60 protein-coding genes and 1 riboswitch (1 of these 61 running past the window's edge) are annotated in these 56,810 nt (G+C 40.1%); of the genes, 44 read left to right on the top strand and 16 right to left on the bottom strand.

Translation table 11 applies throughout. From position 1 onward, the window contains the following. From ADH51_RS01030 to greA, 6 genes are all read left to right on the top strand, one after another. Positions 1-747: the 3' portion of a DEAD/DEAH box helicase gene (locus ADH51_RS01030; RefSeq protein WP_048673909.1), read on the top strand. It extends 2,349 nt beyond the left edge of the window; only the last 747 of its 3,096 coding nucleotides appear in the window; the start codon falls outside the window, past its left edge; its stop codon occupies positions 745-747. Between the two features lie 155 nt (positions 748-902). Further along, a complete protein-coding gene (locus ADH51_RS01025) occupies positions 903-1,619 on the top strand; it encodes a hypothetical protein (RefSeq protein WP_037598958.1) in 717 nt (238 codons plus the stop codon). Positions 1,620-1,645: 26 nt separating this feature from the next. Continuing rightward, complete coding sequence (gene murC / locus ADH51_RS01020; RefSeq protein WP_048673907.1) at positions 1,646-2,974, top strand: UDP-N-acetylmuramate--L-alanine ligase; 1,329 nt, start codon at positions 1,646-1,648, stop codon at positions 2,972-2,974. Positions 2,975-3,033: 59 nt separating this feature from the next. After that, positions 3,034-3,528 carry a GNAT family N-acetyltransferase gene (locus tag ADH51_RS01015; protein WP_048673905.1) on the top strand — a complete coding sequence of 165 codons (495 nt, stop codon included), beginning with the start codon at positions 3,034-3,036 and terminating at the stop codon, positions 3,526-3,528. Positions 3,529-3,624: 96 nt separating this feature from the next. Continuing rightward, positions 3,625-5,601 (top strand): endolytic transglycosylase MltG, encoded by a 1,977-nt coding sequence (gene mltG / locus ADH51_RS01010; protein ID WP_048673903.1) that lies wholly within the window; start codon positions 3,625-3,627, stop codon positions 5,599-5,601. 84 nt (positions 5,602-5,685) lie between these two features. Further along, positions 5,686-6,168: a transcription elongation factor GreA gene (gene greA, locus ADH51_RS01005; protein ID WP_002883697.1), complete on the top strand. Its 483-nt coding sequence runs from the start codon at positions 5,686-5,688 to the stop codon at positions 6,166-6,168. Between the two features lie 167 nt (positions 6,169-6,335). Here greA and yidC read toward each other — a convergent pair whose 3' ends face one another. Both yidC and ADH51_RS00995 read right to left on the bottom strand, forming a co-directional pair. Continuing rightward, a complete protein-coding gene (yidC, locus tag ADH51_RS01000; RefSeq protein ID WP_002886520.1) occupies positions 6,336-7,253 on the bottom strand; it encodes a membrane protein insertase YidC in 918 nt (305 codons plus the stop codon). 86 nt (positions 7,254-7,339) lie between these two features. Beyond that, positions 7,340-7,618, bottom strand: coding sequence for an acylphosphatase (locus tag ADH51_RS00995; protein WP_002886522.1), 279 nt, complete (start codon positions 7,616-7,618; stop codon positions 7,340-7,342). Positions 7,619-7,720: 102 nt separating this feature from the next. Here ADH51_RS00995 and ADH51_RS00990 point away from each other — a divergent pair, with 102 nt between their 5' ends. The 3 genes from ADH51_RS00990 to ADH51_RS00980 all read left to right on the top strand — a co-directional run bounded on the left by ADH51_RS00990 (position 7,721) and on the right by ADH51_RS00980 (position 9,776). Further along, positions 7,721-8,458, top strand: a complete 738-nt coding sequence (locus ADH51_RS00990; RefSeq protein WP_038675270.1) for a TrmH family RNA methyltransferase — start codon at positions 7,721-7,723, stop codon at positions 8,456-8,458. A 101-nt stretch (positions 8,459-8,559) separates the two neighbouring features. Beyond that, positions 8,560-9,063, top strand: a complete 504-nt coding sequence (locus tag ADH51_RS00985) for an HD domain-containing protein (RefSeq protein ID WP_002883682.1) — start codon at positions 8,560-8,562, stop codon at positions 9,061-9,063. Positions 9,064-9,086: 23 nt separating this feature from the next. After that, entirely contained in the window at positions 9,087-9,776 is a 690-nt protein-coding gene (locus ADH51_RS00980) for a Bax inhibitor-1/YccA family protein (protein ID WP_038675272.1), read from the top strand. Between the two features lie 36 nt (positions 9,777-9,812). Here the strand turns inward: ADH51_RS00980 and ADH51_RS00975 are convergent, their stop codons facing one another. Then, positions 9,813-10,949, bottom strand: coding sequence for a DUF5105 domain-containing protein (locus tag ADH51_RS00975; RefSeq protein ID WP_048673901.1), 1,137 nt, complete (start codon positions 10,947-10,949; stop codon positions 9,813-9,815). Between the two features lie 136 nt (positions 10,950-11,085). Between ADH51_RS00975 and ADH51_RS00970 the strand changes: the two genes are divergently transcribed. Beyond that, a complete protein-coding gene (locus ADH51_RS00970) occupies positions 11,086-12,339 on the top strand; it encodes a diaminopimelate decarboxylase (protein ID WP_037610660.1) in 1,254 nt (417 codons plus the stop codon). A 32-nt stretch (positions 12,340-12,371) separates the two neighbouring features. Here the strand turns inward: ADH51_RS00970 and ADH51_RS00965 are convergent, their stop codons facing one another. After that, positions 12,372-12,914 carry a TetR/AcrR family transcriptional regulator gene (locus ADH51_RS00965; RefSeq protein ID WP_048673898.1) on the bottom strand — a complete coding sequence of 181 codons (543 nt, stop codon included), beginning with the start codon at positions 12,912-12,914 and terminating at the stop codon, positions 12,372-12,374. A 245-nt stretch (positions 12,915-13,159) separates the two neighbouring features. On the opposite strand from ADH51_RS00965, the gene ADH51_RS00960 reads away from it, so the two are divergent. From ADH51_RS00960 to yidD, 10 genes are all read left to right on the top strand, one after another. Beyond that, complete coding sequence (locus tag ADH51_RS00960; RefSeq protein WP_002883695.1) at positions 13,160-13,411, top strand: YneF family protein; 252 nt, start codon at positions 13,160-13,162, stop codon at positions 13,409-13,411. A gap of 63 nt (positions 13,412-13,474) precedes the next feature. Beyond that, positions 13,475-14,290, top strand: coding sequence for a glutamate racemase (gene racE, locus ADH51_RS00955; protein ID WP_002883619.1), 816 nt, complete (start codon positions 13,475-13,477; stop codon positions 14,288-14,290). Next, positions 14,283-15,257 carry a nucleoside-triphosphate diphosphatase gene (locus ADH51_RS00950; RefSeq protein ID WP_014633870.1) on the top strand — a complete coding sequence of 325 codons (975 nt, stop codon included), beginning with the start codon at positions 14,283-14,285 and terminating at the stop codon, positions 15,255-15,257. The genes racE and ADH51_RS00950 overlap by 8 nt, the downstream gene beginning before the upstream one ends. Beyond that, positions 15,239-15,760 carry a metallophosphoesterase gene (locus ADH51_RS00945; RefSeq protein ID WP_002883595.1) on the top strand — a complete coding sequence of 174 codons (522 nt, stop codon included), beginning with the start codon at positions 15,239-15,241 and terminating at the stop codon, positions 15,758-15,760. Before ADH51_RS00950 ends, ADH51_RS00945 begins: the two co-directional genes overlap by 19 nt. Then, the gene (cbpB, locus tag ADH51_RS00940) at positions 15,757-16,239 is read left to right on the top strand and encodes a cyclic-di-AMP-binding protein CbpB (protein ID WP_002883680.1); all 483 of its coding nucleotides are present in this window, start codon (positions 15,757-15,759) and stop codon (positions 16,237-16,239) included. Before ADH51_RS00945 ends, cbpB begins: the two co-directional genes overlap by 4 nt. Continuing rightward, positions 16,193-16,954: a site-specific tyrosine recombinase XerD gene (gene xerD / locus ADH51_RS00935; RefSeq protein ID WP_048673896.1), complete on the top strand. Its 762-nt coding sequence runs from the start codon at positions 16,193-16,195 to the stop codon at positions 16,952-16,954. The genes cbpB and xerD overlap by 47 nt, the downstream gene beginning before the upstream one ends. Further along, on the top strand, positions 16,954-17,667 hold the full coding sequence (locus tag ADH51_RS00930) for a segregation/condensation protein A (RefSeq protein WP_003092139.1): 714 nt from the start codon (positions 16,954-16,956) through the stop codon (positions 17,665-17,667). The genes xerD and ADH51_RS00930 overlap by 1 nt, the downstream gene beginning before the upstream one ends. Next, positions 17,660-18,241 (top strand): SMC-Scp complex subunit ScpB, encoded by a 582-nt coding sequence (gene scpB / locus ADH51_RS00925; RefSeq protein ID WP_002886533.1) that lies wholly within the window; start codon positions 17,660-17,662, stop codon positions 18,239-18,241. The genes ADH51_RS00930 and scpB overlap by 8 nt, the downstream gene beginning before the upstream one ends. Positions 18,242-18,332: 91 nt before the next feature. Beyond that, positions 18,333-19,058: a pseudouridine synthase gene (locus ADH51_RS00920; protein WP_002883686.1), complete on the top strand. Its 726-nt coding sequence runs from the start codon at positions 18,333-18,335 to the stop codon at positions 19,056-19,058. Beyond that, the gene (gene yidD / locus ADH51_RS09715; RefSeq protein WP_013990033.1) at positions 19,058-19,306 is read left to right on the top strand and encodes a membrane protein insertion efficiency factor YidD; all 249 of its coding nucleotides are present in this window, start codon (positions 19,058-19,060) and stop codon (positions 19,304-19,306) included. Before ADH51_RS00920 ends, yidD begins: the two co-directional genes overlap by 1 nt. Before the next feature lie 22 nt (positions 19,307-19,328). Here yidD and ADH51_RS00915 read toward each other — a convergent pair whose 3' ends face one another. Both ADH51_RS00915 and trkA read right to left on the bottom strand, forming a co-directional pair. After that, on the bottom strand, positions 19,329-20,768 hold the full coding sequence (locus ADH51_RS00915) for a TrkH family potassium uptake protein (RefSeq protein ID WP_022496358.1): 1,440 nt from the start codon (positions 20,766-20,768) through the stop codon (positions 19,329-19,331). A gap of 6 nt (positions 20,769-20,774) precedes the next feature. Continuing rightward, on the bottom strand, positions 20,775-22,124 hold the full coding sequence (gene trkA, locus ADH51_RS00910; RefSeq protein ID WP_002883814.1) for a Trk system potassium transporter TrkA: 1,350 nt from the start codon (positions 22,122-22,124) through the stop codon (positions 20,775-20,777). 290 nt (positions 22,125-22,414) lie between these two features. On the opposite strand from trkA, the gene ADH51_RS00905 reads away from it, so the two are divergent. The 6 genes from ADH51_RS00905 to ADH51_RS00880 all read left to right on the top strand — a co-directional run bounded on the left by ADH51_RS00905 (position 22,415) and on the right by ADH51_RS00880 (position 28,229). Then, a complete protein-coding gene (locus ADH51_RS00905; protein ID WP_002883735.1) occupies positions 22,415-22,924 on the top strand; it encodes a tRNA (cytidine(34)-2'-O)-methyltransferase in 510 nt (169 codons plus the stop codon). An 86-nt stretch (positions 22,925-23,010) separates the two neighbouring features. Further along, positions 23,011-23,133: riboswitch (FMN riboswitch) on the top strand. An 80-nt stretch (positions 23,134-23,213) separates the two neighbouring features. Next, positions 23,214-23,771, top strand: a complete 558-nt coding sequence (locus ADH51_RS00900; RefSeq protein WP_048673885.1) for an ECF transporter S component — start codon at positions 23,214-23,216, stop codon at positions 23,769-23,771. 2 nt (positions 23,772-23,773) lie between these two features. Next, positions 23,774-24,424 carry a phosphatase PAP2 family protein gene (locus ADH51_RS00895; protein WP_048673883.1) on the top strand — a complete coding sequence of 217 codons (651 nt, stop codon included), beginning with the start codon at positions 23,774-23,776 and terminating at the stop codon, positions 24,422-24,424. A 177-nt stretch (positions 24,425-24,601) separates the two neighbouring features. Beyond that, positions 24,602-25,501: a helix-turn-helix transcriptional regulator gene (locus ADH51_RS00890; protein ID WP_037610642.1), complete on the top strand. Its 900-nt coding sequence runs from the start codon at positions 24,602-24,604 to the stop codon at positions 25,499-25,501. 174 nt (positions 25,502-25,675) lie between these two features. Continuing rightward, positions 25,676-27,772: a peptide cleavage/export ABC transporter gene (locus ADH51_RS00885; RefSeq protein ID WP_048673880.1), complete on the top strand. Its 2,097-nt coding sequence runs from the start codon at positions 25,676-25,678 to the stop codon at positions 27,770-27,772. 124 nt (positions 27,773-27,896) lie between these two features. After that, positions 27,897-28,229: a DUF805 domain-containing protein gene (locus tag ADH51_RS00880; RefSeq protein WP_014633880.1), complete on the top strand. Its 333-nt coding sequence runs from the start codon at positions 27,897-27,899 to the stop codon at positions 28,227-28,229. Between the two features lie 51 nt (positions 28,230-28,280). On the opposite strand, the gene ADH51_RS00875 is transcribed toward ADH51_RS00880, so the two are convergent. Then, positions 28,281-29,675, bottom strand: a complete 1,395-nt coding sequence (locus ADH51_RS00875) for a DUF4153 domain-containing protein (protein WP_239682162.1) — start codon at positions 29,673-29,675, stop codon at positions 28,281-28,283. A 386-nt stretch (positions 29,676-30,061) separates the two neighbouring features. Here ADH51_RS00875 and ADH51_RS00870 point away from each other — a divergent pair, with 386 nt between their 5' ends. The 10 genes from ADH51_RS00870 (at position 30,062) to ADH51_RS00825 (ending at position 40,606) form a co-directional block, all read left to right on the top strand. Then, complete coding sequence (locus ADH51_RS00870) at positions 30,062-30,910, top strand: amino acid ABC transporter substrate-binding protein (RefSeq protein ID WP_014633606.1); 849 nt, start codon at positions 30,062-30,064, stop codon at positions 30,908-30,910. Between the two features lie 159 nt (positions 30,911-31,069). Further along, on the top strand, positions 31,070-31,972 hold the full coding sequence (locus ADH51_RS00865; RefSeq protein ID WP_014633605.1) for a MetQ/NlpA family ABC transporter substrate-binding protein: 903 nt from the start codon (positions 31,070-31,072) through the stop codon (positions 31,970-31,972). Positions 31,973-32,032: 60 nt separating this feature from the next. Further along, positions 32,033-33,406: a M20/M25/M40 family metallo-hydrolase gene (locus ADH51_RS00860; protein WP_002883790.1), complete on the top strand. Its 1,374-nt coding sequence runs from the start codon at positions 32,033-32,035 to the stop codon at positions 33,404-33,406. Continuing rightward, positions 33,399-34,466 carry a methionine ABC transporter ATP-binding protein gene (locus ADH51_RS00855; protein WP_048673876.1) on the top strand — a complete coding sequence of 356 codons (1,068 nt, stop codon included), beginning with the start codon at positions 33,399-33,401 and terminating at the stop codon, positions 34,464-34,466. Before ADH51_RS00860 ends, ADH51_RS00855 begins: the two co-directional genes overlap by 8 nt. Beyond that, positions 34,466-35,158, top strand: coding sequence for a methionine ABC transporter permease (locus tag ADH51_RS00850; protein WP_002883771.1), 693 nt, complete (start codon positions 34,466-34,468; stop codon positions 35,156-35,158). Before ADH51_RS00855 ends, ADH51_RS00850 begins: the two co-directional genes overlap by 1 nt. A gap of 121 nt (positions 35,159-35,279) precedes the next feature. After that, positions 35,280-36,500 (top strand): serine/threonine transporter SstT, encoded by a 1,221-nt coding sequence (gene sstT / locus ADH51_RS00845; protein ID WP_048673874.1) that lies wholly within the window; start codon positions 35,280-35,282, stop codon positions 36,498-36,500. Between the two features lie 137 nt (positions 36,501-36,637). After that, on the top strand, positions 36,638-37,486 hold the full coding sequence (locus tag ADH51_RS00840; protein ID WP_048673872.1) for an SAM hydrolase/SAM-dependent halogenase family protein: 849 nt from the start codon (positions 36,638-36,640) through the stop codon (positions 37,484-37,486). Positions 37,487-37,495: 9 nt separating this feature from the next. After that, positions 37,496-38,041: an ECF-type riboflavin transporter substrate-binding protein gene (locus tag ADH51_RS00835; RefSeq protein ID WP_002889953.1), complete on the top strand. Its 546-nt coding sequence runs from the start codon at positions 37,496-37,498 to the stop codon at positions 38,039-38,041. A gap of 65 nt (positions 38,042-38,106) precedes the next feature. Next, complete coding sequence (locus tag ADH51_RS00830; protein ID WP_048673870.1) at positions 38,107-39,783, top strand: ABC transporter ATP-binding protein; 1,677 nt, start codon at positions 38,107-38,109, stop codon at positions 39,781-39,783. Next, positions 39,776-40,606, top strand: coding sequence for an energy-coupling factor transporter transmembrane component T family protein (locus ADH51_RS00825; RefSeq protein WP_002886584.1), 831 nt, complete (start codon positions 39,776-39,778; stop codon positions 40,604-40,606). Before ADH51_RS00830 ends, ADH51_RS00825 begins: the two co-directional genes overlap by 8 nt. An 89-nt stretch (positions 40,607-40,695) precedes the next feature. Here ADH51_RS00825 and ADH51_RS00820 read toward each other — a convergent pair whose 3' ends face one another. The 3 genes from ADH51_RS00820 to rsmG form a co-directional block, all read right to left on the bottom strand. Further along, positions 40,696-41,367 carry a potassium channel family protein gene (locus tag ADH51_RS00820; protein ID WP_014633599.1) on the bottom strand — a complete coding sequence of 224 codons (672 nt, stop codon included), beginning with the start codon at positions 41,365-41,367 and terminating at the stop codon, positions 40,696-40,698. A gap of 39 nt (positions 41,368-41,406) precedes the next feature. Further along, positions 41,407-42,771: a TrkH family potassium uptake protein gene (locus ADH51_RS00815; protein WP_082160342.1), complete on the bottom strand. Its 1,365-nt coding sequence runs from the start codon at positions 42,769-42,771 to the stop codon at positions 41,407-41,409. A gap of 68 nt (positions 42,772-42,839) precedes the next feature. Further along, on the bottom strand, positions 42,840-43,553 hold the full coding sequence (rsmG, locus tag ADH51_RS00810; protein ID WP_048673867.1) for a 16S rRNA (guanine(527)-N(7))-methyltransferase RsmG: 714 nt from the start codon (positions 43,551-43,553) through the stop codon (positions 42,840-42,842). Positions 43,554-43,852: 299 nt separating this feature from the next. Here rsmG and ADH51_RS00805 point away from each other — a divergent pair, with 299 nt between their 5' ends. The 8 genes from ADH51_RS00805 (at position 43,853) to ADH51_RS00770 (ending at position 51,548) form a co-directional block, all read left to right on the top strand. After that, positions 43,853-44,389 carry a DUF177 domain-containing protein gene (locus tag ADH51_RS00805; RefSeq protein WP_002883813.1) on the top strand — a complete coding sequence of 179 codons (537 nt, stop codon included), beginning with the start codon at positions 43,853-43,855 and terminating at the stop codon, positions 44,387-44,389. Positions 44,390-44,544: 155 nt separating this feature from the next. Next, entirely contained in the window at positions 44,545-45,234 is a 690-nt protein-coding gene (locus tag ADH51_RS00800) for a response regulator transcription factor (RefSeq protein ID WP_002883757.1), read from the top strand. Next, on the top strand, positions 45,231-46,760 hold the full coding sequence (locus ADH51_RS00795; RefSeq protein WP_048673865.1) for a HAMP domain-containing sensor histidine kinase: 1,530 nt from the start codon (positions 45,231-45,233) through the stop codon (positions 46,758-46,760). The genes ADH51_RS00800 and ADH51_RS00795 overlap by 4 nt, the downstream gene beginning before the upstream one ends. Before the next feature lie 121 nt (positions 46,761-46,881). Beyond that, positions 46,882-47,361, top strand: a complete 480-nt coding sequence (nrdR, locus tag ADH51_RS00790; RefSeq protein WP_002883820.1) for a transcriptional regulator NrdR — start codon at positions 46,882-46,884, stop codon at positions 47,359-47,361. Next, a complete protein-coding gene (locus ADH51_RS00785; protein WP_048673863.1) occupies positions 47,358-48,533 on the top strand; it encodes a DnaD domain protein in 1,176 nt (391 codons plus the stop codon). Before nrdR ends, ADH51_RS00785 begins: the two co-directional genes overlap by 4 nt. A gap of 3 nt (positions 48,534-48,536) precedes the next feature. Beyond that, positions 48,537-49,439, top strand: a complete 903-nt coding sequence (gene dnaI, locus ADH51_RS00780; RefSeq protein WP_002883792.1) for a primosomal protein DnaI — start codon at positions 48,537-48,539, stop codon at positions 49,437-49,439. 104 nt (positions 49,440-49,543) lie between these two features. Beyond that, positions 49,544-50,854, top strand: coding sequence for a ribosome biogenesis GTPase Der (gene der, locus ADH51_RS00775; RefSeq protein WP_002886596.1), 1,311 nt, complete (start codon positions 49,544-49,546; stop codon positions 50,852-50,854). 64 nt (positions 50,855-50,918) lie between these two features. Continuing rightward, a complete protein-coding gene (locus tag ADH51_RS00770) occupies positions 50,919-51,548 on the top strand; it encodes a hypothetical protein (protein ID WP_048673861.1) in 630 nt (209 codons plus the stop codon). A gap of 35 nt (positions 51,549-51,583) precedes the next feature. Here the strand turns inward: ADH51_RS00770 and serS are convergent, their stop codons facing one another. The 6 genes from serS to ADH51_RS00740 all read right to left on the bottom strand — a co-directional run. Then, positions 51,584-52,861, bottom strand: coding sequence for a serine--tRNA ligase (gene serS / locus ADH51_RS00765; RefSeq protein WP_048673859.1), 1,278 nt, complete (start codon positions 52,859-52,861; stop codon positions 51,584-51,586). 209 nt (positions 52,862-53,070) lie between these two features. Beyond that, positions 53,071-53,445 carry a DUF956 family protein gene (locus tag ADH51_RS00760; RefSeq protein WP_002883765.1) on the bottom strand — a complete coding sequence of 125 codons (375 nt, stop codon included), beginning with the start codon at positions 53,443-53,445 and terminating at the stop codon, positions 53,071-53,073. A 78-nt stretch (positions 53,446-53,523) separates the two neighbouring features. Continuing rightward, the gene (locus tag ADH51_RS00755; protein ID WP_002883717.1) at positions 53,524-54,435 is read right to left on the bottom strand and encodes a PTS system mannose/fructose/sorbose family transporter subunit IID; all 912 of its coding nucleotides are present in this window, start codon (positions 54,433-54,435) and stop codon (positions 53,524-53,526) included. 14 nt (positions 54,436-54,449) lie between these two features. Continuing rightward, the gene (locus ADH51_RS00750; protein WP_038675304.1) at positions 54,450-55,265 is read right to left on the bottom strand and encodes a PTS mannose/fructose/sorbose transporter subunit IIC; all 816 of its coding nucleotides are present in this window, start codon (positions 55,263-55,265) and stop codon (positions 54,450-54,452) included. A 67-nt stretch (positions 55,266-55,332) separates the two neighbouring features. Further along, on the bottom strand, positions 55,333-56,325 hold the full coding sequence (locus ADH51_RS00745; protein ID WP_002883770.1) for a PTS sugar transporter subunit IIB: 993 nt from the start codon (positions 56,323-56,325) through the stop codon (positions 55,333-55,335). 265 nt (positions 56,326-56,590) lie between these two features. Next, a partial coding sequence (locus ADH51_RS00740) for a DUF956 family protein (protein WP_048673855.1) occupies positions 56,591-56,810 on the bottom strand: 220 nt, incomplete at its 5' end.

Raw genomic sequence — 56,810 nt, 5'->3', positions numbered from 1 at the left:
GAAGAGGTCCTTCCTGATTTACCAGATTTGATTGAAATCACTCACCAAAGTGAATTGTCAGATGCTCAAAAGGCTATCTATTTAGCGCAATTGCAACAGATGCAGCAAGGTTTAATTTCTGCAAGTGATCAGGAAATCAACCGTCGTAAGGTGGAAATTTTGTCAGGAATTACCCGCTTACGACAAATCTGTGATACCCCAGCTCTTTTTATGGACTATGCTGGAGATAGCGGAAAATTAGATAGCCTAAGAGAGTTGCTTAGTCAAATTAAGGAATCAGATCACCGTGTTCTTATATTTTCACAATTTCGTGGGATGTTAGATATTACAGAGGGGCTCTTACAAGAATTAGGTATTTCCTCTTATAAGCTAACAGGGTCAACGCCATCTGATAGTCGTCAAGAGATGACCAGAGCCTTCAATCAAGGAAGTCGAGATGCCTTTTTGATTTCTCTAAAAGCAGGAGGAGTGGGACTGAATCTAACTGGTGCTGATACGGTTATTCTGATTGACCTTTGGTGGAATCCAGCGGTAGAAATGCAGGCTATTAGTCGTGCGCATCGTATAGGTCAGGAACAAAATGTCGAAGTTTACCGTTTGATTACAAGAGGAACTATTGAAGAGAAAATTCTTGAGCTTCAAGAAGGCAAGAAGAACCTGGTGACAACTGTCCTGGATGGCAATGAAAGCCGTGCCAGCATGACTGTTGAGGACATTAAAGAAATTCTTGGTATTGCAATATCTTAATTTGTTATATTTGATATTGGAATACTAATACGTGAAAATGCTACTAGGCAAATCTTTTGAATTAGGCTATAATAGAATACTGCAAGACGTATCTTCCCATTCCCGATTGTTTATATTAAGATACGCATCATCTCGAAAACGAAAGGAAGTCTTTTATGCATCGCCAAAGACGACAATTTCCGCTGATTCCAGACGGGGAATCTTGCTTGCAAGAACCGGTCTCTATGCGCCTATATGAAAATGAAGATTTAATCACAAATATCCGTGGCCCTTACCAAGATAAGGACTACAATGATTTGTTGCCGAACTATGATTTCTTGTCAGCTAAGCCTAGCAATCGTAAGCAGGCTTCAAAACGAGTGGAGACTCAAGAAGCTGGCATGACTTATGCAGAGGAAGCCCGTGAAAAGGCTAAGCGTGATGTCCGTGAGAAACGCCAAAAATTCCTCCGCCAAGAAGTTCAACAAACCAAACATACTAATAGCCGTCAACTAACTGCTAAGCCTAAGGTAGAAGCTAAGCCAAGCTTTGAGGCTACTGTTGAGCCAGCTGCTGTAACAACGGATAAAGGGCCAGTGACAGCATCTATCTTGGGAGCTCCTGTAAGTGCTATCAAGCGAACTTTAGCACCTAACGGGAAACACTCAAAAATCCATCACTTGGCAAATCGTCTGCAACAGGATTCTTACATCTTGGCAGAAGTGGCTCCAACCTATCAACAGCCTAGTAACCCATCTCGTAAGAAGGTCAAGAAAAATAGCTATGACTTCTTGAAACGTAGCCAGGTTTATAATTACCCAGAACGTCAAACTTACCGTGAACACAGAGTTGCTCAAGAATTAAATTTGACGCATTTAGAAGACGCAAACTAATCGCAGTGCGATTGTAAGGAGAAACTATGTCAAAAACTTATCATTTTATTGGAATTAAAGGATCTGGTATGTCAGCTTTGGCTTTGATGCTCCACCAAATGGGACACAAGGTTCAAGGTTCAGATGTGGAAAAATATTACTTCACACAACGTGGTCTTGAGCAAGCAGGTATTCCTATCCTTCCTTTCGATGAAAAAAACATCACAGAAGATGTTGAATTGATTGCTGGAAATGCCTTTCGTGAAGACAACAACGTTGAAGTTGCTTATGCGATTAAAAATGGCTACAGCTTTAAGCGTTATCACGAGTTCTTGGGTCACTTCATGGATCAATTCACTAGCTTTGGTGTGGCAGGTGCACATGGTAAGACTTCTACAACAGGTCTCTTGTCACATGTTATGAAAAATATCACAGACACGTCATACCTTATCGGTGACGGAACTGGTCGAGGTTCTGCTAATGCACAATACTTTGTCTTTGAGTCTGATGAATATGAACGTCATTTCATGCCATATCACCCAGCATACTCAATCATCACTAACATTGACTTTGACCATCCTGATTACTTTACAAGTATCGATGATGTGTTCTCTGCCTTTGATGATTATGCTAAGCAAGTGCAAAAAGGACTCTTTGTTTACGGTGAGGATCCACACCTTCGTAAGATTACAGCCAATGCGCCAATCTATTACTACGGTTTCGAAGAAAATGATGACTTTATGGCAACAGACATTGTTCGTACAACGACAGGGTCTAATTTCAAGGTAAAACACGATGGACAAATTCTTGGAGAATTCCATGTGCCAGCCTATGGTCGTCACAATATCTTGAATGCAACTGCGGTTATTGGGACCCTCTATGTAGCTGGTTTCGACATGGATTTGGTTGCAGAACACCTTAAAACTTTCTCAGGTGTTAAACGTCGTTTCACAGAAAAAATTATCAGTGGTACTGTTGTCATCGATGACTTTGCTCACCATCCAACTGAAATTATTGCAACGCTTGATGCAGCACGCCAAAAGTACCCATCTAAAGAGATTGTTGCTATTTTCCAACCACATACCTTCACACGTACTATTGCTCTTCTTGATGAATTTGCTGAAGCTTTGAACGAAGCAGATGCTGTTTATTTGGCGCAAATTTATGGTTCAGCGCGTGAAGTTGACCATGGTGATGTTAAGGTTGAAGATCTTTCTGCTAAGATCAATAAACCGGCCAAAGTGGTTACAGTTGAAAATGTCTCACCTCTCCTTGACCATGACAATGCTGTTTATGTCTTTATGGGAGCTGGGGACATCCAACTTTACGAACGCTCGTTTGAAGAGCTCCTAGCAAGCTTGCAAACACACATGTAATATATTAAGGGCTGTAGCGATTTCGCTCAGCTCTTTCTCTTAATAGAAAGGAATTTAATATGCTTATTCGACATGCCCGAGAGGATGATTGGGCTGATGTTGTCCGTATCGAACAAGATAATTTTTCACCTGAAGAGGCTGCAACTCCAGAGGCTATTGCGGAGCGTTTAAAGACGATTTGTGATACCTTTCTCATTGCTGAAATTGATGGCGTTGTAGCTGGCTACATTGAAGGGCCTGTGATTGCGGAACGTTATCTTACAGATGACTTGTTCCATAAGGTGGTTCCTAATGCTAGTCAAGGAGGCTTTATTGCAGTTACTAGTTTGTCTATCTCCAAAGATTTTAAAGGGCAAGGGATTGGGACAGCCTTGATTGCAGCGCTTAAGGATCTGGCTATCGCCCAAAAACGCCAAGGTATTAGTTTGACTTGTCATGATTACTTGATTGCTTACTATGAGATGAATGGTTTCACTGATGAGGGAGAATCTGAATCAAATCATGGTGGAAGCTCTTGGTATAATATGGTCTGGGAGAACCCAGAAACCCATTGATTTCAGTGTTACGTTACTGTAACAAAGGACCAATTGATTTGCATTAACTGACTTTTTAAGATATAATGGCGTTTGTTACTATAGAGGAGGTATGCCTTGACGGACAAGTTTAATGAACACTCGGAAGCTTCTGAAGATAGCCTAAGCTTCAAAGATCAGATTCTCCGAGACTTACAAGAAGCGACACGGCTCCGTTCTCTTCGTGAGGAGGAGCATAATAAAAGTGCAACTATGCCCGAGACACCACTTTCAACGTCAGCTGAGAGCGCTACAACTCGTAGTTATTCAGCGTCTAATAAAGTAAGTAACCAAGATTTTAGTTCACATTCTGTTTCTCACAGTGCCTTTGCTAAATCTATGACTTCTGAGACAGCCCGAGATTCTCAACAAGATAGTCTTGGCTTGTTTTCAGATTCTCAAGCGGAGTCTTTAGTATCTGATGCTCATTCAAACCTAGCGTCTATTCCTAAAGAGCCAATTGAGGAGGAGACAAAGGTAAATATTCCTCAGGAGACTGAAACGTCGAAACGCCGTTTTAAACGTCCAGTTTGGGAAACTAGCCTTAATGAAGCATCTGAAGAGGAGTATATTCCTGCAGATGTGGCTAAGGAGCTCATTGAAGCTAAGTCTAACGAAGCTATTTATACAGACCCTAAAGAATTGGAGGCCAAATTGACCTCAGAACGTCAAAACGAAGCATTCTTGCAGGAACATCATGCAACAAGTGACCAAGCGTCGCAAGAAAAGGTTCAATCAGAGCTAGTAGCTGATGGTAATGAGGATGATGAGAGTATTTCTCTAGAACCCTCTGGAAAGCCTAAGAAAAAGAAAGGTAAGAAAGTGAAGAAGAAAAAGTCTTCGCCAAAAGATGGTAAACAGGCTGACATTGTCGACGAAGAGCCGATTTCACGTTCTAACCGAAATCACAAACGCAATAAAAATAACCGTCGTGCTGGTAAAATTGCAAGAAACATTATCATCTTCTTGCTACTTATCTTGTCAGTAGCTACATTCTTTGGTTATCGCTATGTTAGTGATGCTGTTGGCGCAAAAGATGTTAATTCAACTAAGTTTGTTAGTGTTGAAATCCCTGAAAATTCAGGTAGCAGTTATATCGGCCAACTCTTGGAATCAGCTGGTGTTATTAAGTCTGGTAAGGTCTTTAATTACTATACCAAGTTTAAAAACATCTCAAATCTGAAAAGTGGTTACTACAACCTTCAGGCTAGCATGACCATGGATGAAATTATTGAGGCACTTCAGAAAAAAGGTAGTGATAAACCTCAGGAGCCATCTCTTGGTACGGTCTTAGTCAAAGAAGGATATACCATCGATCAAATTGCCAAGGCAGTTGAGGTTAATTCGTCAGCTAAAAAAGGCAAAAAAACATCAACTGGACTTAAGGCGAAAGATTTCTTGAAATTGATGAAGGATGATGCTTTCATTACTAAGATGAAAGCGAAGTACCCAACCTTGTTGGCAAACCTTCCGAATTCTACGGATGCTAAGTATGTCCTAGAGGGTTATCTGTTCCCAGCGACTTATAACATTCATGATGATACGACGGTGGAGTCTTTGGCAGAGGAAATGTTGTCAACGATGGATACCTACCTATCACCTTACTATGCGACGATTTCATCTAGTGGACACAATGTTAATGAGATTTTGACCCTAGCTTCTCTTGTTGAAAAAGAAGGGGCTACAGATGACGACCGTAAAAATATTGCGAGCGTCTTCTATAATCGTCTAAACTCAGACATGGCTCTACAAAGTAATATCGCAGTTCTTTATGCTCTTGGAAAACTTGGTCAGGAAACGACCTTGAAAGAAGATGCAACTATTGACACAAACATTGACTCCCCTTATAATGATTATGTTCATAAGGGGTTGATGCCAGGTCCTGTGGACAGTCCTAGTCTGTCTGCGATTGAAGCGGTTATCAATCCATCATCTACCAAGTACATGTACTTTGTGGCAGATGTAACCACTGGTAATGTCTATTTTGCTGAAAGCTATGAAGAGCATCAGCATAACGTTGAAACTTACATTAACAGCAAACTAAAAGATAAATAGTCTGATTGGCTAGTTAAAATCAAGCAAACGAATAGTGATTCTAACGATACAGCCAACGGCTCAAAAAATAGAAAAGAGAAAAAAATGGCAGAAAAAACATATGTAATGACACAAGCAGAGAAAGAACAACTTGAAGCGGAATTGGAGGAGTACAAACTCGTCCGTCGTCCAGAAGTTGTAGAACGTATTAAGATTGCACGTTCTTATGGTGACCTTTCAGAAAACTCTGAGTATGAAGCAGCCAAAGACGAGCAAGCCTTTGTTGAAGGACAAATTCAGATTCTTGAAACAAAAATTCGTTATGCAGAAATCGTTGATAGTGATGCTGTTGCTAATGACGAGGTTGCAATTGGTAAAACTGTTGTTGTTCAAGAAGTTGGTACAAACGACAAAGATACTTATCATATCGTTGGTGCAGCCGGTGCTGACATCTTTTCAGGTAAGATTTCAAATGAAAGCCCAATTGCTCAAGCCTTGATTGGTAAGAAAGTTGGCGACAAAGTCGCTATCGAATCACCAGCAGGTAGCTACTCTGTAGAAATCCTTAGTGTAGAAAAAACAGCCTAAGTGACTGTTGGCATTAAGGTGTCCAATATTTGAAACTAGTGGGAGTGAGACAAAACAGTTGTTCTGTCTCACTCCCTTTTTGGTTACCGGCGCTATTAGGAGTTAGGCTGGTCTGAATTAATCTATAAGAAAAGCACTCTTGGCAAATACCAAGAGTGCTTTGTAGCTTATTTACGATTTTGCTTACCGGCGTTACGGTTTTTCTTTGGTTTACTTGCAATTGCTTGAGTATTTTTTGGTGTTACATCTTTACGCTTGATTGGTGTTGTACGAGGTGCTTTTGGAGGGTTCTTTTTGAACTCTTCAGCCACTTTTTCTTTCAAGCGAGGTTTGATGATGTAGTTGGTAATCAACTGTTGGATAATAGAGAAGATACCACCAACGAACCAGTAGAGGATTACGGCTGCAGGTGAGCTAATACCAAAGAAAATCATCATGATCGGCATACTGTACATCGTCGCTGCCATTTGTTTACGTTGCTCTTCAGGAACTTGTTGAATAGACAACCAAGATTGGAAGTAGTAAAGAGCTGCGATGATGATAATCAATGGGAAGTCACGGTGACCAAGGTTAAACCAGAGGAAGTTATCTTGAAGTACACCAGGAGTGTAACGTGCTGCGTAGTAGAGTGCTGAGAAGAATGGGAACTGAATTAATAGAGGAAGACAGCCGACACCACCCATCAAGCTTAGACCGTTTTCACGCTGAGCTTGCATGAGTTCAGACTGGGCAGCCATTTTTTCTTCTTGAGTTTCAGCGTTACGCAAACGTTCGTTGATTGGTTCCAAGATAGGCGCAAGGTATTCACGTTTTGCTGATTGGTAGGCTGCGCTACGAGATTGGTGAAGACCAAGTGGCAAGATAATCAAACGAACAATGATGGTAACAAAGATAATACCAAGACCAAAGCCGAGACCAAGATTATCTGCGAAGTAGGTGATGACGTGGCTCATAGGGCGACCAAGGAGGTTCCAGACCCAACCAGTAGGATTACCAGACTTATCAAGGCTCACACATCCTGATAGGAAGAGTAGCATGCTGGCAGCAAGCCCCATCAGGGCTAGACGTTTTTGATTTTTATTCACAATATCATTCCTTTTGTTTTTTAGTTATACTTGTCTATTTTACCTTTTTTTAAGAAAGAGAACAAGCTAAAAACGGTGGCTTCCTCTTAATTAGCCATCCGAAAATCGCTGTAATTTGAGAAGTTTGCCATGGTCACATCGACATAGGTTACTTTAGACCATTTTGAAGGTCCTTTTCGAACTTCTTGAATAAATTTAGCTAACTTAGCAGGATTTTCTGACTGAGCTAGGATTTCAACAGTTCCGTCGTCATTATTCCAAACCCGACCGTATATATCTCCAATATCTAGTGCTAGAGCATAGGTTGAATAACGAAAACCAACACCTTGGACTCTTCCTGAGACTAATAATCTTACTTTTTGCATGGTCCACGACCTCCTTTTGAAAGCTCTTTCCTTTAGTATAATCCTTGCTATAAAGTCGGTCAAGTCCAAGATTTATCAAGGAATTTCTGCTATAATGAGTGTATGGAAATCATTCAATCAAAGCAAAATGCTAGCATTAAATCTGCTAGAAAATTATTGCAGCGCAAGCACCGTAAAACTAGCTATCTTTTAGAAGGATGGCATCTTTTTGAGGAAGCAAAGGCAAGTGGTGCCGATATTCTTCAAGTTTTCGTGCTTGAGGAAATGGCTAATCGTGTGGCTAATATGGTTAAGGTGAAGTTGGTTAGTCCAGAGGTGCTCAAGGAGCTCTGTGAAACCCAGACCCCCCAAGGGATTGTGGCAGAAGTTGCTAAACAATCTCAAGCCTTGCCAGAATCTCTCTCAGGGAAGTATCTTCTCTTGGAGGATGTTCAGGATCCTGGCAATGTAGGAACAATGATTCGCACAGCGGATGCCGCAGGTTATGACGGAGTCTTTTTGTCAGATAAATCAGCTGATATTTATAATCAGAAGACCTTGCGTTCTATGCAGGGAAGTCATTTCCATCTTCCAATCTATCGTGGACCTATTCTTGACATGGTTGAGGCTTGCAAAAAGCAAGGGGTACCTGTTTTGGCAACGACTCTCTCAGATATTTCTGTTGACTATAAAGCAGTTAAGACAGATGGCAATTTTGCCTTAGTGATGGGAAATGAAGGTCAGGGAATTAGTCAGGATATGGCTGAGTCTGCTGATCAACTCGTACATATTAGCATGCCAGGTCAGGCGGAGAGTCTGAATGTTGCTGTTGCAGCAGGAATTCTCATGTTTAGTCTCTAGGTCTCAAGGATGATTTTAGGAGAAAACAACTGACTTTTAAAGTAATTTTAAGCACTAGTGGTATAATGAAGAAGCATTAGAAACATTAATGAGGTATTATTATGAAACGACCAGAAGATGATAAAGAATTCATGGAAGTTGTGGGACATTTGATTTCACACCCACGTTTTCAAAAATTGGATGGGATTGTACAGCACCATCATTCGACACGTTTAGAACACTCGGTTAATGTTAGTTACACCAGCTATAAGATTGCTAAAAAATTTGGCTGGGATGCCAAGAGTACTGCTCGAGGCGGTCTCTTACATGATTTTTTCTATTATGATTGGCGAGTAACTAAATTTAATAAGAGTCATGCTTGGGTACACCCACGTATTGCTGTTCGTAATGCCAGAAAGCTTGTTAATCTAAACAAAAAAGAAGAGGATATTATCCTCAAGCATATGTGGGGAGCAACGATTGCACCGCCGAAGTATAAGGAATCTTATATTGTTACGATGGTGGATAAGTATTGGGCGGTTAAAGAAGCGGCGACACCCTTACGAAACCGAATTAAAAATCGTAAGTTTTTCCGTCGTAAGACCCTACAAAGCCACCACCAATAATTCATTATTTTTAGGAGATAACTATGGAATCAAATGCAATTTATACGACTAGTGATGCGGGCTTAAGCCGCTTTTTCGGAAAGATTTATGGCCTTGTCGGTATAGGAGTGGGACTTTCAGCAGTCATTTCTTATCTGATGCTCTTTCCTCTCTCACATGTTTTTGTCAATATTCTCATGAATCATTCTTGGGTTTACATGGCAGCCCTCTTTTTAGAGTTTGGTTTGGTCTTTTTGGCTAGCGGTGCTGCACGAAGAAATACACCTGCAGCCCTACCTTTATTTTTGGTTTATTCCGCTTTGAATGGATTTACACTTAGTTTTATCATCGTTCAATACACGCAAGCCATAGTTTTTCAAGCCTTCCTTAGCACTGCCATTGTTTTCTTTATCATGGCCCTTATCGGAGTTAGCATTAAGCGAGATCTATCAGGCATGGCTAAGTTCCTTATGGCAGCCTTGATTGGGATTATTGTGGCTAGCTTGATTAATATTTTCTTTGCAAGTAGCATGATGAGTTTTGTGATTAGTATTGTATCAATTCTTATTTTCTCTGGTTTAATTGCCTACGATAACCAGTTGATTAAAAAGGTTTACTACGGTGCCAATGGTCAAGTCACAGATGGATGGGCAGTTTCTATGGCACTTAGTCTTTACTTGGATTTCATTAACTTATTCTTGAATATCTTGCGACTCTTTGCTAGACGTAATTAGTAAAAAAATCAGCCAGATGGCTGATTTTTTTAATGTCTAATAGTTTTTTGTAATTGTCCCTTGCTGACCTGTGTAAGCGTAGAAGAGTGGATAGTACTCCCATTTTCCGACATAGCTATCTTTATCTGGGAAGGCCCACTTGTCGTCTTTTTTAGTAAGCTCGACTGAGTAATTATCAAAAATATTTGTTCCTTCTGTCTTTGGTGCTGATGGGCTTACTTCTTTGATTGAATTCGGTAGGTAAGTTTCCATGTAGTATTGTCTTGTTAGTTGGTCGACATTTCCAGCGTTAGCACCATTGCTTTGTAGGTAGTTTTTAAGGTCATCTGTGAGATTTGGGTGATTAGCACCATAGGCATCGTCTGCAGCTTTCATACTGATAGTTGACATGCTGACGTTAAACTCTGCTTTATCTTTAGCGACGATAATGTTATCAACAGTGTAGCTACCGCGTTCACGGTTAGCAGTTTGGACCCAACCAAAAACTTTTGGAATTTCATCACCGGTTGGTTTGATATGATCAGTATCATCATAGCTGTATTGAAGGCTATCTGAGAAATATTGGTTAAGTTCACCCTTGGCTTTATCCAAGTCGTTAGAAACAAATTTACTGTAGTCTTTGCTTTCACCACCTAGAAGAACTGCGTTGAAATAAGCGTCAATAGCCTTTTTAACATTGGTAGTTGTTTTACCATCGAAATCTTTTAGGTTAGTAGAAACTGTTTGTCCCTCTGTTTTCTCATCTTTTGATTCAAAATAGAGTTTATAGCTTTCGTCGTTGTTAACTTCGAAAAAGAGGGAGACAGTCTTGTAGTCGTCAGCTTCAAGCTTCCCAAAGTCATCTGTAGCGTCCTCTACGTTCTTATTTTTATTGAAGAGAGTAGGTAGGTCGCCCTTATCGAGCTTGCTTGCTGTGACTTTTTTACCATCTTTATCTTTGAGGTAGAATTGTTTAGCAGATGTTTTGAGCTCATTTTCCATATCTTCCGAAGTATTCTCGAGTTTGAATGAAACTTCGACTAGGGTTTGGTCATCCTTGAGCTTGAGGTCGCTTCCTGACATATAGACAATATCGTTAACAGAAAGCTTGGCATCAAGTTTTGGTTTGGCACATGCTGAGAGCGTTAAGATGGCTGCTAGAGCAAGAGCCCCAGAGTAAAGATATTTTTTCATAAATAATCCCCCATTATTTTATTTAGGTTATAGGTCTATTGTATCATGAAATATGCCTTGAGATTATTAGAAAATTGGGTTTCAAGCCTTTTCTTATGCTATAATAGGATTACTATTGTAAAAAATGGAGAATCAAATGACAAAAACACCTTTTATTACGGCTGATAAACTTGAACAAATCACTGGAGAATTTCCAACACCTTTCCATATTTACGATGAAAAAGGTATTCGTGAAACAGCGCGTGCAGTTAACGCAGCCTTTTCGTGGAATCCAGGTTTTAAAGAATTCTTTGCTGTAAAAGCTACACCTAATCCAGCAATCCTCAAAATCTTGAAGGAAGAAGGGTGTGGTGTCGATTGTGCGACCGATACAGAGCTTGTCATGAGTAAGAAAATTGGTTTTGATAGTAGTGCCATTAGCTTTACGTCTAATGATACACGTGCAGAAGAGTTTGTTTACGCTCGTGATATTAATGCGACAATTAACCTTGATGCTTACGAAGATATCTTTTTCTTGGAAGAGGCTGCAGGACTTCCTGAAACCCTTTCTTTGCGCTTTAACCCAGGGGGCGTCTTCTCTCTCGGTACTGATATCATGGATCATCCTGAAGAATCAAAATTTGGGATGACTAAGGAACAGCTCTTCAAAGGCTATGCCTACCTTAAAGAAAAAGGAGTGAAATCATTCGGTTTGCATGCTTTCTTAGCGTCAAATACAGTAACGAATGAGTATTACCCAACCTTGGCTGCTCAACTGTTTGAATTGGCGGTAGAAATCAAGAATGAACTTGGTGTTAGTCTTGACTTTATCAACTTATCAGGTGGTGTTGGAGTGGACTACACACCAGCCAATAAACAAAATGATATTGCCGTTATCGGTGAAGGCGTTCATGCTAAATTTGATGAAATCCTTGTTCCGAATGGTCTTGGACACATTAGTATTTACACTGAACTTGGGCGTTTCATGACAGCACCTCATGGCCTTGTCGTGACTAAGGTTCTTCATATTAAGGACACTTATCGTCGCTATGTTGGTGTAGATGCTTCTGCGGTTAACTTGCTTCGTCCAGCTATGTACGATGCCTACCACCACATAACGAATATGACTAATCCAGATGGTGACATTCAAGTAGTTGATGTGACAGGTTCACTTTGTGAAAATAATGATAAGTTTGCTAAGAACCGTGAATTGCCAGAAGCTCGTATTGGAGATACATTGGTTATCCACGACACAGGTGCTCATGGTTTCTCAATGGGTTACAACTATAATGGACGTCTTCGTTCTGCAGAAATTCTCTACCAAGAAGATGGCACAGCTCGTATGATTCGTCGTGCAGAGACGATGAATGATTACTTTGCCACTCTTGATGGTTTTGATTTTGATATTTAACAAAAAATAAGCTAGGCCTTAAAGGCTCTAGCTTATTTTACTTTAATGATGACAGCTTCAAGAATGATATCGGCTAACTCCTCAGGGGATTCGATACAGTCTTCTTTGAGCCATAGTGTTAAAATGGTAACAATGGTGCTAACATAAACTTCCAATGAATATTTGGCAGGGATATGATAGCTTTGTTCCATGAGTTCTGTAACATTTTCAATATCAGAGTTAAGGATAGTCTCGATAATGAATTCACGAATCATCTCATTGATGTTTGGAATGTGTGTCATCAAGGTGAGACAGAGTTTTTGATTTTCCTTAAGATATCGTAGCATTTCAGTGACAACACCTTCTTGGTAGGTCATGTCTTCCTGAAGAATACTTGAGATTTTATCTAAAATCTTTGAGAAGGTTGTTTCAACCAAATCTTCCTTATTTGAATAGTAGTAGTAGAAGGTCGGTCTGCTGAGATTTGCCTTCTTGATGATATCTGTGATGCTGATTTGTTCGAGTGAACTCTCCTCTAAGAGTTCAATAAATGCGTTGACAATTTTTCGTTCGGAAATAGTTGCTTCCTTGAGCATAAATAAACCCCTTTATATAAACATAATAATAATTCCACAACTTATATAATAACCTATTTTTTTTCTAGAAATCTTACAAGTCCTTTACAGTTGTAAGTGAAAAATACTGAAAGTCTCATTTTATCGGTATTTTAAACGAAAAAACTATTTTTCTAGACGTTTTTAAGAATCAACGTCTTATTTGTCAGTAGGGGCCATTTTTGCTATAATATAAGGTAAATCAACGTTATAGGAGAAATGAATTTATGAACACCGTCCTTTGGATTATTCTTGTTTTTGTAGCCCTTTTGGGTGGTTTTTATGGAGGCGCTTACTTTGCCCGCAAACAAATGGAGAAAGAATTGGCTGAAAATCCTCGTTTGAATGTGGACGCTGTTCGTACCATGATGTCAGCTGCGGGTCAAAAACCAAATGAAGCAAAAGTGCGTCAAACATATAACCAAATTATCAAACAACAAAAACAAGCACTTGCAGATAGCAAGAAAAAGAAAAAATAATGGTGGGGAGCTGGGACGTGAATCTCAGCTTTTTACATGTAACCTAGGGGATAAGGAGGCAAGATGGATAATCGACCTATAGGATTTTTAGATTCTGGTGTCGGAGGACTGACAGTGGTACGTGAACTTAAACGTCAGTTGCCTCACGAGTCTATTGTTTATATTGGAGACTCTGCTAGGGCACCGTATGGTCCTAGACCGGCAGAACAAATCAGACAGTATACCTGGCAGTTGGTTAAATTCCTTCTGACCAAAGATGTAAAGATGATTGTTATTGCCTGTAATACGGCAACAGCAGTAGTTTGGGAGGAAATCAAAGGAGCCTTGGATATCCCAGTGCTAGGTGTGGTTTTGCCTGGTTCTAGTGCGGCTATTAAGTCTAGCCAATCGGGTCATATTGGTGTCATTGGGACTCCAATGACGATTGCCTCTAACATCTATGAACAAAAAATTAAGCATTTGGCACCACAAATGAATGTCTTGAGTTTATCTTGTCCTCGCTTTGCCCCTATTGTTGAATCCAATGAAATTAACTCAAGTGTGGCTAAAAAGATTGTTTATGAAAGTATGGCACCTTTAGTCGGTAAGGTAGATACCTTGGTTTTGGGTTGCACCCATTACCCACTTTTACGTCCTATCATCCAAAATGTTATGGGGCCAAGTGTCAAGCTAATTGATAGCGGGGCGGAAACAGTTCGTGATGTTTCTGTTTTGCTCAATTATTTTGAGATTAATCGTAGCCGTGAAGTCGAAGACAAGACGGAAGAATATTACACCACGGCTAGTGTGCTTGGTTTTAAAGAAATCGCAGAACAATGGCTGGGTGAAGAAGTTGCTGTCCAACATGTCGATTTGGACAAGGAGTTAGAAAATGACTAAATCAATTTTTGAATATAAAGACGAACAAGACTGGTATTTGGCTAGTTTTGGAAGCTACAATCACTTGACTTGTTTTGGTGGTGATGAGGCCTATGAACAATTTGTTGACTTTTTCCAAGCCTTGACTAACGTTTTGGCTGTTAGTGGCCTTCAGTTACATATTGCTAAACATTCTTCAGACCTTCGCTTAGTATCCTTTATTTTGGATTGCTTGAAAGAGGAAACTGGTCGTGACCTAGCTGTTACGCAACATCAAGGGGCTTTGGTAGTTAGTGAAGGAGATAAGCTTGTCTATGTGCATGTGCCTAGAGAGGGTGTCGCCTTGAGTGATTTCTTTGGTTCTGATAACAAATCAGACTTTGGTGATGTCCTATTGATTGCGACACGCAATGAAGGAAAAACCAAGGAATTTCGTAAACTATTTGGAAAACTAGGCATTAAGGTAGAGAATCTTAATGATTATCCAGACCTTCCTGAAGTTGCTGAAACGGGTATGACCTTTGAAGAAAATGCACGCTTGAAGGCGGAAACCATTTCTGAATTAACTGGTAAAATGGTCCTTTCAGATGACTCTGGTTTGCAGGTAGATGTTCTTGGAGGTTTACCAGGAGTTTGGTCTGCACGCTTTGCAGGTCCTGATGCTACGGATGCTGAAAATAATGCTAAATTATTGCACGAGCTGGCTATGGTGCTTGATGATAGCAAACGTACTGCGAACTTCCATACAACCCTAGTTGTTGCGGCCCCTGGACGTGATAGTTTGGTTGTTGATGCCGACTGGAAGGGTTATATTGGCCGAGAACCTAAAGGTGACAATGGTTTTGGTTATGATCCACTCTTTTTAGTTGGTAATACGGGGAAAACGGCAGCAGAGCTTTCTGCAGAAGAGAAAAATGAACAATCTCACCGTGGACAAGCTGTTAAGAAACTTATGGAGGTCTTCCCAGCATGGCAGAACAAACAATAATCGTAATGAGCGACTCCCATGGAGAACGTGATATTGTAGTAGATATAAAAAATCGTTATCAAGGGAAGGTAGATGCTATTTTCCACAATGGAGATTCTGAGTTAGAATCAAGTGATCCTGTTTGGGAAGGTATCCATGTGGTTCGTGGTAACTGTGATTATGATTCAGGTTATCCAGAACGTTTGGTCGTTAAACTTGGTGATGTGATTATTGCACAAACACATGGTCATCTTTATGGCATTAATTTTACCTGGGACAAGTTGGATCTTTGGGCGCAACAAGAGGATGCAGATATTTGTCTCTATGGCCACTTGCATGCGGCAGCAGCTTGGCGAAATGGTAAGACAGTGTTTATCAACCCAGGATCTGTTTCACAGCCACGAGGTCCTATCCATGAGAAACTTTACGCTAAGGTGATTATAAACAGTGCAAAAATTCGTGTAGAATATTACACACGTGACCATGAACTTTATTCAGAACTTACACAGGAATTTGAACGATGATTGCTAAAGAATTTGAAGATTTTTTGTTGGCTCATTTAGATAATTATTTAATTCCATCAGATCAGGTTGCTATTTTTATTGATAGTCACAACGCTGATCATGTGGTCTTGCTTTTGACAAGCAATGGTTATTCGCGCGTTCCCGTTTTGACTAAGGATAAGCATTATCTTGGGACCATATCTTTGACGGATATTAAGCGATATCAAGATGAACATAACTTGCAAGAGTGGGAGATGGTTAACCGTGATATCGGACCGATGACATCAGATGTCGTGGAAACAGTGGAAGATAATGCCAATCTAAATGAGGTAATGCATAAGCTAGTTAATAATCCTTTCCTTCCTGTGGTTGACAGCCAAGGCATTTTCAAAGGAATTATCACACGAAAATCGATTCTAAAGGCGGTTAATAGCCTCTTACATGACTTTACACATGACTATATCATCATTCCAAAAACAACTGACAACTCAGATCACTGATTTTCTGGCTACTAAGGTCATTTCGGAGAGTTCAAAGCAAGCTTATGCTTATGATCTTAAGCAGTTTGCAACGTCGATTTCAGGACAAATTGATCAAACCAGTCTTAAGCTCTATGAAAACCAACTGAAGGAATGGAAGCCATCTGTACAAAAGCGTAAGCGCTCTGCGGTCAATCAATTTTTGCTATACCTCTATCAAAAGGGTGAATTAGAGAAATTTTTCAAATTATCAGAGACGGTTACAATACCTTCTCAGGAGGATAAGTTGCGAATACTGGATTTTTCATCGCTTTATGAGGGGCGTGAAGGGGTTGGTAAGCTGTCTTGTCTGCTGATTCTAGAGTTGGGGCTCTTACCTTCAGAGATTTTGGAGTTGGACTGGTCCGATATTGACTTGGATTTTGGTGTTGTAACTGTGGCCAAGGGAAGCACTAAGCGTGTTCTCAGACTTGAAGCAGATGTGAAGCAGTATTTGTTGGCTATTAAAGATGCGAACAGCCAGGGCTTGCTTTTGGGTAAGGTCTATACTCGACAATGGCTGTATAAGCAAATCCAGACTTATGTTAGTGACTGTGGCTTATCGAATGTAACCGCTCAAGTCTTGCGTCAGCAATTTATTCTTAGACAGATTGAAAAGGGAACGGGCGCCTTTGAACTTGCTCGTTTACTGGGACTAAAAAGTCCAGTGACCTTGGAGAAATACTATAAAACCTAATGGATATTAAGTTAAAAGATTTTGAGGGGCCACTGGATTTGTTGCTCCATCTGGTTTCTAAGTATGAGGTAGACATTTACGATGTTCCCATTGTTGAGGTTATCGAGCAATACTTGGCTTATTTGGCAACCTTGCAAGCCATGAAGCTTGAAGTTGCTGGGGAATATATGCTTATGGCCAGTCAGCTCATGCTGATTAAGAGTCGTAAGCTTCTGCCCACAGTGGTGGAAGCTGAGCCTGAAGCAGATGATCCAGAACTAGAGCTCTTGAGTCAATTGGAAGAATATGCACGCTTCAAAGCAGCTAGTCAAGAGTTGGCTAAGCAGCATGAGGTACGAGCTCAGTATTTTTCAAAACCAAAAGTTGAATTGGTTTATGAAGATGTGACGCTGAATCAGGATAAGACCATTCAAGACATTTTCTTGGCTTTTTCAAAAATCATGGCTGAAAAGCAGGAAGAAATTCGTCGCAATCACACGACCATTGCGCGTGACGATTATAAGATTGAAGACATGATGCTGATTATTGAGGAAGCATTCGGCTCAAAAAATGAGCTACATTTAGATGAACTTTTCACCGATGCTAAAGATATGAATCAAGTAATCACCCTCTTTTTGGCAACTCTTGAATTGATTAAGGTACATCGCATATCAGTACAACAGGAAACAATTTTTGGAACAATCACACTAAGAAAGGAATGGACGAATGAGTAGTCACTTAGCACGATTAGAAGCTTTACTTTTTGTGGCAGGTGAAGATGGTCTTAGTCTACGTACTATGGCGCAGCTCTTAGAAATGCCAGTGACGGGTCTGACTCAGTCTTTGGAGAAATTGCAAGCCAAGTACGAGGCAGATGAGGATTCAGCTCTTTGTTTATTGGAATCGTCAAATACCTATAAGCTGGTGACTAAGCCAGATTTTGCAAGTCTCCTTCGTGATTATTCTAAAACGCCAATCAACCAAAGTCTATCCCGAGCGAGTCTCGAGGTTCTCTCTATAGTTGCTTATAAACAGCCTATTACACGTGCTGAAGTCGATGACATTAGAGGTGTTAATTCTAGTGGTGCTATTGCTAAACTTCAAGCCTTTGATCTCATTCAAGAAGCTGGTAAAAAAGATGCTGTCGGTCGTCCTAACCTATATGCGACTACTGATTATTTCCTAGACTATATGGGGATTAACAGTTTAGACGAACTTGTGGCCATTGATCAACTAGAGCTTGAAGAGCAGGAAACGAGTCTCTTTAGGGAAGATGCTTCAGAAGAGCTTGAGGACTTGGACAATTAAGAGTCAACCTTGTTGAAACTAATCATTAAAAATAAAGAAACATAGCAGAGATGCTAGGTAGAAAGGATACAGCTTAAGCTGTAGAAAAAGAATGCGAATTAATAAATATATTGCCCACGCTGGTGTGGCCAGCCGTCGTAAGGCTGAGGAACTGATTAAAGAAGGTCGTGTGACCCTAAATGGTAAGACCGTTACGGAATTGGCAACCATTGTCAAAAATGGTGACATTGTTGAGGTAAATGGTAGCCCAATTTATAATGAAGAGAAGGTCTATTATCTTCTTAATAAACCACGAGGGGTTATTTCTTCGGTATCTGATGAGAAAAATCGTAAGACGGTGATTGACCTCATGCCCCACGTTAAGGAACGTATCTATCCTGTTGGTCGTCTTGACTGGGATACGACTGGTCTTCTTATTTTGACTAATGATGGTGACTTTACCGATAAAATGATTCACCCACGTAATGAGATTGACAAGGTTTATTTGGCGCGTGTCAAGGGTATTGCGACCAAGGAGAACCTCCGTCCATTAACTCGTGGTGTGGTCATTGATGGCAAGAAAACCAAGCCAGCACGTTACAATATTATCAAAGTAGACCATGAAAAGAACCGTTCAGTTGTTGAATTGACAATTCATGAAGGGCGTAACCACCAGGTTAAGAAAATGTTTGAATCAGTGGGCTTGCTCGTTGATAAGTTGTCTCGTACCCGTTTTGGAACCCTTGATTTGACAGGGCTTCGTCCAGGTGAATCACGCCGTCTAAATAAGAAAGAAATCAGCCAGCTTCATAACGCTGCTGTCAATAAGGTCAAATAATGAAAAGATTTCTGATTGCCTTGGTCAGGGCTTATCAGAGATGGATTTCTCCCCTATTTCCACCGTCTTGTCGTTTTCGTCCAACTTGTTCGGTTTATATGATCCAAGCAATAGAAAAGCACGGTTTAAAGGGAGTTCTTATGGGAATTGCCCGTATCTTAAGATGTCACCCTTTATCAGAGACTGGCGATGATCCGGTGCCAGATTATTTTAGTCTAAAACGTAATAAAACTCCTTTGGATAAATGAATCCAAAGGAGTTTTTCTATGCTTAAGTTTTTGACCAAGTTTTTGGTAGGAAGAGGAGTAATAAAGGATAGATTTCCAAACGTCCTGCAATCATAGCAAATCCCATGATAAGCTTAGATAAAGGACTGAAAATAGCAAAGCTATCACTCGTTCCAAGTAATGGTCCAATGTTGTTAAAGGTTGAAGCAGCAGCACTTGTCACAATCAAGAGGTCTTGATTATCCAGTGACAAAACAGTGACTAAACTTAGTATAATGAGTACATATACAGCTAGGTATTTGAGAACACTGTGCTGCGTTTCTTTATCGAGAACACTTCCATTAATATGAAGTGACAGGATACGATTAGGATAGAGGCTAGCCAGGGTCTGATTTCGTGCAATCTTAGCAATAATCATAGCACGGATAACCTTGAAACCACCAGCTGTAGAACCTGCTGACCCTCCGATAAACATCAGGAGGAGTAGGATATACTGAGAAAAGAGTGGCCATTTGGTAATATCTGTCAGACCAAAACCGGTTGTTGTGATGATAGTTGACACTTCGAAAAATGAGTATTTGAAAGAGTCAGCCAAATTGTGGTAGATTCCAAAAATATTGAGGATAATTAAACCAGTTGAAATAGCCACAATCGCAAAGTAGGTACGTAGTTCTTCATCTTGGAAGAAAAACTTGATTTTGCGAAGGAGGATATAGAAATAAAGGTTGAAGTTAACCCCAAAGAGTAGGGTACCAACAGTAACCACATAGGTAATCAGATCGCTGTGGTAGTGGGCGATAGAGTCATTATAGACAGCAAATCCCCCAGTACCTGCGCCCCCCATAGCAGTGATGATACTATCAAAGATTGGCATACCGCAAAGCCAGAGAATAACAGCAAAAATAACGAACATGGTTAAATAGATGATGTAAAGAATTTGAGCTGTATTTTTGAGCTTGGCCACGACCTTACCAAAAACTGGACCAGGCACCTCTGCACGCATAACCTCATGGTGACCATTTTTACTGTTGTTCATGATGGCTAGGGCAAAGACCAATACCCCCATCCCTCCAATCAAGTGGGCGAAACTTCGCCAGAAGAGGAGGGAGTGGGTAAGTACTCCAGTATCTGTGAGAATAGTAGCCCCCGTGGTTGTGAAACCAGAGCTCATCTCGAAGAAGGCATCAATGACACTTGGAATCTGACCAGCAAAGACGAAGGGCAATCCTCCAAAGAAGGACCAGAGCACCCAACAGAGGGCTACAATAAGCATCCCTTCTTTGGTGTAAATATGGTAGTTCTTCGGTTTAAAGAGAGTACCAAGTACTCCGAGAAAGAGGAGAATCCCCATCGTACCCAAGATGCTGGCAAATACTTTGGCATCTTCTTGATAAATGAGGGCAACGATAAGTGGTACAACCAAGAGAGCAGCCTCAATAAGCAGAAGCTTGGCAATAAGAAAACGGACAATAGATCGATTCATGGCAGCTTACCTCTTCAACAAGTCGTAAATATGAGTTACATTTTGTAAGAGTGTAACGATCACGATTTTATCCCCAATAGCGAGTCTGTCTTCTCCCGTTGGGAAAATAGATTTTCCATTGCGAATAATAGCAGCGATAAGGACACCATTAGCAAATTCAAGCTCAGAAAGTTTCTTCCCAGCGATTTTGTTGTTTTCCTTAATTTGGAATTGCAAGGTTTCGATACGACCATTAGCCACATGGTGAAGGGCATCGAGGCTAGAATCTTTAGCATTATAACGCCCGCGTACAAAGTGCATTACAGTGTCAACAGCAATACTCTTAGGTGTGACAATTGTTGTTGTCTCACGTGTATCGATAATCTCTAAAAGACTGGTACGGTTGACTTTAGTAATATTCTTGTGAATACCAAGGCTTTCGAGGAACATAGAGGTGATGATATTTTCTTCATCTACTCCAGTTAGGGTAGCTACGGCATCATAACTGGCTGCACTTTCCTCGAGAAGAAGGTCTTTAGCAGTACCGTCACCTAAGATAACAGAAACTTCAGGGAAGACCTGACTAAAGGTTTGTGCACGGTCCATTTTTTGCTCAATCAATTTGACCTTAATACGATTGTTTTTCAAGATATTGAGCAAGTAGTAGGAGATACGTCCAGCACCAATCAACAAAAGTTTTTTGATGCTTTTTGGTTTGATGTAACTGTGGAAAAGCGCCATATCAACACGTTTACCAGTGACATAAATCTTATCCCCAATTTGCATGGTAGCATTCCCATCTGGAATGATGAGTTCACCCTGACGGTCAATCGTACAAACTAGAATATTGCCGAATTTCTTACGGAATTGTTCCATTGTCATACCAGACAATTGGCTATTTTCAGTGACTTTAAATGCCATAAGAATAACGCGTCCGTTAGCAAAGGTTTCTACTGATAGAGCATTTGGAAATTCAACCGTATTGGCAATATAGCGAGCGGTTAAAAGTTCAGGGTTAACTACTAATGAGAATCCAAGGAAGTTTTTATCCTTGAAATAAGCATTAGAGTATTCTGGGTTACGCACACGAACAATAGTTTCTTTGGCCCCCATTTGTTTAGCCAGAACGGCTGAAATCATGTTTACTTCATCTTTATCAGTCATAGCGATAAAAACATCGCAGTTGTTAACCTCGGCTTGTTCTAAGATTTTGAAATTGGCCCCATTACCAGCAAAGCCCATCACATCGTAACGTTTGCTGAGTCGTTTGAGGACCTCTTCTTTTTCTTCAATTAAAATAACATCGTGCTTCTCTTCAACAAGAGAACGACAGAGTGCGGTACCGACTTTACCGGCACCTACGACAATAATACGCATGAGTTACCTCCAAATAATCATTACTATGATACTCTATTTTAGCGGAAAAATCACCCTTTTCGGCTAGCTTTATCAACTGTTCTTATTTAAAGTGAATAATGAAGTTATAAAAGTTACTTTTTTTCTTAAAATAGTGTTGACTTTTACACTAGAAGTGCTAAAATATATTCAAAGATTCGTTATTTTAAATCTAACCTGTCATGATTTAAGCTAATGAACGTCTACAACCATGTCGTCTGCTGAGCTTGACTCCGGGCGACATGGTATTTTTTATGTCTAGGAGAATTGAGATGTCACGTAATCATATTGTCTTGTTTGAACCTCGCATTCCGCAAAATACTGGGAATATCGCTCGTACCTGTGCAGCGACTAACAGCCCTCTTCATATCATTCGTCCTATGGGATTTCCAATTGATGACAAGAAGATGAAGCGTGCAGGCCTTGACTACTGGGATAAACTTGACATCACCTACTATGACAATTTGGCTGATTTTATGTCTAAAAATCAAGATGGCCGTTTGCATTTAGTCACGAAGTTTGCAGATAAGACTTATTCAGACGAGAATTATGCTGATGGCGGAGACCACTATTTTATGTTTGGTCGTGAAGATACGGGTCTGCCTGAAGATTTTATGCGTGAGCATCCTGAAAAAGCTATTCGTATTCCGATGAATGATGAACATGTGCGTAGTCTAAATGTGTCCAATACTGTTTGTATGATTGTTTATGAAGCACTTCGTCAGCAACAGTTTGCGGGGTTAGAGTTGAGCCATCGTTACCAGAATGATAAATTAAAATAGAGACTATTAATAGTCGTTGACTATCATTTGATTAGAAATCTATAAATCGAAAGCCTTGTCATCAAGGCTTTTTTGTGTTAATCTTAAAGGGTCTTCAGGGCAGGGTGAAATTCCCGACCGGCGGTGATTCTATGGATAAGTCCGCGAGCGCAAGCTGATGAGGTGCGATTCCTCAACCGACAGTACAGTCTGGATGGAAGAAGACCAGTCTTTTTGCGTAGTCTTTTTTGACATAGGCAAATACATTGGGAACTTCTTTCAAATTGTTAAAATTTGGAGGAATTTTTTTATGACAAACACACGTAAATTGGCTTATATTGCCATTTTATCCGCAGTTTCATTCTTATTGCTTTATTTTTCATTTCCATTGATTCCAGCAGCAGATTTTTTGAAGGTTGATTTTTCAATCCTTCCAGTTCTTATCGCCTTGGTTATCTTTGATTTTAAGAGTGCTATTGGCGTTCTCTTACTTCGTTCATTGTTGAAGCTCTTGCTAAACAATGGTGGTCCAGGATCAATGATTGGACTTCCTATGAATTTCGTTGCTCTAGGAGTCTTTGTTTGGGGCCTAAGCTATTTTTGGAAAAAGAATCAAACGAGTAAGAATTATATTCTTGGATCTGTTTTGGGTACTGTCTTGCTTACAGTTGTTATGGTTATTCTTAACTATATTTATGCAGTACCACTCTATGCTAAATTTGCCAACTTTGATATTGCGCAATTTATAGGTCTCTATAAATACCTTTTCGCTATGGTAGTACCTTTCAATTTACTTGAAGGTTTGATTTTTGCGCTAGCCTTTGCTTTGATTTATGCTCCACTTAAGTCTATTCTAGTAAAATTATAAATATGAAACACAAACACACACATTATACTTATGCTTCTTTTGCCTTATTGTTATTTGTTGCTCTCGGTTATATGGTTAAGTTCTATCCTGAAGCCTTGACAGGATTTGATAGCAACATTCAAACTTGGGTTCGAGGAGGATTACCAGCAGGATTGACACGCTTTTTTAAAACGATTACCATGCTTGGGAATACGCCTGTACAGGCTATTATTGCAATCGTAGCAGTCATCTGGCTTTATCTACGTCAGTATAAATCAGAAGCTATCTTTGTGGGAGCCAGTGGGCTTCTCGCTAGTATCTTGATTGTAAGTTTGAAGTATATTTATCAGCGTCAGCGCCCATCAATTACGCATTTAGTGCATGCTAGTGGTTATTCTTTCCCTAGTGGTCATTCTTTGGGAACTTTTATGATTCTTGGAGCAATTGCCATTGTCCTTGCTCAGCGTTTGGAGAAAAAAGAATCTAAAATAGTAGTTTATGCTATTAATGGACTTCTGATTTTCCTTGTTGGACTTTCGCGTATTTATGTGGGTGTTCATTATCCAACAGATGTTTTAGCTGGCTTTACCTTAGCCTTTGGGTTGCTTAATGCGATTTATCCAACTTATGACCGCATTCGCTTTGAATGGCGATTCCAAAGTAAACAGAAATAAAAAAACATGTAGTTTTGAACTGCATGTTTTTTGATACAAAGGAAGGTCTTTCCTATATAAAATGTATAAAAATAGCTTATTTTCACTATTGTTCTGTTAAAAATGCATTAATTGTATATTAATTATATTATAATTATGATATAATGTTTTTAAAATTTCGAAATAAAGGAGTGTCTCTTGAACATAAAAGACAGCATTGGACTAAGAATCAAAACTGAGCGTGAACGCCAGCAGATGTCACGTGAAGTGCTATGTTTAGATGGTGTGGAATTGACTGTTCGTCAGTTAATTCGCATTGAAAAAGGGGAGTCGCTCCCGTCTTTGGATAAATTATCTTATATTGCAAAACGTCTAGGAAAAAATATGTCTGATCTATTGGATCATGACAATATTACCATTCCTGACGAATATTATGAGATGAAGAATCGTTTGATTAAGTTTCCAACGTACAGAAATCCAGAAAGAATAAAGTCTAAACTTGCCTTAATTGAGGAAGTCTATGAGAAATTCTTTGAACTTCTTCCAGAAGAAGAGTTGTTAACTCTAGATATTTTGGAAAATATTTTGAGTTTTACTAATTGGGAGGAGAGCCCAAAGGTTGAAGAAATATATGAAGACTTGTTTGAACAAGTCAAAAGGAAGAAGAAATTCTCAACTAACGATTTATTAGTTATTGACTATTATTTCTTCCATCTCTATGGAAGAAAACAGTTTGACAAAAAACTTTTTGAAAGGATTGTAAAGAGAGTATTAAATCAGGAAATTTGGACAGACGATGTCTATAATATTGTTTTATTTAATGATTTGATGGCTATCGCTGCTTTGAAGATTTTTCACAATTCCTTTTCAGACTTCTTAACAGTTGTGGATAAAGCATTAGCCGTTATAGAAAAATCACAATTCTATAGCTATAAACCTAGTGTTTTTGTTCTCAAAGCTAAATATGAACTTCTGCATAAGGGAAATAAGAAAAAGGCTGCAGAGAATTACGATAAGGCCATAATGTTTGCTTCCGTTTTAGAAGACTCGGTTTTAGAAGAAAGTATAAAAGCAGGGAAAGCGGCAGATGGTTTATAGAAATGGTGGTGACATAAATGTCACTACTTTTTTAATGGTTAAATGTTTACTATAGAAACATAAATAACAGTTAAAAGGAGTTTTATTTTGAAAAAGCTAAATTTATTTACACTATTCTCACTACTTATCACTATCTTGCCTTATTTCACAGGTTGTCTTTAATAAGGAGTCACCATGTCAAAATATCCATATATTTCACAGGTTGATCAGCGTGATTGTGGTGTCGCTGCCTTGGCCATGATTCTTAAACACTATGGTTCATCTTATAGTTTAGCTTATTTGCGGGAATTGGCTCAGACTTCTCGTGAAGGCACTTCTGCGCTTGGTTTGGTGGAAGCGGCCAAGCAGTTGGGTCTTGAAACTCAGGCTATTCGTGCGGATTTAGACTTGTTTAAACAAGAAAGCCTATCTTATCCTTTTATTGCACATGTGGTTAAAGAAGGTGGACTGCAACATTATTATACAGTGTTTGGTCAAATCAAAGGGAAGCTTGTTATTGGTGATCCAGATCCTAGCAAGAAGGTCATTAAAATACCCTTAGAGGAGTTTGCCAAAGAGTGGACGGGAGTTGCTCTCTTTTTTGTTCCGGGAGAAACCTACACTAAATACAAAGAAGATGTGCCTGGGCTTCTTTCATTTTTACCAATTTTGTTTCGTCGTAAGGGTTTGATTGCAGTTATTGTCTTGTTAAGTTTTCTAGTGACCCTTGTTAATATTATTGGTTCTTATTATTTGCAATCTATTATTGACCGCTTGATTCCCCAGGAGGCTTACACTCTTCTGACCATGATTTCGCTAGGCCTATGTATCTCTTATCTAGCTCAACAATTATTTACTTTTTTCAAAGATTATCTTCTACATCGATTGGGGAATTACTTGTCCATTGCTGTCATTCTTCCTTATATTAAGCATGTCCTTTCCTTACCTATTAGTTTCTTTAGTTCACGTCGTACTGGTGAAATCACGTCACGTTTTGGAGATGCCAACACTATTATCGATGCTCTAGCTTCAACGATTTTATCAATTTTCCTAGATGTGACCATTGTGATGACTCTAGCTGTGGCCCTTATTTTACAAAATCAGTCACTTTTTGTGATGACACTCACGGTAGTTCCTCTTTATGTGTTAATCATTTTGGCCTTCTATAAGCTTTTTGAAAAGGAAAATTATCAATTGATGGAGGCAAATAGTCAGGTCAATACCGCTGTTATTGATGATTTGCGAGGCATTGAAACCTTAAAATCCTTGAGAGTTGAAGAGAGACGGTATCAGGAAATTGAGGTGAAATTCCATGACTATTTGAAGAAGTCTTTGTCTAAGGCTAAGTGGCAATTAACGCAGGATGGTTTAAAGACAGGGGTTCAGTTAGTTTCCAATGTCTTTATCCTCTGGTATGGGGCACAATTGGCCATGGAAGGACAGCTATCTGCAGGTCAGTTGATTACCTATAATATGTTGCTGAATTATTTTACAACTCCTTTAATTAATATTATCAATCTCCAATCCAAAATTCAGCAAGCCAAAGTAGCCAATAATCGTCTTCAAGAAGTTTATGTTGTGGATAAGGAAGAAAAAGGAAAACTTAAAGAGTTATCCTTTAAACAACTTGCTCTTAAGGGTATCAGTCACCGTTTTAGTTATCAGCAAGAGACGCTTAGTAAGATTGATTTAACGATTCATAAGGGTGAGAAAATCGCCCTCATGGGTAAAAGTGGATCTGGGAAAACGACCTTAGCGAAAATGTTGTCGGGTTATTACACAAAATCTAGTGGTCATGTAACCCTAGATAAAGATGCTATTGGCCATGCGGAGCTGCGTCAAATGGTGACTTACGTTCCCCAGCAGACCTATGTGTTTACTGGAACCATTTTAGAAAATCTGCTGTTAGGATTTGAAGGAGAAGTTGACGAGAAAGAGCTTCTTAAGGTTTGCCAACAAGCTGATATCTTAGAGGATATTCAAAAAATGCCACTAGGTTTTCAGACCCAAGTATCTGAGGATGGTGGTCTATCTGGTGGTCAAAAACAACGCTTGGCGATAGCGAGGGCCCTCTTGTCGAAGCAGCCTATCTTGATTTTTGACGAAGCTACCAGTGGTCTCGATAGTGATACTGAAAGCAGGGTCATGGCTAATCTTACTAAGATTAAACGAACAATGATTTTTATTGCTCACCGCAATAGTGTCCGTCAACATGTCAGTCGTGTGGTGACCATGGTGAGTGGCCAGATTGAGTCGGACAGTCCTAATTTCAATCCATTCCAGTTTATTTAAAATAATCTTCATATTATATATGTAGAATTATATATGTAGAAAACTTAAGTAGTCTAAATATTCACATCTTGCACCTATCTCCTTAATATAGTATACTGGTAGCATACTATTAAGAGGTGTAAACATGTTAGAGGCATATAAAAATTTTTGGTTAGGCTATATTGATTTTTATGGTCGTACAAAACGATCAGACTATTGGTGGGTTGTCTTGATTAATGGAGTTATTGGTACTTTAATTTTCCTACTGATGGACTTCCTTGGAGAAACAAAGGCTGCTGGCTTTACATTAACAGCTTTCATTTTATTTATAGCAGCAACGGCGCTTCCTACCATTTCTATGCAGATTCGTCGTCTACGTGATGCCAATTTCAATGTTGCATGGATTGTATTAAAAGCGACACCACTACTGGTAGTGCTTTGGGTGATGTATGCCTTTCCTACAAGAGATTCAAAATAACTCCAATATAAAAAGAGTGAAGCTAGTTAATCTAGTTCCACTCTTTTTTTCTTATAAAATAAAGTTACCTAAGAGGTTAACGAGGGTAAAGCTGATAGTTGCATAAAATATAGCGAGACGAGTTGCCTGAATAGGTTTATAGAGTCGAATAAGTGTTAGGACACACCAAATAAAGAGTACTGTGACAAACCAACCTGACAATAAGCGACGTGGCGTCACACCATAGAGTGCCATATAAACGCCAAAGAGTTTCCAGCCAGCGATAAGGGCAAAGAGGCTAGCAAAAGTAAAGAGTAGGGTGCTTAAGAAACGAAGCCCTTTGTGGGTGAAGAAATTTTCTTTAGAAAAAATGTAAAGTCCAGCTAGGATTCCTAAGTTGAGGGTAGAAACTCGAACCAATTGCCAGAAGCCTTGAACCGCAATATGTGAGGCTTGATGAGCTGGAATGCTGGCTTGGTTGAGAGAAAGGAGTTCTCCCATTTGACTAGTGGCAGTTAATATGAATAGGGCATAAGTGAAGCAGAGGCTTCCGAGTACGATATAAGCTGCTACTTTTGGGAACTGACGGGTCGCTTTAAGATGGCCTTCAAATCGTTTTTGACTGAGTGGCTTTTCCTTAACTAAATAGACTGCTGCAAGTTGAGCAAAAAGCCCTAGAGTCAGAGGGATACTGGCTATTAAACGAGAGAAAAATAATCCGCCGTCCTTGAAGTTGAGGGTGAAATCAAGTAGAGAAGTTAGTGTCTGGAAGAACTGTCGCCAAAGTTGGCCGAAAGCAGGTAAGACCTGACTAAGCTGACTAGCAACGAATATAGTCAGTACCAAGGCAATAATGATACTAATAAGAATCATCCATTTGTGGTTCTGAACTGCGTGTTTTTCTTCTTGGGAGAGCTCTTGTTTAGGTGCAGTTTTATAGAGTAGTGTCCAGGCTCCAATGAAGAAATATTTCAGTGGGAAGATGCAACTGGTATAAATGAGATCTGTCCAAACCATAATTCCCAAACGGTCCTGACTACTTTGTCCGGTACGTGCCATTAAGTAAAGGAGGATACTTGCATGAAGGCAAAGAATCTGAGCGCTGCCCCAGTTGTCGTGCAGACCCCAGAGACTAATTTGCAAGCCTTGGAGGAGACTAGTGACCATAAATATTCCCGATTCAAGTCGCATTCCCTTTGCTTTTCCACCTAATAGGCGACAGCCTAGCTCAATCGTACTGATCAAGACAAGGGTTGCTGGAAGGGCAAAGGAAAAATGGGTCAAGTAAGTGACATACAGGAAGCAGGACACAAGACAGGCGACAATCAGTCCCTTAATTTTCCAAATGTCTTTTGTTGAAAAATGTTCCAAGAATTTCTTGGTTTTGGTTTGAAGACTAGTCTTTTCATCGGAATATTCCTGGGAGACTAGCTGTAAATCAGTAGTGTAGTTATTTGTTTCCATCATAATTCTCCTTTTGGATGTTAGTCCAAAAAAGACTTTATCATAAAAAACGTTTGACTTTGTTACCCAACTGTAAAATTACTAAAAATAAGTTCATAGACTTAGGTCTGGAGAATGAGTTGGAAAAATAGGCGAGAAAAAATATTATGCTCACATTGAATGATAGATTGTACAGGCTATATTGTCAGAAACAGTCAAATACTAAAGAAAGCTTTTTATAGATTAACGGTTTGTGTCCATTCTTAGATATTGGAAATGACTTTTTCTTTGTCAAACAATTGATATTTTTAGGTGATAGTATTTTCTTATCACCTTGATTATGTTTAAGTATTAGTTAAGCTTAGTGAATTCTGTTACAATAAAAACAATCAATCTCAAAGGAGAGTATTATGAAACTTAAAAAAATTCTTGGAATTACAGGTGTAGCCATTGCTTCAGTAGCTTTGCTTGCTGCATGTTCATCTAAATCATCAAAAGAAGCCTCTAAATCTTCAGGTGCTAAAGAAACAATTAACTTTGCCACTGTTGGGACAACAGCACCATTCTCATATGAAGAAAACGGTGAATTGACTGGTTACGATGTGGAAGTGGCTAAAGCTGTCTTCAAAGACTCTGACAAATATGAAGTGAAATTCCAAAAAACAGAATGGTCTTCAGTCTTCACAGGTCTTGACTCAGCTAAATACCAAATGGCTGGTAATAATATCTCTTACTCAGAAGAACGTGACCAAAAATACCTCTTCTCATATCCAATTGGTACCACACCAGCTGTTTTGACTGTTCCAAAAGATAGTAATATTAAGAAATATGATGATATTGCTGGACACTCAACGCAGGTTGTTCAAGGAACATCGACAGCGACACAATTAACTGAATTTAACGATAAACATTCAGACAAGCCAGTTGAACTTAACTACACAAATGAAAATATTACACAAATGTTGACAAGTTTAAATGAAGGCAAGTACGACTTCAAGATCTTTGATGCACCAACTGTTAATGCAATCATCAAAAATAATAAATTGAGCAACTTGAAGACTATTGAGCTTAAATCTGATCAACAACCATACATCTACTTCTTGTTCGCAGATAACCAAAAAGACCTTCAAAAATTTGTAAACAAACGTTTGGAAGAACTCCAAAAAGATGGTACTTTGGCTAAGTTGGCTGAAAAATTCCTTGGAAATAAAGATTATATTCCAACTAAAGACGCTTTGAAAGTTCCAAGCAAAAAATAAGAAAGGAGCTGGGAACGATTCTCAGCTTTTTTATATAATTAAAATCTAGGACACGTTATAGTTAAAAACTATAGAGATGTACAATTATAAACAATTTGCTACAATTCTCATCCTATGGGATAATAATTTTACACTTAAAACAATTAAAGGGAGTTCGTTATGAAACTTAAAAAAATTCTCGGAATTACAGGATTGGCAGTTGCTTCAACAGTAGCTTTGGCTGCTTGTGGTGCTGGTGGTAATAAATCAGCTAAAGATGATAAAACTTTGACAGTTGGTATCATGACTTTGGATGATACAACTGAGCCATTGTGGGATAAAGTTAAAGAATTGGCTAAAGACAAGGGTGTTACTATCGAGTTGAAAGAGTTCACAGACTACAACCAACCAAATGAAGCCCTTAAAAACGGTGAAATCGATGTTAATGCTTTCCAACACATTTATTTCTTGAACAACTGGAACAAAGAAAATAAAGGTGATGTTGTTGCGGCAGCTGACACACTTCTTAGCCCAATCCACCTTTTCTCAGGTACTGAAAACGGAAAAGCTAAGTATAAAGATGTTAAAGAGCTTCCAGAAGGAGCTACAATCTCAGTACCTAACGATGGTACAAACGAAAGCCGTGCTTTGACACTTCTTCAAACAGCTGGTTTGATTAAGTTGGATGTTAAAGATGGTGAATTGGCAACTATCAAGAACATTTCTGAGAATCCAAAGAAATTGGACATCAAAGAAATCTCAGCTGAACAAGCTGCCCAAACGCTTTCATCAGTAGATGCAGCGGTTGTTAATAACTCATACGCACAACAACAAAACGTTAACTATGATACAACTCTCTTCCAAGAAGAACCAAGTCAAGATTTGAAAGATTGGGTCAACATCATTGCAGCTAATAAAGATTGGGAAAAATCAAATAAAGCTGATGCTATCAAGACTTTGATTAAAGCCTACCAAAACGATGAAGTAGCACAAATCATCTATGATGCATCTAACAAGGTTGACCTTCCAGCATGGAAAGGTGCCCCAACACAAGATCAATTGAAAGCTAATTCAAAGAAATAAGCTAAGGACAGAGGGCGTGTGAGAGCACGCCATTTTGTCGTGTATGAAGGAGACGATTTGATGGCATTTTCAAGTGAAGAAGAGCAGTTACGAAAATTTCGTAACGATGAAATTGCTCAGCACTATTTTGAAGTTTTGCGGACTTTGATTTCTAAAAAATCTATTTTTGCTCAAAATATTGGTCTCTATGATGTGGCTGCTTACCTTGGTGAGATTTTCTCTGGTGTTGGCGCAGAGGTGACAATTGATGAGACCTATACGGCACCTTTTGTCTTGGCGAAATTCAAGAGTCCAAATCCAGATGCGAAAACAATTATTTTCTATCAACACTATGATACGGTTCCTGCGGATAATGATCAGCCATGGACAGATGAACCTTTCCGTCTGACTGTTCGTAAGGGCTACATGTATGGTCGTGGTGTTGATGATGATAAGGGGCATATTACAGCTCGTCTGACAGCCCTTCGGAAATATATTCGAGAAGTTGGCGACCTTCCTGTAAATATTACGTTTATGATGGAAGGGGCTGAAGAATCTGCATCAACTGACCTTGAAAAATATTTGGAAAAATACCGAGATGACCTTCTTCCAGCAGACCTATTGGTTTGGGAGCAAGGAAATCGAAATAGCAAAGGTCAATTGGAAATCACAGGGGGCAACAAGGGAATTATTACCTTTGACTTGTCTGTCGAGAGTGCTGATGTTGATATTCATTCTAAATTTGGTGCCGTGATTGAATCGGCCTCATGGTACTTGCTCAATGCTATCTCAAGCATGAGAGATGATCAGGGACGTATCCTTATCGACGGCATCTATGAAAAGATTGTCCAACCAAACGAACGAGAGATGGATCTTATTGAAACTTATGCCATTGAAAATGCAGATAGTCTTCGTAAGATTTACGGCTTAAAACTACCCATTTTAGAAAGTGACCGCCGAGCTTTCTTAAAAACTTACTATTTTGAGCCTGCCCTTTCCATTGAAGGTATTTCAACAGGTTATCAGGGGCAAGGGGTTAAGACTATCTTACCAGCTCAAGCTAGAGCTAAGATGGAGATGCGTTTGGTCCCAGGCTTGACGCCTGAGTACGTTTTGGAGTGTATCAAGGCTCACCTCAAAAAAGAAGGATTTGACCGTATCAAGGTGACCTTCACTCTTGGTGAAGAAAGTTATCGTAGTGATATGTCTGATCCAGCTATTGTCAATGTTATTGAGTTAGCAAAAGGCTTTTATGAAGAAGGCGTTGCTGTGCTTCCAACGGCAGCAGGTACAGGGCCTATGCATATGATTCATCAAGCTTTGGGTGTACCAATGGCAGCCTTTGGTATAGGGAATGCTAACAGTCGTGACCATGGTGGGGATGAAAATGTTAGCTTAGCAGATTACTACACCCACATTGAACTAATTAAGGAGTTAATTGCAAGTTATGAGTAATGTCATTATTGATTTGAAAAATATTGATATCACCTTTACGCAGAAACGCCGCACTATTCAAGCGGTTAAGGATGTGTCTATCCAGATTGAAAAAGGTGATATTTACGGAATTGTTGGTTATTCAGGGGCTGGTAAATCTACCCTTGTGCGCGCAATCAATCTTTTGCAGGTGCCTACAGCTGGTAAAATCACTATCGGTAAAGATGTGACTTTTGCAGATGGTAAGGTCCAATTGTCGACAAAAGAATTGCGTCAGAAACGTCAAACGATTGGGATGATTTTCCAACACTTTAACCTTATGGCTCAAAAGACGGCCTATGAAAATGTAGCCTTTGCTCTTCGTCATTCTAAACTAAGCAATGAAGAGAAAGACAAAAAAATTCGTGGTCTTTTGGAATTGGTTGATTTGGCTGATCGTGCGGAAAACTATCCTGCACAATTGTCAGGTGGTCAAAAACAACGTGTAGCGATTGCGCGTGCCTTGGCTAATGATCCTGAAATCTTGATTTCAGATGAGTCTACATCAGCTCTTGACCCTAAAACAACTAAGCAAATTCTTTCACTATTGCAGGATTTGAATAAAAAGCTTGGTTTGACGGTGGTTATGATCACTCACGAAATGCAAATTGTTAAAGATATTTGTAATCGTGTTGCCGTTATGCAAAATGGTCAACTTTTGGAAGAGGGCAGTGTCCTTGAGATCTTCTCAAATCCTCAAGAAGATTTGACACAAGAATTTATTGAAACTGCAGCAGGGATTGAAGATGCCTTGGCTAAGATTAATGCACAACCTTTGGTGAAAAACTTACCAAGCTCAGCCCTTCTCGTTCAACTTAAATATGCTGGTTCTTCAACAGATGAGCCACTCTTGACCGAACTTTTCAAAGAGTACGGAGTTTCAAGTAACATCCTTTATGGTAACGTTGAGATTCTAGGTGATACTCCTGTTGGTGAATTGGTCGTTGTCTTGGATGGTGAAGCGAATCAGGTTCTTGCTGCTCAAAAAGCGATTGAAAATGCAGGTGTCAGCTTGCAAGTACTTAAGAAAGGAGCCCAATAATGGCAGATTGGATTCAACAAAACTTTCCAGATATTTATCGTATCGGTATGCAGGGGGTTAACTCTTGGCCAGACGCCATCTATGCGACTCTCTATATGACGGTTATTTCTTTCATCATTGGGGGACTTCTAGGTCTTGTTATGGGGCTCTTCTTGGTATTGACAGGTCCTCGTGGCGTTATTGAAAATAAATTTGTTTTCCAAATCTTGGATAAAATCACTTCAATCTTTCGTGCCATTCCTTTCATTATCCTCTTGGCGATTTTGAAAGGCTTCACTTACTTTATCGTGGGGACTAACCTTGGTATGACAGCAGCCTTGGTTCCATTGTCAGCTGCAACCTTCCCATTTTTTGCACGTCAAGTACAGGTAGTACTTGCAGATCTTGACCGTGGCGTTATTGAAGCAGCACAAGCTAGTGGTGCGACACTTTGGGATACGATTAAGGTTTACCTTGGTGAAGGGCTACCTGAGTTGGTTCGTGTATCAACCGTAACTCTGATTTCCCTAGTCGGTGAGACTGCAATGGCCGGTGCTATAGGTGCAGGTGGTCTAGGTTACATCGCCATCTACTATGGATATAACCGTTCAAGTACATCAGTTACCATTTTGGCAACTTTCTTGATTTTGATTTTGATTTTCCTTATCCAATTCTTGGGTGATTTCTTGACTCGTAAATTGAGTCATAAATAGGATTTGAGAGCCTGTTTGCTACAGGCTTTTCTCATGCCTTGACGATTTCAGATATTTATCATAGTATGGAAGCTATCGAATGCTTTATGGTTGGCTAACCATAAAAAGGAGTTAATGAGTTATGAAACGTTTTATTTCAACTTGGAATAGGACCAGTCTAATTAAGCGCATTGCCATTGGTGTGGTAGTGGGTGCTGTGCTTGGTTTGCTTGTTCCTAAGTTTACGGTTATTGGTCTCTTAGGAGACATGTTTGTTGGTGGCTTGAAGGCAATTGCCCCACTTTTGGTCTTTGCCTTGGTTGCCAATGCCCTTTCCCAAACGCGAGAAGGTCAACAAAGCAACATGAAGACAGTTATTGTTCTTTATCTCTTTGGGACCTTTGCGGCAGCTTTGACGGCTGTTATCTCTCACTATATTTTTCCAATTTCTTTGAAGTTGGGAGCAGCTGCAGCGACTAAAGCGACAGCACCTCAAGGTGTGGGAGAAGTCTTTAAAGATTTATTGCTTAAGATGGTGGATAACCCTGTCAATGCCTTGGCTCAAGCTAACTATATTGGTGTTTTGGTATGGGCAGTTGTCTTTGGTTTTGCCATGCGAGCAGCTAGCAATCACACGAAGGATTTGCTTAATACCTTGGCAGAAGTGACTTCACAAATCGTTCGTTGGATTATCAACTTGGCCCCATTTGGTATCCTTGGTCTTGTCTTTAATACTATTTCTGAGAATGGTGTTGGTGTTTTGGCAGACTATGGTATCTTAATCCTTGTTTTAGTGGGAACAATGGCCTTTGTTGCCTTGGTTGTTAATCCAATCATTGCTTTTGTGATGATGGGCAAAAATCCTTTCCCACTAGTTTTCCGTTGTTTGAAAGACTCTGGGATTACAGCCTTCTTTACTCGCTCGTCAGCAGCCAATATTCCAGTTAACCTTCAACTTTGTAAGGATCTTGGTTTGAATCCTGATACCTATTCGGTTTCTATCCCATTGGGGTCAACTATTAATATGGCTGGAGCAGCCGTGACAATCAATGTCTTAACGCTTGCTGCAGTAACGACTTTGGGAATTCAGGTCGACTTTGCGACAGCACTCATTCTTAGTGTGGTTTCAGCTATTTCTGCTTGTGGTGCCTCAGGTATTGCTGGAGGATCCCTCCTATTAGTGCCAGTAGCATGTAGCCTCTTTGGTATCTCAAATGATTTGGCCATGCAAGTTGTCGGTGTCGGCTTTATCGTAGGTGTCATCCAAGACTCTTGTGAAACAGCCCTTAACTCTTCAACAGACGTTCTCTTTACAGCAGTAGCAGAAAAGAGCCGTTGGAAGAAAGCATCGCTAATTGTATAAGGTCGGCCTATTTGGCTGGCTTTTTGATTTAGAGAAAACATAGTCAAAGACTATAGCTAGCTCAAGAATCTATCATCTTTAAAAAGCCCTTAAAATATGGTAAAATAAACCGTTCAAAGAGAAAAGGTAAAACATTTATGACTAATAATTTATTGGTGCTTCAATCAGACTTTGGTTTGGTTGACGGTGCTGTTTCGGCTATGATTGGTGTGGCCCTTCAGGAAGAACCTAGTTTGGGAGTTCATCACCTGACACATGATATTACTCCCTACAACACTTTTGAGGCTTCCTATCGTCTGTTTCAGACCGTTGAATACTGGCCTGAGGGGACAACCTTTGTTTCGGTAGTTGATCCGGGTGTAGGTTCCTCACGTAAAAGTGTGGTTGCCTTAACAAAGACGGGGCAATATATCGTCACACCAGATAACGGGACACTTTCTTATATCAAGAAGGTTGTTGGTATCGAGGCTGTTCGTGAGATTTCCGAGGTTGAGAATCGTCGTAGTAATACGGAGCTATCTTATACCTTCCATGGTCGTGATGTTTATGCCTATACAGGTGCCAAATTAGCTTCTGGTCATATCGGTTTTGGAGAAGTAGGTCCTGAGTTACCTGTGGACAAAATTCTAGAGCTTCCAGTGGTTGAAACCATCATAGAGGATAATTTGGTTCGTGGTGCAATTGACATTTTGGACGTCCGTTTCGGCTCTCTTTGGACCTCTATCACACGTGATGACTTTTATGCCTTGGAACCAAACTTTGGTGATCGATTCGAAGTGACCATCTTTAATAATGATATGTTGGTTTACCAAAATCAAGTTACCTATGGGAAATCTTTTGCGGATGTTCGTATCGGTCAGCCAATTATTTATATCAATTCCCTCTATCGTGTTGGCTTAGCCATAAACCAGGGGTCTTTTGCCAAGGCCTATAATGTTGGTGTGGGGTCTAACTGGCACATTGAAATCAAACGTTTAGGAGATTAAAGTAAGATTATGAAAAATAATTCAATTCGTACAGTAGTTGCGACAGGTATTGGTGCAGCACTCTTTATTATCATTGGTATGTTTGTTAATATTCCTATTTTTGGGAATACCAGCATCCAACTTCAGTATGCTGTTCAAGCCCTATTCTCAGTGATTTTTGGGCCTATTACAGGTTTCTTTATGGGCTTTATTGGGCATGCGCTTAAAGATGGTATTCAATACGGAAATATCTCATGGGCTTGGGTGTTTGCAAGTGCCATTACAGGTCTTGTAATTGGTCTATTCAACAAAAAATATGATGTGACAACTGGCAAGTTTTCTTTGATGAGTATGATTTGGTTTAACCTAGCACAAGCATTGGCCCTCCTTATTGCCTATGGTATCGTTACCCCTATTGGTGATAGACTCCAATTCGCACAAGCCTGGTCATATCTTTATGCACAAAGTTTTGTAGCTGGCGTAGCTAACTTTATTACAATTGCAATCGGAGGAACCCTCCTTCTTGCAATCTATGCTGGCTCACGTACACAATCTGGTAGTCTTACCAAAGACTAGCATGAATCATAGGAGAGTGGGACTGTCAGTTTGCTTTGATACCTCCTCTCTTTTTTAGTAGAAACATGGATAAATACATTAGTTTTAATCAGTTTACATTTCAATATGATGCGCAAGCAGAAGCGACGCTTAAAGATATCAGCTTTGATATTGTCAAAGGCGAGAAAGTGCTCATTTTAGGCCCTTCTGGTAGCGGAAAGTCGACCCTGGCTCAGTGTCTCAATGGTATCATACCTAATATCCATAAAGGCCAGGCACAAGGCCAGGTAAGGATAGCTGGACAGAATATTTTCAAGCAATCTATCTATGATAAGTCACAGTTAGTATCTACGGTATTGCAAGATCCAGATGGTCAGTTTATTGGCTTAACAGTAGCCGAGGATTTGGCTTTTGCCTTGGAAAATGATTGTGCTAATCAAAGTGAGATGAAGGATAAGGTAGCTCTCTGGGCTGAACGTCTAGACTTGACTTCTCTTTTGAATCACCGCCCTCAAGACTTATCAGGTGGCCAAAAACAACGAGTTAGTTTGGCTGGAGTCTTGATTGATGAGAGTCCTATTCTTTTATTTGATGAGCCTCTGGCAAATTTAGATCCTAAATCAGGACAGGAAACCATTGATCTCATTGATAAGATCCACAAGGAGGTGGGAGCTACGACGATTATTATTGAACATCGCCTAGAAGATGTTCTTTATCGTCCCGTTGACCGCATTTTACTGGTCAATGAAGGAGAGCTCATCTTTAATGGTAGACCAGATGAGCTTTTATCGAGTACGCTCTTGCTAGAAAATGGGATTCGCGAACCTCTATATGTGACGGTTTTACGTCAGTTGGGATTTGACACAAGGAGTGCACAAAATCTTAGTCAATTGGATGCTTTAGACTTATCTGACCTTGCTCTGCCAGACAGAATTTTGAAGGATAAAAGAGACAGTTTGAGTGACTCTATTTTGAAGGTTGAGGGGCTTAGTGTTTCCTATGGAGATAATCCAGCAATCATAGAGGATCTGTCCTTTAGCTTGAAAAAGGGTGAGCGACTAGCGATTGTCGGTAAAAATGGGGCTGGGAAGTCGACGCTTGCCAAGGCTCTATGCGGTTTTGTCCCTAGTCAAGGGAAATTAACTTACAAGGGTCAGGATATTAGTCAGGATAGCATTGCCGAGCGTTCAGAACGTATAGGCTTTGTTTTGCAAAACCCAAATCAGATGATTAGCCAAACTATGATTTTTGATGAGGTGGCTCTTGGTTTGCGTTTGCGAGGGATTGAAGAGGCTGAGGTTGAAGAGCGTGTTCATGAGGTCTTGAAGACTTGTGGTCTCTATAGTTTTCGTAACTGGCCCATTTCTGCGCTTTCCTTTGGTCAGAAAAAGCGCGTGACCATTGCATCTATCTTGGTTTTGAAACCTGAAATCATTATCTTGGACGAGCCAACGGCTGGTCAAGATTACAAGACTTACACAGATATCATGAATTTCTTGGACAGTCTTCAGAAGCAAGGTCATACGATTGTGATGATTACCCATGACATGCAGCTCATGTTGGAATATAGCGATCGTTGTCTCGTTGTAGTTGAAGGTAAAATCATTGCAGACGACAAGCCTGTTACAATTCTTAATCAGAAGGATTTACTTGAGTCAGCTAATCTCAAACAGACCTCTCTTTATACTTTGGGTCAGAAATTGTCAAGTGATCCAGTAGAAGTAACCCAGTATTATATCGAAAAAGGAGGCCCTAATGTCTAATCGTTTAATTGGTTATCAGTCAGGTCAAGGTTTCCTCTATGATTTGTCTGGGGCAAGTAAGATGCTTTTCTTTATCTTGGTTTCAGTTGCCTGTATGGCAACCTATGACCCCCGCTTTATCCTAGCAGTAGGCTTACTTTCCATTTATCTCTTTTATTTGGCTAAGATTCGTTGGCGAGATATTTCTTTTGTTGTTAAGATTATTGGATCCATTGCCCTCTTTAATTTACTTATGGTCTACCTTTTCGCACCTGGTTATGGTGAAGAAATTTACGGGGCAAAGACAGTTCTTATTGAAGGCTGGGGACGTTTCTATCTGACCAGTCAGGAGCTTTTTTACCTTGCAAATCTATTGCTTAAATATTTTTCAACGGTTCCTCTTGCCATCCTATTTCTCATGACTACCCATCCAAGTCAGTTTGCGGCTAGTCTTAATCAGATTGGGATTCCTTATAAATTTGCCTATTCCGTTAGTTTAACCTTGCGTTATATTCCAGATGTCCAAGAAGAATTCTTTACGATTCGTAAGGCTCAGGAGGCTCGTGGTTTGGATTTGTCGCAAAAGGCGGGATTGGTCAAACGCATTCGCGGGAATCTCCAAATTGTTCTTCCACTAATTTTTTCATCTCTCGAACGAATTGATACCATATCGACAGCTATGGAGCTACGTCGATTTGGTCGCTATAAAAAACGTACCTGGTATGTGCATAAATCTTTGATGAAACAAGATTACCTTGTCATCGTGTCAGCTATTCTTTTATTGGGGATTAGTATAGGCTTAATCTTCCTCAATCATGGTCGTTTTTACAATCCATGGGGATGATATTCTTGGCTTTTAGTAAAAGTATGCTATTAAGCACAACTAAAAACGTTCCAGTCTTGTCTAGATGAACGAGATTGGAACGTTTTTTGTTATTTTAAATATCCTAAATAATCAAATTTTTCTAGTGTTCGATTGTCAGCGACAACTAGTATGATCCCTTCATCAGGTAGTTTCTTACTTGGGTCAAAGTGGGTGTTTAACTTGCCACTTTTCTCATCTCTAAAACCAATAACATTGACGTTATAATTTTGTCTTAGATTTAAAGTATGCAAGGACTTTCCAGCCCATTCACTAGGAATTTTAAGTTCAATTAAAGCTACGTCATCCTCTAAATGAAAAACATTTGATATGTTATAGCGGAGGATATTTGAAGCCAATTCTTTAGCTGTGCTACGTTCAGGGGTGATGACCCAGTTAGCACCCATTCCGTAAAGGACTTCCTCATAATTGTTATTCGTAGCTTTGGCAATAATATTCTTTATACCAAGTTTTTTGCACTGCAAGAGCGCTAGCGCAGACGATTCTAGGTGTTCTCCAGTTGCAATAATGACTGAGTCGCAAGTATCGATACCAGCAGAACGTAGAAATTCAATGTCAGTAATGTCGCCAACAGCAGCCTTAGTCACCTGATCAGCAAGGGAATCAATTGTTGTAGCATTATTATCTAAGGCAATAACATCTTGTCCAAAAGAAGAGAGTTCGGTTGCAATAGTTTGTCCAAAGATTCCCAGACCGAGGACCCCAATAATTTGTGTTTTCATATACAATCCTTTCAGAATATTGTCATTTAATAAAATAGTTTAGCCGACTGAAATGTCAGTTGGGGCATAAGAGATATGTTTTTCTTTTTTGGTCATCAAGCTCAAGAGAACAGTGATAGGTCCGACACGGCCAATGAACATCAGAGCCATGATAACGAGGCGTCCTAGGGTATTTAGATTAGGGGTCAAATCCATTGAAACACCAACTGTAGCAATGGCTGACACACTCTCAAAAAGTAGGCCTAGTGGTGAGAGAGTAGGATTAGTTTCCAGCAAAATAACATAGCCGACAAAGAGCATCGTTAGGAAAAAGAGTATAACTGTGAATGCTTGCAAAATGGTTTTGTTAGATATAATACGGTTTCGAAAAACCACGCTCGAGTTACCAGATAGCTCTGACTTAAAAAGTAGGAACATGATAGAGGCAGTTGTCACCTTGATACCACCCGCAGTTCCTCCAGGACCACCCCCAATAATCATTTGAATCATAAAAAGAAGATTTGTGGAGAAATCTGCATTGGTATAGGAAATAGTTGCAAAGCCAGCGGTACGCATGGTTACAGTCTGAAAGAAACTTACCAGAAGTTGTTGCCAGACATTGAGAGTACCGATTGTCTTAGAGTTATCCATTTCCAGTAACCAAGCAAGTAGTGTTCCTCCTAATAGGAGACAACCTGTGCTTATAAGCACAAGACGGCTTTGATTACTGAAAGGTCTCCAAGCTAATTTCCAATTCCTTGGACGATCTTTAATATAACGTCTTATTAGTTGAATCAAATCAATCCAAACTGCAAATCCCAAGCTTCCAGACATGATGAGAAAAGCTACAGCAAGGTTAATGGTTGGATTGGTTGCATAATCTTGTAAACTGTTAGAACCTAAGTTATCAAATCCAGCATTACAAAAGGCAGAGACAGCTAGAAAGAGACTATTAAAGATGCCATGACCAAGTCCAAAACGAGGAATGAAGTCAGTCATAATCACGAGTGCTGCTAAAGCTTCAATAGAAAAAGTTATTTTATAGACCTTAAAAAGATAGGCCTTCAAATCTTTTTGGTTATCCCTACTAAGTGCGGATTGAAGGAGATCTTGATCGCTCAGTCCTAATTTATTTTTAAGGGTATAGGTGCTAAAGGCTATAAGAGAGACGAGCCCAAGTCCTCCCGTCTGCATGAGAAGCATAGAGAAAATTTGACCGAGACCATTGTAAGCCTTACTGACCGGGACAACAGAAAGTCCAGTTACACAGACCATTGACACAGTATTGAAGAGATGATCCAGGTAGCTTGTTTCTGGACTATTAGCATAGTGGCTTATGGGAAGGCTAAGTAAAATACTCCCCACTATAATGACAAAGACAAAGCTGAGCACCAGCTTTTGCGTGACAGAAAGACGATTGATCAATGAAAACCTCCGAGTTATCATAAGAGTAAATAATAATCCAAGGAGTAAGACACCTCCTTGGATAAACGTTATAGCGGCTTCTTGTTAGGAATTCCAGCACGACGTGGGTACTTATTAGGGGTTTCTTTTTTCTTATCGACAATAGTGACATTACGTCCATCCCCATTTGGCAGTCTGTAGTTCTCGTTGAGAATAGGCTTGGCAAAAAGCGAGTTCAAGGCATTTTTAGCATCGGCTAACTCTTCATCAGCTGCTGCAGCTTTAAGTGCAATAAGTTGTCCACCAACCTTCAAGAAAGGAATAGTCAATTCTGAGAGAACCTGCATGCGTGCAACGGCACGGGCAGTAACAATATCAAACTGAGCACGGAAGGCCTTGTCTTGTCCAAAATCCTCTGCACGTCCATGATAGAAGTGAACACCGCTGAGCTCAAGTTCATCAGCCAAGAGATTGAGGAAATTGATGCGTTTATTAAGAGAGTCGATGATAGTCACATCAAGCTCAGGGCAAAGGATTTTCATAGGGAGACTTGGAAATCCAGCTCCAGCTCCGATATCCAGAAGTCGAATACTTTGATTTTTAATATGTCCTTGGAGAACAGGAGCTAGGGAATCGTAGAAATGTTTGAGGTAGACCTCGTCTCTTTCTGTGATTGCAGTAAGATTGATCTTTTCGTTCCATTCTACCAAGAGCTCAAAGTAGCGTTGGAATTGGTCTTTTTGTTTTTGGCTGAGATCGAACCCCAGTTCTTTCAGAGCCTTGTAAAAATCTTCAGGTGTCATTTTATATTCCTTTTTATCTAGTTTCAATGCTCTTATTTTACCATAATTAAGAGCTTTCATCTAACGCTATAAAACAGATGGAAACTTGGTCTGAGTAAGTTTCTCATTAGCTGTGAAAAAAGTTCTAAGTTTAAGAAATATGTAATATTAAAGGTGTTATTTTTTCTTAAAAATTTGATATAATACTAATTAAGTCTAAAATCATAATCATGCTCTCTAATGAAAAGTGAATGTAGGGGATTGTGGTCTTGTGGATTTGAAAATAGATCCCTATGGGGAAATTAATTTGAGGATTAAAAATGATTTACCTTTCAGAAGTTAGAAAGTCTCCAGAAGGGCTCGCCTTTAACGAAGCACCTTCTTTGTTGGAGTCTATTAAAGAACGCTATGATCAAGTTTTAAATCTTGAACAGATTCAAGCAAGTGGGCAGGTAGCCTATGACAATGGTTTGTACCTTTTGGATTATCAACTCAGCTATGATATTACCTTGCCATCTAGCCGTTCACTTGAACCTGTGACCCTTAGTTTTAACTATCCGGTTTCAGAAACCTTTATACAAGAGGCAGATGCTGCTCTTCAAAAAGAATTAGTCGAAGAAAATCTAGTTCTTATCTTGGATGGGGATACCATTAATCTTGATGAGAGTATTCTAGATAATATTCTTCTTAATATTCCTTTGAGAGTATTAACACCTGAGGAAGAATCAGGACAAATTTCGCTCTCTGGGAATGACTGGGAAGTCTTGTCAGAAGAGGACTTTGCCGCACTTCAACAGGAGAAAAAAGAGGCAAGTAATCCCTTTGCCCAATTGAACGGTCTATTTGACGAAAATTAATTCAAAAAAACAAACTAAAAATGTTTGACAATTTTAAAAATCTATATTATTATATCATTAGAAGTTAATTTTCGGATTTATTCATTGGGTAAATCTACAGACTTTTTAAGGGAAATGGAAGTCAAAAAATTTTAAGAAAGTGGTAAATACTTATTATGAGCAAACGCATTTTGATTGTTGAAGATGAGAAAAACCTTGCTCGTTTTGTCTCTCTTGAACTTCAACACGAAGGATACGACGTTGTGACAGCAGACAACGGACGCGAAGGACTTGAAATGGCACTCGAGAAAGATTTCGATCTTATTCTCTTGGACCTTATGTTGCCTGAGATGGACGGTTTTGAAGTAACACGTCGTCTCCAACAAGAAAAAGATACTTATATTATGATGATGACAGCTCGCGATTCAATCATGGACATTGTTGCTGGTTTGGACCGCGGTGCTGATGACTATATTGTAAAACCATTTGCGATTGAAGAATTGTTGGCACGTATCCGTGCAACCTTCCGTCGCCAAGATATCGAAGCTGCTAAGAATGCACCAGCAAAAGCATCAACTTATCGTGATTTGAAATTGGATGTTCAAAACCGTACAGTTGTTCGTGGTGATGAAGCAATTCCATTGACAAAACGTGAGTTTGATTTGTTGAACACACTTTTGAGCAATATGAACCAAGTGATGACCCGTGAGGAACTCTTGCTTCAAGTTTGGAAATATGATGACGCCATCGAAACAAACGTGGTAGATGTTTATATTCGTTACTTGCGTGGAAAAATCGATGTTCCAGGTAAGGAATCATATATTCAAACAGTACGAGGAATGGGTTACGTTATCCGTGAAAAATGAGTAAATTACAAGATAAATTATTTGGTAAAGTAACCATTAGAAAAAAGTTGACCATGACAACTGCTGTGGTCTTCTTTCTTGTATTGTCGATGTTCACTCTGGTTGTTGTTTTCTCAGCCAATACGCTACTTTTGCAACGTGAACGTCAAAATGTAAACACTACAATCTCAAAAGTTGTTACTTATATCGAAAAGGACTGGGACTCCGACGAGGAGTTGAGTCCAGAACCGCTTTTAGCGGCCCTTTATTCGCCGAAAAATATCTATGCATCGATCATTAATGGTGTGCTTTCCGAAAAGCACTCTTTGGATGGTCAAGTTGCGATTTCTAATAAATTATATTCTAACCAATCTGTTTTTGTTTATGACAAAAAGGGAACGTTTATCTTTACTTCTGAGGAGAACACAGACTCGCCTCCAGGTATGTCCGAGGTAAACAAACTGAAGTCAGTTTCCTATAAAGGGAAGCGTGGTTTCTTGCTGCAAGTTCCAATCTACGGTAAGGATAAAAAGACTATCGTTGGTTATGCCCAAATTTTCCATGATTTGGAATTCTACTATGCTCTTAAAGAGCGTTTGATTTTCTTATTGATTTTCCTAGAAGTGGGGATGACGGTCCTAGTTATCGCAGCAACTGTAGTTGTCTTGACATCTATTCTTCGTCCGATGAGACAGTTGCACGAAACGATGGGAGTTATCACCGATTCGCCAAGTGATTTGGAACTTCGTTCTAAGATTGAAAGTCACGATGAAATTGGTGATTTGGCGGTTAACTTTAACCGTATGATGGATAAAATCCAAGAAAATAATCAGATGCAGATGCGTTTCTTGAGTGACGTCAGTCATGAATTGCGTACGCCGATTGCGGTTATCAAGGGGCATATGGATCTCTTGCAACGTTGGGGTAAAAATGACCCTGAGATTCTCGAGGAGAGTCTTGAGGCTGCCAGTCACGAGGCCAACCGTATGACGATTATGATTAATGATATGTTGGATTCAATCCGTGTCAAAGGATCATTTGAAAATCATAGAAACGATACTTGTGATTTGAATTCTTCAATCCGTACGGTTATTGGTAACTTCCGTGTCTTGCATGAAGATTACCAATTCTATCTCAATGATTTTGAGAGCTCAGAGCGCCCTGCACAGATTTACAGCCAACACTTTGAACAGGCGATTACGATTTTGATTGATAATGCGGTCAAGTACTCTCCTGTTAACAAGGAAATCCAGGTTACAATTAAGGCTCTGGAAGATGAAATGTTGGTACAAGTGCAAGATAATGGTGAAGGGATCTCTAAAGAAGATATTGAGCATATCTTTGAGCGCTTCTACCGTTCAGATAAGGCACGTAATCGTACGACAACGCAATCTGGTGTTGGTATTGGTTTGTCAATCCTTTACCAAATTGTGGAAGCTTATCGTTGCCGTATCGATGTTAGTTCTGAACTTGGTGTTGGAACACGTTTCGACCTTTACATTCCATTTGCGGATGGAGGAACGACGACACCTCAGCTTGAGCTTTAAATCAATTTATAAGAGACTTAAAGTGATTCTTGGTCATGAGCACGCCTCGTTTAGGGCGTGCTTTTTATGTGTTTTTATGGTAAAATAGAGTACCGAATTTCAAAGATTGGTGGTGAAGTGCATGCGTTGTCCAAAATGTCAACATAATAAATCTAGTGTTATCGATAGCCGTCAGGCAGAGGATGGGAATACCATTCGTCGTCGTCGTGAGTGTGATTCTTGTCATGCTCGTTTTACAACATTTGAGCGTGTGGAGGAAGTTCCACTTTTGGTTGTCAAAAAAGACGGTACCCGTGAACAATTCTCTCGCGATAAGATTTTCAATGGTATCTTGATGAGTGCTCAGAAGCGTCCGGTTTCTAGTGAGGATATCGAAAATGCCATCACCCGTATTGAGCAAAACATTCGTCGTAACCATGATGGAGAGGTTGATAGTGATGTCATTGGGAATTTAGTGATGAAAGAACTTGCTGACCTTGATGAAATTACTTATGTACGTTTTGCCAGTGTCTACCGTTCTTTCAAAGATGTTGATGAGATTGAAGAGTTGCTTCAAGAAATCACCAAAACTGTACGTGCGAAAAAAGAGTCTAAAAAATGAGACCTATTGAAGAATTTGTCTATGTTGGCAATCAGGTTATCGTTCCCGATCAGGCAAGTTTGATGCGTTGCTATTATCCCATTATTGGGGGTGAGGGCTACGCTCTCTACCAGTATTTCGTGGCTTTTTATGACAATGGTAATCACCGCCATAAGTTTGCGGCTATTCTGAACCATCTTAACTTTGGAATGCAGCCCCTTCAGGAAGCACTGGCGGTTCTGACAGCAGTAGATCTCTTGGCCTTTTACCAGTCACCCCAAGGGTTTTATGTTATAGAGCTTAAGTCTCCCTTATCAATTGAGCAGTTTCTAAAACATGCCGTTTATAGTTCACTTCTCGAGCAAAAGATTAGTGAACCAGCAGTAGATGCTTTGAAACCGGTAGGTTTACAAGGGTTGCAAGATTTATCTAAACGTTTTTCGGATGTCTTTACCGATGAGCGTTTGGCTCAAAAGTCTGTATCTGAAATCAAGCCCAAAAATTCATTTGATTTAAGCAGTTTCAGGAATCGTATGCAGGCTGATGGGCTTGTATTCAAAGATGAAAAGACAGATGTGCCAGAAATCTATAAATTGTCTGAAACTCATGGCATGAATTGGTATGACACCTATCTCTTAGCTAAGAAGACAGCCGTGAACCACCAGATTATTGTCAAGCGTATGCAGTTGCAATTAGAGCAGGCTAAAGCTCAAACATTGGGTGGTGATTCTGCTTTGACGGAGACGGAGAAAAAGATTCTTAAAGCGGTTAGGTCCGAAAAGCCTATAGATTACTTGCAAAGTGCTAAAGGCCCAAGCGGGACTGTGACTAATTCTGAGAAGCAGATTCTCACGGATTTGGCACAAAGAGGCTTTATGGATGAGGTCATTAACCTTATGGTTGCCTACAGTTTGGGACGGACACGTTCGACGAATGTAAATCGAGAGTATATCTCTAAACTTGCCAACGATTTTGCCTTTAAGAATATCGTCACTGCTGAACAGGGACTTTTAGCCTTGCGTAGCGGTTACGACAAGAAATCACAGCAAGCAAAAGCTGATTCTAAGAAGAAAACAAATGTGCCGAGCTGGAGTAATCCAGATTATGATAATCAAACCAGTCAGGCTGATCAGGCCAAGTTGGATGAAATTAGACGTCGAGCTTTGGCAAAACTAGAAAAAGGAAAGGAGTAGCCTATGGAAAGAGTTGGACAAACCCTAAATCGAACAGGGCATCATGGGTCTGGCAATGCAACAGATTTAACGAAGCAAATTTTGGCGGATCCAAGAGTGGCTAGCTTTATTCAAGAGCATAGCCTAAGCCAGGATGAAATCAAACGTAGTCTTCCTAAGTTTAATCAATTCCTGGTGGAATGCCGTAAGGTCAAAGAAGGTGATGCCTCGTATATTGCCAAAGGGTATGAGCCGATTCTGACCATGAATGAAGGCTACGCTGATGTCACCTATAAGGAGACGCGTCAGCTCAAAGAGCAACAAGAACAGCAGGCTATTGCTAAGCGGATTAATTTGGTGAGTCTGCCTCAGTCTTATCGTAAGATTACCTTTGCGGACATTGCTCTAGATGATGTGGCTCGTGTTGATACCTTTGAGAGTCTTGTGGATTTTGTGGCGAATTACCCTAGTCCAGACCAGAAAGGCCTTTACATCTATGGAGACATGGGGGTTGGAAAATCCTTCATGTTGGCTGCTATGGCTCATGAACTTTCAGAGACCAAGAAGGTTGCTACGACCATTATTCATTACCCATCATTTACTATTGATGTTAAAAATGGAATCAAGGATGGTTCTGTCAAGGAACAAATTGATGCTGTCAAACAGGCGGAAGTTTTGGTTCTAGATGATATCGGTGCAGAACAATTCTCTTCTTGGATTAGGGATGACGTTTTGCAAGTTATCCTCCAGCATCGTATGATTGAGGAGCTGCCTACCTTCTTTACGTCTAACTATAGTTTTGCGGATTTAGAAGCGAAGCTATCCAATGGACGTCAAGGAGATGAGACTTGGCAGGCCAAACGTGTGATGGAGCGTATCCGTTTTCTAGCCAAAGAGGTTCACTTGAAGGGTGTTAATCGCCGTTAGGGTGATCCTAATAATTATAAAGAATAAGAGAGTTTGCTTCCTTTGGTGGAAGTGAGACTGCTAATTGAAGAAAGGAATCCCTATTTAATCAGGGACTTAAACATATGACATTACCTACAGTTGCTATCGTGGGTCGCCCAAACGTTGGGAAATCGACCCTATTTAACCGAATTGCGGGTGAACGTATCTCTATCGTCGAAGACGTTGAAGGGGTAACACGTGACCGTATTTATACCTCTGCTGAATGGCTTAACCGTCAGTTTAGCTTAATTGATACAGGTGGTATCGATGATGTAGATGCACCATTTATGGAACAAATTAAGCACCAAGCTGACATTGCCATGACTGAAGCTGACGTTATTGTCTTTGTCGTTTCAGGTAAGGAAGGCGTGACAGATGCGGACGAGTACGTTGCTCGTATTCTCTATAAGACCAACAAGCCAGTTATCTTGGCGGTAAATAAAGTGGATAACCCTGAGATGCGTGCAGATATCTATGATTTTTATTCTCTAGGTCTTGGTGATCCTTATCCAGTTTCATCTGTTCATGGTATCGGTACAGGGGATGTTCTCGATGCTATCGTTGAAAACCTTCCAACAGAAGTTGAAGAAGAAAATCCAGATATCATTCGTTTTAGTTTGATTGGACGTCCAAACGTCGGAAAATCAAGCTTGATTAACGCCATTTTGGGCGAGGACCGAGTGATTGCTAGCCCGATTGCTGGTACGACTCGCGATGCCATTGATACAAACTTTGTGGACAGTGAAGGTCAAGAGTATACCATGATTGACACCGCTGGTATGCGTAAATCTGGTAAGGTTTATGAAAATACAGAAAAATACTCTGTCATGCGTTCAATGCGTGCCATTGACCGTTCTGATATTGTCCTTATGGTTATCAATGCCGAAGAAGGTATTCGTGAGTATGACAAGCGTATCGCTGGTTTTGCCCATGAAGCTGGTAAAGGGATTATCATCGTAGTTAACAAATGGGATACGATTAAGAAAGACAATCATACCGTTGCTAACTGGGAAGCAGATATCCGTGATCAGTTCCAATTCTTGAGCTATGCACCAATTATCTTTGTATCGGCTGAGACGAAACAACGTCTTAACAAGTTGCCAGAGATGATTAAACGCATCAGTGAGAGTCAAAATCGTCGTATTTCATCAGCTGTTTTGAATGATGTTATCATGGATGCCATTGCCATCAACCCAACACCAACTGACAAAGGAAAACGCCTTAAGATTTTCTACGGCACACAAGTTTCGGTTAAACCACCAACATTTGTTATCTTTGTCAATGAAGAAGAGCTTATGCACTTCTCATACATGCGTTTCTTGGAAAATCAAATTCGTCAAGCCTTTGGTTTTGAGGGAACACCAATTCATTTGATTGCTCGTAAACGTAAATAAAAAAAGAGACCAACCAGAATAGAATCTTTATGGGTTGGTCTTTTATCATTGTAAGGAGAAAACGATGTTAGAAAATGTTCAAGCTTATTTGTCAAAACAGGGAGTTAAGTATATCAAACCTGAAAAAGCTGGTCCACATAAGGAAGAGATGGAAGACCTCAAGGCACTTGGTCAAGCAGCTCGTAAGGAGATGCAGACTTTAGCAAAACTTCTAGAGGAGCGTTTGGCACCCTTTAAGATGGATCGTGTCAGTAATTGGGCCAATCAGGCACAAATATGTCGTCCGCACTTTTGGTGCTATTACAGGGCCCTTGAGGATAGTTTAGACGATGTTGCTATGGCGATTCGACTTTATGGTCAGCCTGAAAAATGGGGGATTTCAGTTGAGGTTAGTTTTGTCGAACGGAAAAAATCAGATACCACTCTAGCTAAGCAACATAAGGTCCTAGACTTACCGATTACACCCTCTCTATACTATTTTGCCCAGGAAAATGGTGTTAGTCATCGTGTGGAAGGAGCTGAAGAGAATCGTCAGATGCTTAAAGAAGCAGTTAGAGATGGTCGTGTTCGTAAGGTGTTGGTCAAATATGATGTCCCTGTGACTCCTAGTGAAACAATGGAAGAGTTGGTAGAAGAACTCGCTGATGGATTCTATAAGTTGAAACCATACTACGAGGAAGCTAATCAAAACTAAAAAAATCTCCAGATTTTTCTGGAGATTTCTCTTATTTATTTTGGTGCAATCACTTCAGCACCACCCATGTAAGGACGAAGAGCTTCAGGGATAGTTACTGAACCATCTTCGTTTTGGTAGTTTTCAAGGATAGCAGCTACTGTACGTCCAACAGCAAGTCCTGAACCGTTAAGAGTGTGAAGAAGTTTTACCTTACCATCGGCTTCGTCGCGGTAACGGATTTGTGCACGACGGGCTTGGAAATCTTCTGTGTTTGAACATGAAGAAATTTCGCGGTAAGTGTTTTGTGCTGGAATCCAAACTTCCAAGTCGTAAGTTTTCGCAGCTGAGAATCCCATATCGCCAGTACACAAAGTGATGACACGGTATGGCAAGTTAAGTTTTTGAAGAATGTTTTCAGCGTTAACTACCATTTTTTCCAATTCATCATAAGAGTTTTCAGGTTTTGAGAATTTGACCATTTCAACCTTGTGGAATTGGTGAAGACGAATCAAACCACGTGTGTCACGACCAGCTGAACCAGCTTCTGAACGGAATGAAGGGCTCATAGCTGTTAAGTAGATTGGCAATTCTTTACCATCAAGGATTTCACCACGGTAGTAGTTTGTCAAAGGAACTTCGGCTGTTGGGATAAGGACATAGTCAGTACCGTCAAGCTCGAAAGTATCTTCTTTGAATTTTGGATATTGACCAGTACCGAACATTGAGTCGTGGTTAACCATGTAAGGTGTGATCATCTCAGTGTAACCTTCTTTAGCATGCTCATCCAACATGAAGTTGTAGATTGCACGTTCTAATTTTGCTCCAAGGCCTTTGTAGAAAAGGAAACGAGAACCAGTGACTTTAGCACCACGTTCCCAATCTAGGATACCAAGGTCTTCCCCAAGATCCCAGTGTGCTTTAACTTCAAAATCAAATTCACGAGGTGTTCCCCAACGACGAACTTCTACGTTTTCATCTTCGTCAGCGCCTACAGGAACAGAGTCATTTGGTGTGTTTGGAAGTGTCACAACGATGGCATTAAGCTTTTCATCGATAGCAGCAAGTTCTGCATCAATTTCCTTAATTGCTGCAGAGACTTTTTGCATTGCTGCGATTTGTTCAGAAGCATCTTCTTTGTTACGCTTAGCTTGAGCGATACCATCTGAAGCAATGTTACGTTGAGCTTTGAGTTCTTCAGATTTGATAAGAAGTTCGCGACGTTTAACATCAAGCTCTTTGAGTTCATTTAAAGTTTCAGCAGCGACACCACGTGTAGCCAATTTTTCGGCAAGGGCATCGAAGTCGTTACGAATACGTTTTACATCTAACATAAGTTCCTCCAAAAAGTAAAACACTCCAGTGAAAGTGTTGGAGTGACATAGGCCACGGTTCCATCCAACTTCACAGGAGTGCACTTGTTTATGTTTTTAATTATTAGAAACGGTAGAATTTCGTAGGTCAACCCTACCTGCTCGCAGCAACCGCAGGCTTTCTGTAAGGGTCTAGCTAGTACTTATCCGTCTGTTATATTATACAAAAATTATGATTTTTTGGCAAATAAACCTTTGAGTCGAGCGCCAATAGTTTGAATAAGAGTTGGTAGCTTGACTACTTTTTCATTGCCAAGGTGTTCCCTAGCAATCTTTAGAATCTTCCCAGAATCTTTAGAAGCAAAGAGGAATTTGCTCTTGTCTGTCAACACTTCAAAGTGGCGGCTAATTCTCTTTCCTGATACATTTGCACCGATTTGAGTGATGCTAGTCCATGGAATTTGAATGTATTGCTCGACATTGACATCTGGGTAGAATTCAAGAGCCACATCTCCGATTAGAAATTTACCGACTTTCCCCCCTATAGCCATGTAGGAAACGCCTGTTGTATGTAGTTCAACTGTTTTGTTTAGTGATTGTGCCATATCTATCTCGCTTTTTGATTGTAGTACTTTTATTATAGCATAAGAAAAGAGTTCAGCTTTGCTAAACTCTTACTCTTTTTACATGATTCCGAAGAAGCTTGCAACAATACCAACTACAAAGAGTCCGATGATGATTGTGATTGGTGAAACTTTCTTCTTAAGCAACCACATACATGCAAAAGTAAGGAGAAGTCCCATCAAACCTGGAATCAATGAATCCAATTGTTTTTGAAGGGTATCCACTTGAATCTTATCGAAGCTAAGTTTGTCATTAACTTGGCCGAGGATAGTCTTAAGTTGGTCACCGCTAACATTGCCTTTAGGCCATTCGATATAGGCACCTTTAGACAAAACTTTACCTGGAAGGTTTACAGTGAAGACGATAGATACCCAACGTTCAACAAGGACAGCCAAGATGAACATACCAAGGATTGATGCCCCTTTAGTAATATCTTTCAAGATACCACCAGACATGTCTTTAGTGATTTCTGAACCTGCTTTGTAACCAAGTTCTTGAGTGTACCACAAGAAGGCCATACGGATAAGGTTCCAACCGATGAAGAAGATAAGTGGACCAGCGATGTTACCAGCTTGTGCCAATGATGCACCAAGGGCACCAAGGATAGGACGAACTGTGAACCAGAAAACAGGGTCACCGATACCGGCAAGAGGCCCCATCATACCGATTTTAACCCCTTGGATAGCAGCATCTTCGATGTCAGTACCGTTAGCTTTTTCTTCTTCAAGAGCCAAGGTAACACCCATGATAGGAGCAGCTACGTAAGGGTGGGTATTGAAGAATTCCAAGTGACGTTTAAGAGCTGCGGCTTGGTCTTCTTTGTTAGTGTAGAGTTTTTTGATAGCAGGAATGAGTGAGTAAGCCCAACCCAAGTTTTGCATACGTTCATAGTTCCATGAACCTTGCAAGAATTGTGAGCGCCACCAAACCTTTTTACGATCCGCTTGAGATAATTGAATTTTTTCAGCCATGAGAGCACCCCTTCCTAGTAGTCTTCCAAGATATCGCCGATTGGGTCGCCTGAACCAGATGAAGTTCCGCCACCATTTCCGCCACCTTGTTTAGAAAGGTTGAGGTAGATGAAGGCAATAGCGACACCGATAGCACCAAGAGCGATAAGTGTCAATTGGCTAATAGCTGCGAAAGCAAAACCGATGGCGAAGAATGGCCAAACTTCACGAGTTGCCATCATGTTGATAACCATGGCGTAACCAACGGCTACGACCATACCACCACCGACAACCATACCGTGGTTGAGCCAGTCAGGCATCAAACCAAGGGCATGTTGAACAGATTGTGCTGGGATAGCAAGAAGAAGGGCTGCTGGGACAGCAATACGCAACCCTTGAAGAAGAAGGGCAAGATAGTGTGCACGTTCAACACCAGCGATGTTTCCGCTTTCTGCTGCTTTATCTGCAGCGTGAACAAGGGCAACAGAGGCTGTACGAACAAGCATAGTTAGGAAGAGACCGGCAACTGCAAGTGGGATAGCTGTTGCAGTCGCAACACCGATACCTTCAGTTGTGAAGTTACCACCTTTAACCAAAATGATGGCAGCGGCAACAGAGGCAAGTGCAGCGTCGGGAGCGACAGCGGCACCGATATTAGCCCAAGCAAGGGCAATCATTTGAAGAGAACCACCAAGCATGATACCTGCAGTGAGGTTACCTGTAGCAGCACCGATGAGGGTACATGCAACAAGTGGTTGGTGGAATTGGAATTGGTCAAGGATACCTTCAAGACCAGCAAGGAAGGCAACAACTACGACCAAAATTGCAGAAATAATTGACATATCTGACATGGTAATAATTCCTTTTCTATTGAGTTGTGATTAGCTGAAATAATCAACTAATTTTTCCGAATGAAGATTATTGAACGTTAGCTTTTTTGATAAGGTCAAACAAGTCTTTTTTAGAATCATTTGGTACCTTACGAACGTCGAATTCGACACCAAGGTCACGCAATTTTTCGAAGCAAGCAACATCGTCTTTGTCCATAGACAAAACGTTGTTAACCATTGTTTTACCAGTTGAGTGAGCCATAGAACCAACGTTAAGTTCTTTGATTGGCACGCCACCTTCGATAGCACGAAGTGCATCTTGAACAGTTTCGAACAAGATAAGTGCGTGTGTGTTACCAAAGCGAGGGTCTTTAGAAGCATCAATCAATTTTTGAATTGGAACAACGTTTGCTTTAACCCCATTTGGTGCTGCTTGTTTGATCAATTCTTTACGAAGCTCATCTTTAGCAACATCGTCTGAAGCAACAATGATACGGTCTGCTTTAGAAGCAGGTGTCCAGTTAGTTGCTACCTGACCATGCAAGAGACGTGTGTCCAAACGTGCCAAGTTAATCTTGAGTTTACCATCTCCGATAACTGTCCCTTCTGGGATAGCTCCTTGAGGTGCAGCGGCTTCTACAGGAGCTGCTGTTGTTTCCTCAGCTGGATTAAGCTCCTCTGGAAGTGCTTTGATACCACCCTTAGCTTCCTTGATGATATTAGCAGCAACTTGCTCTGCAGTAGCGTTAGCATCCATCATACGTTCAGTGTATGCTTGGATTAGCATTGGCAAGTTAAGTCCTGTGATGATAGCAATCTTGCGATCTGGATTTTCTCCAGCAATTCGGCTAGCTTGGTTAAATGGTGAACCAGACCAAAGGTCAGCCAAAACAAGAATTTCATCATCAGCATCGAATTGTGCAATGGCGTCGTTGAAGTGAGCGTACAAATCATCAGGACCTTCACTTGGCATGAAAGTTACGACTTGAACTTTCTCTTGGTCTCCAAAAATCATAGAGCCTGATTGGTGGATCCCTTCAGCGAACTTACCATGGCTGGCAATAATAATACCGATACCCATTCGTGTTCTCCTCCTTATAAATTATTTTTTCCTAGGCTTAAAAAGACTATCTCCGATTTTTTTCAAGACGCTAAAAAAAGCGTCTCTCAATCTTTTTAAACATAAGAAATCAAGAACAATTATATTGTAAAACGCTTTCACATAAATGTCAATAGCTAGTGAGATAAAATTTCAAAACAAGTCAATTTCTTTCAAAAATGAGCAAAACATTATAAAAAGATTGCCCAACCATTAGATTGGACAATCTTTTTATAATATTCGGAGATTATTTCTTCTTGACAATGAGTCGGAAAAGATTTTTAAAGCCTTGTTTGAGGACAGCGATAAAGCTAGGTGCTTTTCTTAAACTTTCTCGAGGAATTCTTTTTTGAATTTCTTTCAAAGTTATTCGGCTTTTTCGACTGGCAAAACGGAAACGTCCATTTTGCTTAGTTCGGATTTCAAAGCGTGGGATGAATTTACCACCGAAGTAGACATCGGCAATC

The sequence above is a fragment of the Streptococcus sp. 449_SSPC genome, from assembly GCF_001073005.1.
GTDB lineage: Bacteria > Bacillota > Bacilli > Lactobacillales > Streptococcaceae > Streptococcus > Streptococcus salivarius_F.
This window is presented reverse-complemented; position numbering and strand designations above follow the sequence as displayed.

Excerpts from the sequence above, each read along its gene's own strand:
- ADH51_RS00770 (WP_048673861.1), top strand. The coding sequence starts at position 50,919 with ATGTTAGAAAATGTTCAAGCTTATTTGTCAAAACAGGGAGTTAAGTAT.
- ADH51_RS00945 (WP_002883595.1), top strand. The coding sequence starts at position 15,239 with ATGGCAGAACAAACAATAATCGTAATGAGCGACTCCCATGGAGAACGT.
- ADH51_RS00970 (WP_037610660.1), top strand. The coding sequence starts at position 11,086 with ATGACAAAAACACCTTTTATTACGGCTGATAAACTTGAACAAATCACT.
- ADH51_RS00880 (WP_014633880.1), top strand. The coding sequence starts at position 27,897 with ATGTTAGAGGCATATAAAAATTTTTGGTTAGGCTATATTGATTTTTAT.
- ADH51_RS00840 (WP_048673872.1), top strand. The coding sequence starts at position 36,638 with ATGACTAATAATTTATTGGTGCTTCAATCAGACTTTGGTTTGGTTGAC.
- ADH51_RS00990 (WP_038675270.1), top strand. The coding sequence starts at position 7,721 with ATGGAAATCATTCAATCAAAGCAAAATGCTAGCATTAAATCTGCTAGA.
- rsmG (WP_048673867.1), bottom strand. The coding sequence starts at position 43,553 with ATGACACCTGAAGATTTTTACAAGGCTCTGAAAGAACTGGGGTTCGAT.
- ADH51_RS00965 (WP_048673898.1), bottom strand. The coding sequence starts at position 12,914 with ATGCTCAAGGAAGCAACTATTTCCGAACGAAAAATTGTCAACGCATTT.
- ADH51_RS00820 (WP_014633599.1), bottom strand. The coding sequence starts at position 41,367 with ATGAAAACACAAATTATTGGGGTCCTCGGTCTGGGAATCTTTGGACAA.
- ADH51_RS00920 (WP_002883686.1), top strand. The coding sequence starts at position 18,333 with ATGCGAATTAATAAATATATTGCCCACGCTGGTGTGGCCAGCCGTCGT.
- sstT (WP_048673874.1), top strand. The coding sequence starts at position 35,280 with ATGAAACGTTTTATTTCAACTTGGAATAGGACCAGTCTAATTAAGCGC.
- dnaI (WP_002883792.1), top strand. The coding sequence starts at position 48,537 with ATGGAAAGAGTTGGACAAACCCTAAATCGAACAGGGCATCATGGGTCT.
- greA (WP_002883697.1), top strand. The coding sequence starts at position 5,686 with ATGGCAGAAAAAACATATGTAATGACACAAGCAGAGAAAGAACAACTT.
- racE (WP_002883619.1), top strand. The coding sequence starts at position 13,475 with ATGGATAATCGACCTATAGGATTTTTAGATTCTGGTGTCGGAGGACTG.
- ADH51_RS00745 (WP_002883770.1), bottom strand. The coding sequence starts at position 56,325 with ATGGGTATCGGTATTATTATTGCCAGCCATGGTAAGTTCGCTGAAGGG.
- serS (WP_048673859.1), bottom strand. The coding sequence starts at position 52,861 with ATGTTAGATGTAAAACGTATTCGTAACGACTTCGATGCCCTTGCCGAA.
- ADH51_RS00930 (WP_003092139.1), top strand. The coding sequence starts at position 16,954 with ATGGATATTAAGTTAAAAGATTTTGAGGGGCCACTGGATTTGTTGCTC.
- ADH51_RS00960 (WP_002883695.1), top strand. The coding sequence starts at position 13,160 with ATGAACACCGTCCTTTGGATTATTCTTGTTTTTGTAGCCCTTTTGGGT.
- ADH51_RS00850 (WP_002883771.1), top strand. The coding sequence starts at position 34,466 with ATGGCAGATTGGATTCAACAAAACTTTCCAGATATTTATCGTATCGGT.
- ADH51_RS00835 (WP_002889953.1), top strand. The coding sequence starts at position 37,496 with ATGAAAAATAATTCAATTCGTACAGTAGTTGCGACAGGTATTGGTGCA.
- ADH51_RS00785 (WP_048673863.1), top strand. The coding sequence starts at position 47,358 with ATGAGACCTATTGAAGAATTTGTCTATGTTGGCAATCAGGTTATCGTT.
- ADH51_RS00875 (WP_239682162.1), bottom strand. The coding sequence starts at position 29,675 with ATGATGGAAACAAATAACTACACTACTGATTTACAGCTAGTCTCCCAG.
- ADH51_RS00805 (WP_002883813.1), top strand. The coding sequence starts at position 43,853 with ATGATTTACCTTTCAGAAGTTAGAAAGTCTCCAGAAGGGCTCGCCTTT.
- ADH51_RS00895 (WP_048673883.1), top strand. The coding sequence starts at position 23,774 with ATGAAACACAAACACACACATTATACTTATGCTTCTTTTGCCTTATTG.
- ADH51_RS00870 (WP_014633606.1), top strand. The coding sequence starts at position 30,062 with ATGAAACTTAAAAAAATTCTTGGAATTACAGGTGTAGCCATTGCTTCA.
- ADH51_RS00980 (WP_038675272.1), top strand. The coding sequence starts at position 9,087 with ATGGAATCAAATGCAATTTATACGACTAGTGATGCGGGCTTAAGCCGC.
- ADH51_RS00885 (WP_048673880.1), top strand. The coding sequence starts at position 25,676 with ATGTCAAAATATCCATATATTTCACAGGTTGATCAGCGTGATTGTGGT.
- ADH51_RS00865 (WP_014633605.1), top strand. The coding sequence starts at position 31,070 with ATGAAACTTAAAAAAATTCTCGGAATTACAGGATTGGCAGTTGCTTCA.
- ADH51_RS00995 (WP_002886522.1), bottom strand. The coding sequence starts at position 7,618 with ATGCAAAAAGTAAGATTATTAGTCTCAGGAAGAGTCCAAGGTGTTGGT.
- ADH51_RS00825 (WP_002886584.1), top strand. The coding sequence starts at position 39,776 with ATGTCTAATCGTTTAATTGGTTATCAGTCAGGTCAAGGTTTCCTCTAT.
- ADH51_RS00750 (WP_038675304.1), bottom strand. The coding sequence starts at position 55,265 with ATGTCAGATATGTCAATTATTTCTGCAATTTTGGTCGTAGTTGTTGCC.
- yidD (WP_013990033.1), top strand. The coding sequence starts at position 19,058 with ATGAAAAGATTTCTGATTGCCTTGGTCAGGGCTTATCAGAGATGGATT.
- ADH51_RS00760 (WP_002883765.1), bottom strand. The coding sequence starts at position 53,445 with ATGGCACAATCACTAAACAAAACAGTTGAACTACATACAACAGGCGTT.
- scpB (WP_002886533.1), top strand. The coding sequence starts at position 17,660 with ATGAGTAGTCACTTAGCACGATTAGAAGCTTTACTTTTTGTGGCAGGT.
- der (WP_002886596.1), top strand. The coding sequence starts at position 49,544 with ATGACATTACCTACAGTTGCTATCGTGGGTCGCCCAAACGTTGGGAAA.
- ADH51_RS00795 (WP_048673865.1), top strand. The coding sequence starts at position 45,231 with ATGAGTAAATTACAAGATAAATTATTTGGTAAAGTAACCATTAGAAAA.
- ADH51_RS00830 (WP_048673870.1), top strand. The coding sequence starts at position 38,107 with ATGGATAAATACATTAGTTTTAATCAGTTTACATTTCAATATGATGCG.
- ADH51_RS00800 (WP_002883757.1), top strand. The coding sequence starts at position 44,545 with ATGAGCAAACGCATTTTGATTGTTGAAGATGAGAAAAACCTTGCTCGT.
- ADH51_RS00975 (WP_048673901.1), bottom strand. The coding sequence starts at position 10,949 with ATGAAAAAATATCTTTACTCTGGGGCTCTTGCTCTAGCAGCCATCTTA.
- ADH51_RS00900 (WP_048673885.1), top strand. The coding sequence starts at position 23,214 with ATGACAAACACACGTAAATTGGCTTATATTGCCATTTTATCCGCAGTT.
- ADH51_RS01015 (WP_048673905.1), top strand. The coding sequence starts at position 3,034 with ATGCTTATTCGACATGCCCGAGAGGATGATTGGGCTGATGTTGTCCGT.
- xerD (WP_048673896.1), top strand. The coding sequence starts at position 16,193 with ATGACTATATCATCATTCCAAAAACAACTGACAACTCAGATCACTGAT.
- ADH51_RS00860 (WP_002883790.1), top strand. The coding sequence starts at position 32,033 with ATGGCATTTTCAAGTGAAGAAGAGCAGTTACGAAAATTTCGTAACGAT.
- murC (WP_048673907.1), top strand. The coding sequence starts at position 1,646 with ATGTCAAAAACTTATCATTTTATTGGAATTAAAGGATCTGGTATGTCA.
- ADH51_RS00905 (WP_002883735.1), top strand. The coding sequence starts at position 22,415 with ATGTCACGTAATCATATTGTCTTGTTTGAACCTCGCATTCCGCAAAAT.
- ADH51_RS00855 (WP_048673876.1), top strand. The coding sequence starts at position 33,399 with ATGAGTAATGTCATTATTGATTTGAAAAATATTGATATCACCTTTACG.
- cbpB (WP_002883680.1), top strand. The coding sequence starts at position 15,757 with ATGATTGCTAAAGAATTTGAAGATTTTTTGTTGGCTCATTTAGATAAT.
- ADH51_RS00915 (WP_022496358.1), bottom strand. The coding sequence starts at position 20,768 with ATGAATCGATCTATTGTCCGTTTTCTTATTGCCAAGCTTCTGCTTATT.
- nrdR (WP_002883820.1), top strand. The coding sequence starts at position 46,882 with ATGCGTTGTCCAAAATGTCAACATAATAAATCTAGTGTTATCGATAGC.
- ADH51_RS00985 (WP_002883682.1), top strand. The coding sequence starts at position 8,560 with ATGAAACGACCAGAAGATGATAAAGAATTCATGGAAGTTGTGGGACAT.
- ADH51_RS01025 (WP_037598958.1), top strand. The coding sequence starts at position 903 with ATGCATCGCCAAAGACGACAATTTCCGCTGATTCCAGACGGGGAATCT.
- trkA (WP_002883814.1), bottom strand. The coding sequence starts at position 22,124 with ATGCGTATTATTGTCGTAGGTGCCGGTAAAGTCGGTACCGCACTCTGT.
- ADH51_RS00755 (WP_002883717.1), bottom strand. The coding sequence starts at position 54,435 with ATGGCTGAAAAAATTCAATTATCTCAAGCGGATCGTAAAAAGGTTTGG.
- ADH51_RS00950 (WP_014633870.1), top strand. The coding sequence starts at position 14,283 with ATGACTAAATCAATTTTTGAATATAAAGACGAACAAGACTGGTATTTG.